Raw genomic sequence first — 57,671 nt, 5'->3', positions numbered from 1 at the left:
GTCCGTGGTGACGGAACATGTGCGGCGCCTGCGCAAAGCCCTTGCGCAGGCGGGTGCCGACGCCTCTTGCATCCGCACCGTATGGGGCGTGGGGTACTCTTGGGGCGCGTAGAAGGCGGCGCCTCGCAAGGGCGCTCCAAGCATCCCATAAGGTCGTATCTGCGCCGTTGCTCGGTCCGTTCCGCGTTTCTGACGTATGCGCTCGCGGCGGTGGTTGCCGCGGTTGCTCTTTCGGTCGCGGTCGTGGGCGCGAGTGCCGCGCTGTATTCCCAGGCGACCGAGCAGCAGACGCGCTATTCGGGCGTGTACCTCTACGATGCGCAGCGCAACGCGCTTGTTCCGGCTACTTCTGTCACCTGGTACTTCAAGAGCACAGACGCCGGGTCGCTGCAGCTCCAGGACGCTTCGGACTTAAACACCGGCTCGCAGGACGCAGCCTCTTCTCAGGGCGATTCGCAGCTTGCGGATGAGCAGGATGTGGCGGACGGCGGCCAGGGCGCCGCATCGGACTCAGGGCAAAGTGGAGAAGATGGAGCGCTTGCCTCTTACTACATTGAGCGCCTGGGAGCAAATCCGGAATATTATCCAACCATCTGTTTGGACGATCCGCCCGATGGCTTCGATATGATGGCCATCGCCGACATGGATGCGGAGGTCGCCGGCACATCAGGGGATACGGGGCGTGGGGCGTCGCTGCCCGAGCTTTCGTTTGAGACCCTTTCCGCCTACGACGACGCCGTATGCGAAGAGCGTGGCGGTTCGCAGGCGGCGTACGATGCGCTGCCCTCGGGAGGAGACGGGAGAAAGCCCCTTGTCTCTCCTGTCGGGTACTACGTATACGTTGCCGAGGGAACCTGGGCAGACGCGTTCGTCTGGCTCACTGTGGTCGCCGTTCCCGCCGTATGCGTCGGCAGCTTCGTCGTGGCCGCGCGACGCTTCTACAGAACCAAGCTTCAGGACACCTTGGAAGCCATGGATGCTGCTGCGCAGCGTATCGCTTCGGGCGATCTTGACTTCACCTTGCGCACCGAGGACGGAGGGGAGCTCGGTCGATTGTGCGAGAGCTTCGAAACCATGCGCTCCGAGCTCGATAGGTCCAATCGTGCGCTGTGGCGCGCCGCCGAGAACCGCCGCAGGGCGAACGCCGCGTTTGCGCACGATCTTCGCACGCCCCTTACGGTTCTTTCGGGGCGTGCCGAGATGCTCGCCCAATTCGCTCCGACGGGCGCTTTGGGTCCTGAGCAGGTGGCCGATGTGGCCCGAGCCATGCAGCGCCAAACCGCACGTCTGTCTACGTATGTCGAAAGCATGCGCGATCTTGACGCCCTTGAAAGCTACGAGCCGAAATCATGCGCCATCGACGTGCGAGAGTGGTTCGCCCAGCTTTCTCACGACGCCAGCGACCTGTGCGCCCAGCATGGCGTAGCGTGCGAAACGCACGCGCCAGATGCGCCGGGTCTCGTTCTTTTCGACGCTCAGGCCGCCTCGCGTATCGCCGAGAATCTTGTGGGCAATGCCACGCGGCATGCTGGATCCAAGGTGGGGGTGCGCTGCGAATGGTCGGGGGATGCGCTAACGTTAGCCGTCCAAGACGATGGCCCGGGGTTCTCTTCCGAAGCCTTGCAGCATGCGTGCGAGCCATATTGGAGCGAAGGGCGGCACCGCGCGCTGTCGGATTCTGAAGCTCGCGCGACCGATGACGGCGTTCGGAGGAATCCGAAGCGCGAAGAGCCGCACTTCGGGCTTGGCCTCAATATTTGCACCGTTCTCTGCGAGAAGCTTGGAGGAAGCCTCGACCTGGGCAACGCCCCATCGGGCGGCGGAGTGGCTACGGCGACGATTCCCGCTCCTTTGGCGTCTCGCGACCTATGCCTCCGATAGGGACGGCGCCAAGCGCGGCGATCAACGCGATTGGCGCTATCGGAAGTTTGTTGCGTTTTGTAAAAGATGCGGAATGGGCGGGGCGGCGCTGCGCCAAGGGGGAAGAGCGCTTCCGGCCGCCCGCCTCTCGGATAAGCGTGGCAGGTGTGGAGTCAAGCCGTCTCCGGGCGGAAAAAGGGGGAGAAACCGCCCGGCCAGCTTCCCACTGTTTCTGTGGATGTAAGCCACGGGTAACTTTATATCTTGAACCCATAAGTTAGTCAAGGCTTATTTCTTGAAAAAGCATAGTCAATGAGCGAGCGCATAGTTTCTTCATATTCAGGCGTAGAAACGCCCCGTCGGCCCTGAGCCGCACCGGATCCTGTACAGGCGAAACCAGGATCTGGAGGCGCGGTTCACATTGTGCCGACGGGGCGTTAATTGCGTGGCGCACCTTTAGCGCGATGCGCATGTTTGACGGGCTCTCGAAGGGCTACTGCTTGTCGTTGCCTTCCACTTCTACGGCTTCAGCCTCGATTTCGATAGGCTCGTTGAGCGCGGCGTCCATCTCTTCGGAGGCTTCGATCATGCGCTTGAACGAAGCAGCGTCTTGGCCGACCACCGGTGCCATGATGTATACGTTTCCGCCGATGAATATAGGGGTAGGAGCTGAGGCGGTGTTGTCGGGCGCCTTCTCGTCCTGCGACGGCCCCTCGGCTCGACGGGATTTCTCTTCCTCGAGCCGCTCGAGCATCTCGGCCTTGAGGGCGTCAAGCTGCTGGGCGGTTTCGGCCTGCCAATGCTCTTTGTGGTACTGCTTGAGCGCCTTGTTGTAACGCATCTGAATGAGCTCGAGCACGATGCAGAACACCATCGCGAAGTACACGATGAGCTTCTCGAGGGGCATATGCATAAGCTCGATGCCGGTGTGGAAGCCGATGCTGTCGATAACGAGCAAAGCACCGATGGCCACGATGAACGTGAGCGCGAGCAGCTTCATCTCGGGGTGGCCGTTGATGAAGTTGGAGATGGGGTCGATGAAGATCATCATCATGAACACGGCGATCATGACGGCAATGATCATGATGATCAGGTGATCCGCCATGCCCACGGCCGTGATCACGGAATCGATGGAGAACACGATGTCCATCACCATGATGGTTGCTACGGCCTTAGGCAGCGTGAGCGTATGGATGGCGCGATGCTCCTCGGAATGCGCTGCCTTCACCTCGGTCAGGCGCAGCATGTCGATTACCTCGGTGATGCCCTTGTAGATCAGGTAGGCGCCGCCGGCTAGGAGCACGATGTCGCGCACCGAGAACCCATGCGAATACGCGCCAAGGTCCAGCGTGAAGACGGTGTTGGTCATATGCACGAGGTACGACGCGAAACACAGGAAGATGACGCGCATGATGAGGGCGCCCGCCAGGCCGAGTTTGCGGCCGATGTGCTGCTTCTCTTCGGGCAGGCGATTGGTGGTGATGGAGATGAACACCAGGTTGTCGATGCCCAGCACGATCTCTAAGAAAATCAGCGTGACTAGCGAAATCCACGCTTCCGGGGTGGTGAAGATTGAAAGATCCATCGTGGCTTTGTGCTCCTTACCTTCGAACGTCATTGCCTTGCACGGGCACGCGCACGCATCGGGGCACAAAAAAAGACCCGGCGCGTGCGCACTCCAGCGCTGCACCTTGGGTCTTGCTATTTAAGGCACGCCAGGCGTTTGATCGCCGAGACTGTTGAACGTACCGCGTCTCATCGACGCCAACTACTCCCCCAGAGGATGCGGTGCATACTATCACAGAAGCCGCACGAGGGCATGGTATAATCGCGAAGTTTGCAAATTTGAAGACAGGAAAGCCATGGATTTCCCTAAATTTTTACGACATGACGACGCTCCTCGCTACAGGCAAGACGGCGCCGTCAACCATCCCGATGCGTCGGTGCTGCTGCGCCCGTTCGATCCGCCCCGATACATCATCGCTGCATGCGTCGTGGGCGCGCTGATTGCCGCGATTGCCGGAGGGTTCGTGGCTTCGAGGGCTATCGATCAGATCCTGCACGGCGCCGAGCGCAATGCCGCTACGGTCGAGGAGAACATCAATCGCGAGGTCTCTTACGATTTCCCTCAGCTTGCATCGCTCATTTCGCTCGATGACGAGTCGATTCTGTCTCAGTTCAGCGAGGCGGGCTACACCACGTACGAGTTCTCCGAGGAGGGCGCGCCGCTCGATGTGATGAAGCTTCCGAGCGATACCACGCTCGCCGACGCGGCGATCGTCTACGCGGGAGGGATCGGCAACATGGATGCCGTCACCGCGTCTAAATACCTTGTTGGATCGTGGCGCTTCAGCACCGATCGCGAGGAGGGCGTGACGATGAGCATTCGCTACGCCGATCTCAAAGCGGCCGATGCTGCATCGGCCATTCAGACGGCGCTTGAGGCACAGGGCTGGACGGCGCCCGAGGGCGCCGAGCTCCAAACCGATTCGGTGGGTAACACCTACATGGAGGGCACGGTGGAAACCGATGCCGGCACGTGCTCATGGCGCGTTGCTTGCGTTCCCCTGAGCGACATGTATGACATTTCGGGCCTGCCTGAGACCGCGCAGTACGTAGGCGTCCATCTCACCATGAATTAGGTGCCCGGCCGTCGCGCTGGCAGCGGCACACGCGGGGCGCCCACAAGCCGGCGTCCTGCGTCGGATCGTCGCGCAGCGTTTCTATTCGAAGAGGCGGTAGCATTCGTCGGACACGATGATACGCGTCGCACCGGAGAGGATGCGCGCCGTGAGCGGCGTGGTGAGCTTGGTTGCCTCGCCGTCGTATTGCACCTCGAAGGACGGATCGGCCTCCACGCGTATCTCCCTGCCGGAGTAAATATCGAGCGCCTCGCCGCGACCGGGAAAATTGCCGTCGCGATCAAGCATGGCCGCAAATACCGACGGCAGCAGCTCAACCGCGTTTTTCGCCTTGAGCACCGCCACATCGAGCACTCCGTCGCGCGGCTGATTGCTGTGCGTGACCGAAATGTCGAATTGGATCTTCGAGAAATTGATGAGCAGCACGCCAAGGCCCTCCGTCTCAACGGTTTTGCCGTCCACGGTGAGCGTGATGCGCGAGTGCTGGGGGAGGATGTTGGTGCCCGCCGCAAGAAAATACGCCATAGGGCCCAAGAGACGTTTGTTGGGTGCGGCGTTTTCCATGATGGTGGCGTCGTAGCCTGCACCGGCCATAATGATGAATCCGCGTGTTGCTCCCTCGCACTCGAGCTCGCCCATGTCGAAGTCGAGCGTCTTGCCGGCTTTAGCCAGTTTGGCCAACGCATGGGGCTCGTTGGGCTCGAGCAGGTTGAGCGAGAGCAGGTTGGCGGTGCCTGCGGGGTAGGGCAGAATCGGCACGCCGCTGTTCTTCAGGTAGTGTGCCACGGTGGCTACGGTGCCGTCTCCGCCCGATGCCACAACAAGGTCGTATTCCGTGGCATCGGTCAGCAGGCCCTCGATGGGCGTGGATCCGTCGGTGGCCCTCATGCACACTTCGTCGCCGTCTGCGACAAACGAACGCATGAAGTCATAGATGGAGCCTTCGCCGTACCCGGATGCAAGATTATTGATAATGAGTGCTTTCACGCGCACACCCCCTCTTTCACCGCTAGAATACTACAGCGCAACCCGTAGGTATCGAGAAGAACTTTGAAGGACACACTTTTGTATATAACCGACCAAAGCCAGCTGGAGGAATTCATAGAGCACGCAAGCCATTGCGAAGTTCTTGCGGTGGATACGGAATTCATTCGCGAGAAGACGTACTGGCCTCGTCTGTGTCTTTTGCAGCTGGGCACCGAGGAGCGCAGCGTGGCGGTTGATCCGTTCAGGGTGCGCGACCTGCGTCCGCTGGTGCGCCTGTTTGAGGACGAGAGCATCGTAAAGCTGTTCCATGCGGCCCATCAGGACCTGGAGCTGCTCTATCGCGAGCTGGGCGTGCTTCCGCGTCCCGTGTTCGACACGCAGATAGCCGCATCGCTTCTGGGAGACACGCTGCAGATAGGCTATGGCGCGCTCGTTTTGGCGGAATGCGGCGTAAAGCTCAAGAAATCCGATTCGTTTACCGATTGGAGCCGGCGTCCGCTTACCGAGTCCCAAATCCAATACGCCCTCGACGACGTGGTGTATCTGCCGGGGCTGTACCACATCCTCAAGGGCAAGCTCGAATCGCTGGGCCGCCTCTCTTGGCTGGCCCCCGATTTCGAGGAGCTCTCGGATGAATCGCGCTATGTCGAGGACCCGTATACGCGGTTCACGCGCCTTAAGCGCGTGAACCAGCTCTCGCGCCGCCAGCTCTGCATCGCTCGTCTGCTTGCCGCATGGCGCGAGATGCAGGCCATGAAGCGCGATATTCCGCGCAAGTGGATCCTCACCGACGAGCAGCTGGTGGAGATCTGCAAACGTGAGCCGCGCACGCTCGATCAGCTCTTCATGGTGCGCGGCGTGTCCTCCACGCTCGGCATGTCCGACTCTCGCCGCGTGCTCGGCATATGCATAAAGGCGCTCGATACGCCTGAGAGCGAATGGCCCGAACTGCCGAGGCCGAGCGGCAAGAACGAGCCCAACGTGGATGCGCAGGTCGACCTTCTCAGCGCGCTTGTCAAGCTTCGAGCGCGGGAGAACGGTATCGCGTTCGCGGTGCTCGCATCCCATGCCGACCTGGCCAAAATAGCGCGTGGACATACCGATGACCTCGATGTTCTCAAAGGTTGGAGGCGCGCGATCGTCGGCGAGGACCTTTTGGCCATGATGAGGGGCGAGACGGCGCTTGCCATCGAGGACGGACAGCTGCGCATCGTCAAGCACACACGGGCGTCGGGGCTTCGATAGAATCCTACGCGCGTTTTGACTTGACTGTGGAGATACGCCTGTCTCAGGTTACAGGAGGGTCACGGCAGCAGTCCGGATGGCCGTGTTCCGGTACAATGGCTTTGTTATCAGTCGCGTGCGCGCATCGCCTGCAGGTGGGCGAGGGGGGCGCACGCATCCATGAAGGAGAAGTGAACTAACCATGCCAATCTTTCCTACCGGTGGCGGAATGGGCCTGTATTTTGCGGTGCTGCTGCTCACGCTCATCATCGGCGGCGGCGCTCAGCTCTACGTCACCAAGCAGCTCAAGAAGTACAGCCGCGTGCCGTGCTCATGGGGCGTGACCGGCGCCGATATGGCCAACCGAATGGCGTTTGACAACGGCATCAGCATCGGCATCAACCATGGCGGTCCCAATCAGGATTTCTACGATCCGCGTACACGTGCTGTTACGCTGGGCACCGAGGCTTACGGTCAGCGCACCATCACCGCCGTTGCCACCGCGGTTCACGAGGTGGGCCATGCCTGCCAGCACGCTCAGGGCTATGTCTTCATGAAGTTCCGCAGCGCTCTTGTGCCGGTGGTCAACCTCGCATCAAACATGTGGATCATCGTGTTCATGATCGGCATCTTTACCGGCATGACGGGGCTCACCCAGCTCGGCATCATTCTTTTCGCCGCTGTGCTGCTGTTCCAGCTCGTCACGCTGCCGGTCGAGTTCGACGCATCGCGCCGCGGTCTGGCCTACCTGAAGGCCTGCGGCATGGGCGAGGCCGAGCTTTCCGGCGCTGCCAAGGTGCTGCGCGCATGCGCCTTCACCTACGTCGCTGCCGCGCTTACGGCGCTCATCCAGCTTCTGTATCTGCTGCTTTCCGCTCGTTCGGAGGAATAGATGCTGCTTTCCCAAGCGCAATCGCAGGGGGCCGATGCTCGTCGGCCCCTTACTGTTTCTGAGGCCATGGCGCAGGCTAAGCGCTCCCTGGAAACGGTCACCGTTCGCATGATCGGCGAGGTGTCCGAGGTGAACGCCAAGCCCGGCTATAAGGCCGTGTATTTCACCGTGAAGGACCAAGGCGCCTCGTTGCCGTGCATGATGTGGCTCAACCGCTATCGCGAAAGCGGCGTCAAGCTTGCCGTGGGCATGCTCGTAGAGCTCACGGGCCGGTTCACCCTTTATGCGCCCAAGGGTCGCATGAACTTCGACGTGTTTTCGGTGTCGATGACGGGCGAAGGCGATCTGCGCCGTCGCGTGGCCGAACTTGCCCGCAAGCTGCAACTCGAGGGTCTCATGGACCCGCGTCGCAAACGCCCGTTGCCGTATATGCCTCAGCATATCGGCGTGGTCACCTCTCCCCGCGGCGCTGCCGTGCATGATGTCTTGCGCACCCTGCGTCGCAGGTGGCCTTCGTCGCGCGTGTCGGTCGCCGGCGTTGCGGTGGAGGGGGCTACGGCGCCCGCCGGCCTTATCTCCGGTCTTCATGCGTGCGCCGCGGCGGGATGCGAGGTCATTCTGCTCGTTCGCGGCGGCGGTAGCTTCGAGGACCTCATGCCGTTCAACGACGAATCGCTTGCGCGTGCCGTGGCGGCGTGTCCCGTTCCCGTGGTTACGGGCATCGGACACGAACCCGACAATTCGATATGCGACATGGTGAGCGACTTCCGAGCATCCACCCCCACTGCGGCAGCCGAAACGGTCTCTCCCGATGCGGCGCGCCTTGTTTCCGAGCTTGACGCGAGGGGTCGCACGATGGCGCAGGCGCTGCGTCGTCGCCTCGAAACCGAGCGGCTGCGCTTGGACCGCTTGGCCACGCGCCCGGTGTTCGCCGACCCCCGCACGATGTTCTCGACCGACCTTCTTACTATCGATATGCTACACGAGCGCTTGAGCAGGGCTTTGCCGATGAGTCTCGAGCGTGATGCGATGAAGATTGAGGGGTTCGAACGCAGGCTTCGCGATAGGGGGGTCACGCTTTTTGAGCGGCACGATCATGACATCGCGCTTCGTGCGGGCAGGCTCCATGACCTCTCGCCGCTCGCGGTTATGGCGCGCGGCTACTCCATTACCCGCGACAGTCAAGGTGCGATCGTTAAGTCGGTCGGCTCCGTTCGGGCGGGCGATACGGTTGCGGTCACGCTTTCGGACGGCTCGCTTACGTGCCAGGTCGATTCCGTCGAGGCCTCTGCCGAATCTTAATTCGTGTGGGTATTTAACTGCTTATCCTGCTAGGGATAACGTTAATCGGCCCACTTGCTTCGTTGTCGATATTATTCGAAAGGGTTTGAATTATGGAACAAAATCAGGCGGCTTCTTTGGATCAGATGACCTTCCGTCAGGAGATGGCGGAACTCGACCGCATCGTGAGCGTGCTCGAGAGCAACACCCTTGAGCTTGAGGATAGCCTTGCTTCGTATGAGCGCGGCGTGACGCTGCTCGCCGATCTTAAGTCGCGTCTTTCCGATGCCCAGCAGAAAGTCGACGTGCTCATGGGGCAGCTTGACGCTCCCGCCGATGATGCGACCACTGACACGACTCTCTCGTAGAGTTTCTTGATTTTCCCGTAAACTTTACTTTTGTATGTGAATGCGGCACGCCATGGACGGCCACCAGCCTTTGGCTGCTTGCGCATGGTGCCGCAGTCAACCTGTTGTATTTGAGCCGCGGGTTGGCGCTAGAGAAGGAGAGTCGACATGTCTGATTGCATATTCTGCAAGATCGCCGCAGGTGAAATCCCTTCCTCGATCGTCTACGAAGACGACCTTGTGGTTGCGTTCGACGACCTTTCGCCCCAAATGCCCGTTCATACCTTGATCGTGCCGCGTGAGCATCACGCCAATATCGGCGACAATATCCCTGATGACCTCATGGGGCATCTCTTCAATACCGTGAAAAAGATCGCCGAGATCAAGGGCATCGACAAGTCTGGGTATCGCGTCATTGTCAACACCGGCGACGATGCGCAGCAGACGGTCCACCATGTGCATGTTCACGTGCTGGGTGGTGCGCCCATGAACTCGGGCTCTCCTGCACTGTAGGCTAGACAACGGAGACGTACGTGAAGATTCTCGTTATCAACGCTGGCTCTTCTTCATTGAAGTACCAGCTCATCAACACCGACGAGCACCGCATGCTCGCCAAGGGCCTGTGCGAACGCGTGGGAAGCAAGGATTCCTACATCAAGCACGGCGCCGACAAGGACGAGCGTATTTTTGCTCAATACATGGCCGATCACGAAGAGGCCCTGCACGTCGTGTTCGACGCTCTATGCCACAGCGAGCGCTCGACCATCACGTCTATCGACGAGATCGATGCCATCGGGCATCGCATTGTGCATGGGGGCAATTACTTCGACTCTTCCGCGCTGATTACGCCTGATGTGATTCAGAAGATCGAGGAGCTGTGCACGCTCGCGCCGCTTCACAATCCTCCTGCGCTCAAGTGCATCCAGGTATGTCAGCGCATGGCACCTGAGATGCCTCAGGTTGCCGTGTTCGACACCTCGTTCTTCCAGACGCTGCCGCCGTCGGCGTATATGTATCCTCTGCCGTACGAGCTGTGCCAGAAGCATCAAATTCGCAAGTACGGCGCGCACGGCACCTCGCACCGCTACATCGCGCAGCGTTGCGCAGCGCTTATGGAGCGTCCGATCGAAGATCTTAAAATCATCACGTGCCACCTGGGCAACGGTTGCTCCATCAGCGCCATCGACCACGGCATCGCGGTGGATACGTCCATGGGCTTCACTCCGCTTGACGGCCTTATGATGGGAACGCGTTGCGGCGCTATCGACCCCGCTATCATCCCGTTTTTGGAGGAGCGCGAGGATCTGACGCCCACGCAGATCAACGACCTTATGAATAAACAGTCGGGTCTCAAGGGCGTGTCGGGCATCAGCAACGATATGCGCGACGTTCGCAAGGGTGCCGAAGAAGGCAACGAGCGCGCTATTCTGGCATACGAGATGTATGCTCATTCCATCAGGAAGTATCTGGGCCAGTATTTCATCGAGATGGCGGGCGCCGATGCGATCGTTCTTACCGCCGGCGTTGGCGAGAACTGCGATCGCATGCGTCGTATGGTGTTCGCCGGCCTGCAGCCCTTGGGCATCATTCTTGACCAAGAGAAGAACCGCCGCGACTACCACGGCAAGGAGCGCTTTATCTCGCGCGACGATTCTCCGGTGAAGATCATCGTGATTCCCACCAACGAGGAGTTCATGATCGCGCAAGACACGCTCGAGATCGTTAACGCTCAGGCATCTTAGCCCGTTCGAGCTTTTGCTTTCAGGCTAATTTTTCGCCTCCTGCCACAAGCCTTTTGGGTTTGCGGCAGGAGGTTTTTGTATGGGTTCAAAACGTGCCAGAGTGAGTGTGCATGCCTCGAATGCGTACGATGGTGCGCAAGGCCGCGTAAGACGGGCTTGTGGAAAGCCGACCCTTTCGTATTTCGGGATGAACGAAAAGAGCCCGCGTGAGGCGGGCTCTTGGGGTAGCGGCGCGGCGGTACGTTCGGGTCTTATGCCTGCTGTGCCTGTACGGCCGTGATGGCGGTGACGCCCACGATATCGTCGGCGGAGCATCCGCGCGAGAGGTCGTTCATGGGAGCGCCGAGACCTTGGAGAATGGGGCCATACGCCTCTGCCTTCGCCAATCGCTGCACCAGCTTGTACCCGATGTTCGCGGCGTCGAGGTCGGGGAACACAAGCACGTTGGCGGTGCCGGCGACGGAGGAGTCAGGGGCCTTCGATTTGCCTACGCTGGGCACGAGGGCCGCATCGGCCTGCAGCTCGCCGTCGATGGCGTAGCCGGGCGCCTTCTCCTGCGCGAGCCTGACGGCCTCGACAACCTTATCTGCGTCGGCGTCTTTCACCGAGCCCTTGGTCGCGTGCGACAGCATGGCCACTCGCGGCTCGGACCCTACGATGCGCTCATAGGATTTTGCCGTTGCGACCGCGATTTCGGAGAGCTCCTCCGCGCTCGGCTGGATGCATACGGCACAGTCGCTGAACATGAACGTGCCGGCGTCGCCGTATGCGCAGTCGGGTACCTCCATCACGAAGAAGGAGCTTACGGTCTTGGTGCCCGGAGCGGGCTTGATGATGCGCAAAGCGGGATGAAGCATGTCTTTAGTGGCGTGGCAGGCACCGCCTACGAGTCCGTCTGCGCGGCCGGTCTTGAGCAGCATGGTACCGAAATACATAACGTCGTCCATGAGCGAGGCGGCTTCTTCCTCGGTCATGCCTTTCGCGCGCCTCAGCTCGAAGAGCTTGTCTGCCAGCTCTCCTCGCAGCGGGCTGGTTGTATTGTCTACGATTTCAACGCCTTCAAGGGAAAAGCCCTTCGAGGCGATCTCGTTGGGGTTACCAATGAGGATAATGTCGGCAATGCCCTGCTCGACGATCTTCGCAGCAGCCTCGAGCACGCGGTCGTCATTGCCTTCAGGAAGCACGATCGTCTTTTTGTCGGATCGAGCCTTTTCGATCATGGTCTCAAGAAACGTTGCCATATCCGTCCTTTCGTCGTCATCCCACCGGCGCGCACGCTGCTTCATTGCGGCGACGCGCCCTCGTAGCCCGCAGGCCTCGAGTCCCAAAACGTTCCGAGGCTGCGCTCAACCCGCCATTCGGTGTGGGGCTGTTCTGTCCGTATGATGATAAAACGCCGGCACTTTCCAAGGCGGGGTACAATACCGTTTGTTACGTATTTTTCGGTCAAGCGTTTTGTCGGGCGCCTTCGGGCACGTAACGCCCAGGGAAGGCTTCGGATAAAGCGCGCTGTATGATGGGGTAGTACCGCATGAAAACCATCTCGTTTGCCATTCCTTGCTACAATTCTGCCGACTACATGGACAAATGCATCGAGTCCATCCTTGCCTGCGACCCGGATGGGAGGGGCGATATCGAAATCCTCATCGTGGACGACGGGTCGGTGAAAGACAACACCGCGCAAAAGGCAGATGAGTGGGAGCAGCGCCACCCGGGCGTTATTCGCGCCATTCATCAATCCAATAAGGGCCACGGCGGCGCAGTGAACACGGGGCTTGAGAATGCCACGGGCTTGTATTACAAAGTGGTCGATTCCGACGACTGGCTGGATGCCGATGCCATGCGCGAGATTATGGCCTATCTGCGTCGGCAGACCGAGCTCAAAGAGCCTACCGACCTGGTGGTTGCCAACTATGTGTATGAAAAGGTATACGAAGGCTCGCGCACGGTCATGCACTATCGCAACGTGTTTCCCGTTGGCAAAGAGTGCGGCTGGGAGGACACGCATCATTTCAATCAATCACAGTACCTGCTCATGCACTCGGTAATTTACCGTACCGAACTTTTGCGCGATTGCGGCCTCAAGCTGCCGGAACATACGTTCTACGTGGACAACATCTTCGTGTACGTGCCGCTGCCGTACGTACAGACGATCTACTACCTTGATGTTGATATGTATCGCTACTTCATCGGCCGCGAGGATCAGAGCGTAAACGAGCAGGTGATGTATTCGCGCCGCGACCAGCAGCTCAGGGTGACCCGCCATATGATCGATGCGGTCGATTTGCCTGATGCCGTTGAGTCCAGGCGTCTCGAGAAGTATATGGAGAACTACCTTTCCATGATGATGTGCATCTGCTCTATTTTTCTTCGCATGGAAAAGACGGAGGAAAACGAGCGCGATCGCGAGGAGATCTGGCAATACCTCGAGGAGCGCAATCCCGTGCTGTACAAGCGCGTCAAGCGCACGGCGCTCAACTGGGGCACCAATCTTCCTACCGAGGCGGGTCGTCAGCTGGGCCTTTTCGGCTACCGCATGGCACAAAAGATCTTCAAGTTCAACTAGCTTCGCCCAAGACAAAACCGCTTCTAAAGGCGCCTATTGGTCCATTTGCACGGATTGATGGGCGCTTTCATTACTTCCTATAATCCTCAGGGTTCTTGGCTGCGGTACCTGTGGTCTTGTCGCGTACTTTGAACTCGCGTCCGAAAAATACGGCGGCTTCACCGAAGCGGTCTTTCACTTTGTCTGTGGCTGCGGCGAGCTGCTTGCCTTGTTCGGGATCGATTGGGCGATCATCTGCGCCTTTAGACAGGACGGGCTTGGGCTTTGCTCCCGATTCGGCGGAACCTGATATTTCCCCTTCATCAAAGAGGGGATTGCTCGAATCTGACGCGTTGCTATCTTCGCTCGTATCGAACTGGGATGCGTCGAAAAGTGATTCCTGTACGACGCGCTCTTCATTGAAACCCGTCACCGAAACGCCAACAAGCCGTACCGCCATCCCCGGTCGCCAAAGCTCTCTAATCATGGCGTGCAGCAGGGGAATAAACACATGCTCATTGTTCTGGGGCGCTTCAAGGCGCTTTTGTACATTTCTGGTAGTGCGATCGGAGAAGCGCATTTTGAGGCCGAGCGTCCTTCCGGCGAGGCCCTTTCTTCGAAGCCTTCGACCCACTTTTGATGCCATCGTATCTACGGCAGCGGCGATTTGCTCGAATGTAGTGAGATCATCCGCCATGGTGATTTCGTTCGAGACCGATTTCACCTCGTCGTCCTGCTCCACCGCCGTCATGTCAAGCCCCAGGCAACGACGTCGCATCATCTCTGCGTTTTTACCATAGATGGATTTGAGGAGCGGTTCAGGCGCGTTGGCCATATCTCCCAGGGTTTTGATGCCGCGGCGCAGGAGCGCCTCTTCTGCCCGTGCGCCCACGCCTGACATGCGGCGAATAGGCAAAGGGGCTAAAAAGTCGGCCTCCCTGCCGGGGTATACGACGGTAAGCCCCCGCGGTTTGTCCATGTCAGAAGCAATTTTCGCGATTGTCTTGGAGGTGCCCACGCCGATGGAGCAGGTGACCCCAAGCTCCGCTACGCGCTTTTGGATGCGTTGAGCAATGAGCACGGGGTGTTCGGGATTGAGAGGGGTGGGGGACACGTCAAGAAAGGCCTCGTCAATGCTTACTTGCTGCAAATGAGGACTTTCGTCTTGCAGTATCGACATCACCTGTGCGGATACCGTGCGATAACGATCGAAGTGGCCGTGGGTCCAAATGGCTTGAGGGCAGAGCTTGCGTGCCATGGCGGCTGGCATGGCACTATGTACTCCATAGGTTCGCGCTTCGTAGCTGGCGGTGGAAACAACGCCGTGTTTATCGGCGTCTCCGCCCACAATGACCGGCTTACCGCGCCAGGCGGGATGGTCGAGCTGCTCGACCGAGGCAAAGAAGGCATCCAGATCAACAAGGAGAACCGCTGGGGCGTTCCATGCTCCGTATGCGGCTGTTTGGCCCCGACCTTGCTCCCCTTTCATCTCTCCCCTTCCGTTACGAATAAATGTTCGATTTTATAATTTTATCACATCAGGTCGTTGCAAACCAATACGCCAGCCTTCTTGTTCATCAAATTGGACATCGAAGAGTGAATTTCATGAAGCTTTACCGCAACGGATTAACAACGCAGTGCTCGCGCTTGAAGCCCATGCGCCTTTGTGTGGTACGGTATCCATCGACATGTTCGGCATCCAAAACGTGTATCGCATTGGGAGGATTTCGATGAAAGCCAACGCTAGCACCTGCCGCGGATTTGCACTGGCTGGTTTGATATGCGCCGCGGTGAGCTTGCTCATGGGAGGAGTTTTGCTTTCTGCGCTGGGCATTTTGCTCGCCTGGTATGGATATGCAAACTCCAAGAAGCTCCTCAAGGCTAATCCTCAAGATCTTCAAGCCGCCATTGCGTTTAAGCTTGCGCGTAATGCGATTGTCTTTGGCGCCATTGCCGCCGGATTGAATCTGATTACCGCGGTGTTTCTCTTTCCGTCGATGATGTCAGGGGTTTCCGCTTCATCGGCTCCGGCGTTCTAGTTGATTGATGCGATATGGCTACAAATTAGGATTGATTGCTTTTTCTTATACAAAGCTGATAATATATCTTATGTAAATTAAAAGAATTACGCATACATAAGAACCATCTTTTTGGGATTTATAAGTTCCCCTGTTTTGTTGCGTGTCCTCTTGGTTCGGCATGACACCTGGCTGGCTTATTGAATCGGTCGCACTGTCTAGATGTTCGCTGATTCAAAGCTTGGGCTGCCGTTCCTGCTATTCCTACGTTCATCCCAACAGTTTTACATTCCTGACCGGACTCAACTCTCCGCTTTGCACCACCCGTTGCTCCGTATCCTATAATGGCGCCGTGTTCAGTGTGCGCAGTACGACGAGCAACCGGAGGTGTTTCAATGAAGAACAACTTCAAGCACGTTTTCAGCTCCATCACCATCAATGGAATGACGCTTCCCAACCGCGTGGTTATGATGCCTATGGGCAGCGATTTCGCAGGTCACGACGGCGAGCTTTCGGATGAGCATATAAAATACTACGAGCTTCGCGCGCGTGGCGGCACCGGCTTGATCATCGTTGAAAACGTGTGCGTGAAATACCCCGAGGGATCCAATGGCACAACGCAGCTGCGCATCGATAAAGACTGCTATATTCCTCGTCTTTTCAACCTGACGGAGGCATGCCACAAGTATGGCGCCAAGGTTGGTGTTCAGATCAATCATGCGGGTGCCTCGGCAATGTCGTCTCGCATCGGCATGCAGCCCGTATCGGCATCCAGCCTTCCTTCAAAGCCCGGCGGTGAGATTCCTCGAGCCCTCGCCAAGGAAGAGCTTGTCAGCATAGCCAAAGATTACGGTGCGGCGGCTCGCCGTGCGGTGAATGCCGGCTTCGATATGGTCGAGATCCATGCCGGCCATTCCTATCTCATCAGTCAATTCCTCTCTCCCACCATGAACGATCGCACCGACGAATTCGGTGGATGCGCTGAAAACCGTGCTCGTTTCTGCCGCATGGTCATCGACGAGGTTCGAGCCGCGGTTGGTCCGCGCGTTCCCATTTCGCTGCGCTTGAGCGTTGATGAGCTTGTAGAAGGCGGGAATTCCGTTGATGACTGCATCGAGTACCTTCAGTATCTCAACGACGGCGTGGATATGTTCGATACTTCCGCGGCGCTCAACCCCACCATCCAATACCAGATCGATGCGAACTACCTAGAGGACGGTTGGCGTTCGTACATGGCCAAGGCCGTGCGCGATGCTTACCATAAGCCTACTGTAGCCATAGGAAATATCAGGAACCCCCAGGTTGCAGACGACATCATTGCGCGTGGCGATGCCGATTTGATCGGCATCGGCCGTGGTCTGATCGCCGATCCCGATTGGTGCAATAAGGCTCGATACGGCAACGTCGAGGACATCCGCAAATGCATCTCGTGCAACATCGGGTGTGTCGGCAATCGCATCGGAGGAAACAAGCCGTTGCGCTGCACGGTCAACCCCGACCTGATCAATGGCGAGGCATATAAGAAGCATAAGGTGCAAAAGCCCTGTAACGTTGTGGTGGTCGGCGCTGGAACCTCGGGCCTCGAGGCGGCCTGCACCGCCGCCGAGGTGGGCTGTACCGTAACATTGCTCGAGAAGCAGGACCATATCGGCGGGCTTTCTGTTGAGATTTCGGGAATTCCCGCCAAGCGCCGCCTAAACGACTTCCCTGCTTATCTCAAGCATCGGGCTGCCGGGTTGGACAATCTTGCCATCAAGACCGGCGTGGACGTCACGGTGGATATGATCAAATCGTACGATCCCGACCTTGTGGTCAACGCGACGGGATCTGAACCGCTTCTGCCGCCTATCGAGGGGCTGCATGATGCTCTCGCCTCCGATGCCCCCGTTTATAGCATCAAAGACCTCATGTCCGATATTCCAGCATTTGACGTAGACATGACCGGTAAGAAAGTTCTTGTCGTCGGCGGAGGCGCCGTAGGCCTCGACGTGGTAGAGTTCTGCGCTCCGCGCGGCGCCCAGGTGTCCATCGTGGAGATGGCCCCCGCTCTCGGCCGCGGTCTTGACGCCTCGACCACCGCAAGCATGAATGAGTGCATGGACAAATACGGCGTCGCCCAATACGTCAACACTTCGCTTCGCAAGGTGAACAGCGCTTCTGCGGTGGTCTTGCGTGATGACGCCGAGGAGGAGTTGCCGTTCGACCTCTGCTTCGTGTGCCTGGGCATGAAGTCTCATGCGCCGTTGTGGGATGCGATCGTTGAGGGCTTCGATGGAGAAGATGCCGAAGTCATCAATATCGGCGATTCTGTGCGCGCACGACGCATCATTGAAGGCACCGATGAGGGTCGCCATATGGTGCTCGCTGCGTTGGATAGGCTGGAATTTCTCTAGGCGGATTGCAAAAAGATACTTTGTGGTGAGTCATAGCCCTACAGCCTTAAGCGAGCCTCACGTATGCTCGGCTCATGATTGAGTTTGACAGCGAACAGACACGTCAACGCATAGGCACACGGATTAAAGACTTACGAGATGAACAGGGGTTATCGTTGCGTCGCCTGGCTTTTATGGTCGGGATGGATCATAGCTATCTCAGCATCATAGAAAAAGGCCAGGCGAATGCCACGATAACCTCGTATGTCAAAATCGCTATTGGGCTCGGCGTTGACCTGAAAGATCTTTTCGATATCTAGCGGCGACATCTAAGGAGTGATAGCGATGGCGCGCAGGCGGATTCTCCTTGACGTGCGGGTTATCAGGCCGCTTGTAACGCGCGAGCCCATAGATACGCAGGCATTGCTGCTCTTGCTGCTCTGCAGGATCGGCGAATTGAGCCCTTGGATCTGCTCGTCGCAGCTGTCGGTGCTTTTGGCCGCGGTGCGTAAAGGCGACGATGCATCGCATCCGCGAAAAAGCGCTGCGGTGTGCGGGATGATGGATTGCATTCATGTGGCGATGGCCGGCGAGGCGGATGTGCGCGCCGTATGTGCAGCGCAGAAAGAGGACCTCAATGAGGCGCTTTTACGGCATGCAGCGCACAGCCATCGGGCACTTGCGATTGTAGGCCCAAACGAGCCTGCCACCTCGACCCGAAACCGCACGGGGAATTGTTGCCCTGCAGGCGCTGAGGCGCATATGGACGTCGAGGTTCTCAGCGCTCGCGGGCTGTTCAATCTTTTGGAAAAGCGATACGCAGTTAGCTATGTGCTCGTAACGAGCTAGGCCTTCTCCCCCACCAATGCGCGCGCGAAATCATGCGCATCGAAATCGCGCAGATCCTCGATGCCTTCGCCCACTCCAATCTTGAGGATGGGGAGCTGCAGCTCATGGGACACCGCGAGCGCTATGCCGCCCTTGGCGGTGCCATCGAGCTTAGTGATGATCACTCCGTCGAGAGCGAGCGCATCGTTGAATACGCGCGCCTGTGAAAGGCCGTTTTGACCGGTGGTGGCGTCGATGACGAGCACGGTGAGAACCGGAGCCTTCGATCGTTTGCGCACAACGTCGCACACCTTGCGCAGCTCGCGCATCAGGTCATCGGAGGTATGAAGTCGGCCTGCCGTGTCCACCAGCACAAGATCCGCCGATTCCCTTTCGGCCACTTCGATGGTTTCGAAGCAAACGCTTGCAGGGTCACTGCCGCGCTCGCGCTCCACGATGGTGACGTCGCTGCGGCGTGCCCATTCCTCAAGCTGCTCGATGGCGGCGGCGCGGAACGTGTCAGCCGCGCCAAGCACCACAGTGGAGCCGTTTGCCTTGGCCTCGGCGGCGAGCTTGCCGGTGGTTGTGGTTTTTCCTGAGCCGTTAACGCCCACGAATAAGACGCACAGGGGGCGCGTGTCAAGCGGGTTTGCTTCGGGGGTGTAGAAGGTATCGGCGATGCGATCCTCGAGTTCGGAGAGCACGGCGGCTGCATCGGGAAGCGCTTTGCGCGTTGCGGCGTCACGAAGCTCCTCGACGATTTTCTCGGCGGCGCGGGCACCCATGTCGCTCAAGATCAGCGTTTCTTCGAGGTCGTCCCAGAAATCGTCGTCGACATCGGGGCCGGCTTTGAGCAGGACATTGAGCGATTCCTGCAGCTTCTCCCGGCTTTTTGCCAGTCCGGCTTTCATGCGCTCGAAAAACGCCATGGTCGAATCCTTTCATCGGGCGGCCATGCCAGCCGCCATACATCGAATAAGGCTCCAGCCTAAAAGCGCGGCGGAGCCTTATCATTTTACTGCTTGGAGTGCGGAAGCGCAGCCTCCAGACGCTGCGATACAACCTTCGTTACGCCGTCGGCCTGCATGGATACGCCGTACAGCACGTCCGACATCTCCATCGTACGACGTTGATGGGTAATCATGATGAGCTGCGTCTCATGGCGAAGCGTTTGCAGGTAGGCCACCAGGCGTCGCAGGTTGCTGTCGTCGAGCGCCGCCTCAACCTCGTCGAGGATGTAGAACGGGGTGCGACGAATGCGGTACACGGCGAAGAGCAAGGCGAGGGCCGTGAGCGACTTCTCGCCGCCGCTCATAAGCGTCATCTTTGCGATTTTCTTGCCGCGCGGCTGGGCGTTGATCTCGACGCCTAGAGCGTCCGAGTCTTCCTCCCCCACGAGCGCAAGGGATGCCGAACCGCCCGGAAACAGCGTGCCGAAGATCTCCTGGAAGTTGCGGTTCACCTGCTCGAAGGTGATATCGAACTGCTCCTTCATGCGCGCGTCAATGGCGGCCACGATGCGCTTGAGCGCGCGTCGGGCGGCTTCCATATCCTCCACCTGCGATGCCATGTAATCGAAGCGCTCCTTCGCGGCTTCGTATTCTTCGGCGGCCGAGGAATCGATGGTGCCCATGGAGGAGAGCTTGCGACGAAGCTTGAATGCCTCGCCTTCCGTCTGCGCGCGATCTTCCGGCGCCGGGGTGGTCAGCGCCGTTTCCAGCGGCACGCCGCACTGCTCGACAATGGTGGTGATGGCGGCTTCCACTTGAACCTCGAGGCGGCCTTTGGCCACGCGAACCTCCGAAAGCGTTGCCTGGGCTGCGTCGAGCGCCTCTTTGGCCTTCCGGGAACCGGCGCGCGCTTCGTTGATGGATTCATTAAGCGAGGCGGAATTGCTTTGCTCAAGCGCTGCCTTGCTCGCAAGATCCTCGACCCACACCTGGCAGGATTCCTTGAGGTCGAGCAGGACATCGCGCAGCGGCTTGATGCGCGAACGGGCCACCTCGAGCGTAGCTAGGTCGCGTTTTGCCCGTTCAAGCGATTTTTGGGCGCGCTCAAGATCGCGTTCGCGCTCACGATGCTCACGAGTGAGCGAAAGAACGCGCTCTTTCGCCGTGGCGTAGGAGAGCTTGACCTCGGAAAGGCGCGCGGTTGCTTCCTGCTCTTTCTCGTATGCCAAAGCGCGGTTGCCCGACACGGTGTTCATACGCTCTTCCAGGTCGGCACGCGAGGCGCGGGCCTGCTCGATGGCCTCACTCAATTGGGCGATCTGAGGTTCTACCTCGGCAAGCTCCTTATCGGTTTTGGCCAAGTCTGCTTCAATCTGAGCGAGCGTGGCCTCCAGGACGCCAACGCGCTTGGCAAGACGCTCGCGCTCCGCCTTCGCGCTCTCATTCGCGCCTTTGCGTTGGGCATGGGTTTGCGAGAGCTCCAGACTCATAGCGCGCTTTCGCTCAAGCTCGCCCTCGAGCGACTCGAGCGAAGATTGAGATGAAGAGAGCGCTTCGGCCGCACGGGCGTCCTTTTCGCGCAATTCGGCCAAGGAGCGCTCGCGCGCCAGTACTCCGTTGTCGGACGAAGAGCCTGAATGAATCGCAATCTTAGCGCCAGGCCACACGATGGTGCCGTCTGCGCAGGCAAAGCGCACCCGTTCAGACGTCTGCGCTGCGCGCGAAAGCGCCTCGTCGAGCGAATCGACGAGTATGACGTCGCCCAAAATGGCTTCGAGTGTGCCCGCAAGGCAATCGGGATAGGTGAGCCTGTCAATCAGGCGCACTCCCCCGCCGCTATACGGATGCGCTGATTGCCTCTCGTTGGCCACGAGAATAGCGGCATCGCCCTTGGCGTCAGAGGCAATCAGGCCTTCCGCGACGCGGCGGGCGCCCTGATCGTCCTGCGCATAGAAGCTTGCGAGGTCCTCGCCTATCAATAGCTCAACGAGGCGCTCGAGCTCTTCAGGAGCCTGCACTTCGGCAGCAAGCGGCTTCATGGATGCCTCGATGACGCGCGCATGTTCGGAAACCCAGGCAGAGGCTTCGTTTTTCGAACGCATGCTGCGATTGACCTCTTCGAGCGCGGTAATCTGGCCCTCAATGCGCTGTTTCTCGCGTCTTGCCTGGTCGAGCGACGCACGCGCTTGCGTAACCGCTTGTTGGGCGGCGGTCACTTCTTCGGCTGCGATGCGGCTCTTCTCGAGCAGCTCGGCGAGCTCGCGCGCTTCTTCGTCGAGGCCGCGGCAGCGCTCATCGAGGCTCTGCTTGGTTTGCTCGAGTTCGCTAGCCGTTTCCTTTTTCTTCGATTCGAGGAGGCGTTTGGTGCTTATGCGGCCCGAGAGGCTGTCTTGCAGCTTCGAGCGGCGCGCGGTGGCTTCGTCCATCTCGCGTTCGCGCAAGCGCAGCAGCGCCTGGATGTCGGAAAGCTCGCTATCGCAGGACTTGCGCGCCTGCGATGCTTCAGCAAGCTCGATTTCAAGCGTTTTAACCTGCTCTTCGAGCGCGTCGCGAGAGGCGATCTGCCCATCGAGGCGCTCCTTGAGCTGCGTGGATTCATCTTCAAGGGTTTGGATACGTCGAGCGCTTCCGGAAGACGTGTTCTCCGCCGATTCCAAGCGCGCATACACCGAGCGCGATTTCTCGGCGAGAATCATGACGGTTGACTCCAGGCGCTCGGCATCCATGTGAAACCTGCCCCGCTGCGCGGTCAGATCGCCCACATAGAGGCCTTTTTCCTGCAGCAAGAGCTGAAGCTTTTCCAGGCGCTGCTCGGCTTCTTTGACGCGGAACTGCTCGACATCGATAGCGGCGGCAGCCTCGCGCTCAGAGGCCAGGGTGGCGTCCCATTGCGCCTGCAGGGTGCGGAGGTCGTCAACCGCAAGCACCAGGTCGAGGCGTGCGAGCTCGTCGGCGATGCCCTGGTATGCTTGGGCGCGCTGCGCCTTGCGCGCGAGAGGCTTCAGCTGGCGCTCCGCCTCGGCGCATACGTCTTTAACGCGCGCCAGATGCTCATCCATGGCGGCAAGCTTGCGCGCGGAGCGATCCTTGCGCTGCTTATGCTTGAGCACGCCCGCCGCCTCTTCTATGAGCGTGCGGCGATCCTCCGGCTTGCTGGCGAGGATGGCATCCAGATTGCCCTGGCTGATGATGGAGTGCGTGCCCGTGCCGAGGCCCGTGTCATGAAGGATATCCATGAAGTCCATGCGTCGAGCGGGCGAACCGTTGATAAGGTATTCGCTCTCGCCGCTGCGATACATGCGGCGCGTAAGCGCCACCTCGTCGTAGTCGATGGGAAGCGTGCCGTCGGAATTATCCAGCACAAGATCGACCTCGGCGACACCGAGGCTTTTGCGCGCGGAGGAGCCGGCGAAAATGACGTCCTCCATCGCCTGGCCGCGCAGGTTTTTGGCGTTACGCTCGCCGAGCACCCAAAGCACCGCGTCGGAGATATTCGATTTGCCGGATCCGTTGGGGCCTACAACCGATGTGATGCCAGGCTCGAGCGAGAGAACCGATCGATCGGCGAATGATTTGAAGCCTTTGAGAACGAGCGATTTGAGGTACATCGCTACCCCTGGGCCTTGCGCGCGGCCTTCTCTGCGGCCTTGGCTTCGGCACGGGCCTGTGCCTGCGCCTCTTTTTCGGCCTTGGCCTGCGCCCTTGCTTCGGCCTTGGCACGGTTCTTTTCGGCCTTCGCCTTGGCTTTGGCATCTTTATCGGTGCCGAAATCGAACTTGTCGAGCGCGGCCTTCGCAGCCTGGCTCTCGGCCTCCTTCTTGGTGCGGCCCATGCCGCTTGCGAGCGCCTTCATGCCGGCGAACACCTGAGAGATGAACGTGCGGTCATGCGGGGGGCCTTGCGTTTCCACGAGTTTGTACGTAGGCGTGATGCCCTCTTCTTGGAGCTTCTCCTGCAGAGCGCTCTTGGGGTTTTCGGGCTCTTTAGCCATATCGAGCGACATCTTTGGGATGAGCGTGCGACTCACGAACGCCTGAGCGGCCTCTATGCCGGAATCCAAGAACAGGGCTGCAACAACTGCTTCGTAGACGTTTTCAAGTGCGGAATGCAGGCCGCGTCGTCCCGTGCCGCGCTCGGAGGAGCCGAACACGATCACATCGGCGAACCCGAGCCTTTCTGCCACGCTGGCCAGGCTCGTGCCCGACACGAGGGCGACCTTGATGCGCGTAAGCCCTCCCTCGTCGAGCTCGGGATAGGCATGAAATGCCTCGTTTGCCACGATGGCGCCCAGGATGCTGTCGCCTAGAAACTCCAGGCGCTCATAGCTGAATTTAACTGGCTTGCCCTCGGTGGCGGAGGGATGCGTGATGGCCGCAAGGAGGATAGAAGGGTTTTCGAAGCGATACTCCAGGATGTCTTGCGCCCTTGCGAGCTTTTTCTTTCGTTCTTCTGCGATATCGCTCATTATTTGGTCACCGCTTCCGCAATAAGGTCGGTCACGCGATTGCGCACGACGCTGGCGGTTGCATGGACGCCGTTCTTGATGGCTGCGGGATTGCTGGAGCCGTGCCCCACCAAGCACGCGCCCTTAACGCCCAAAAGGGGTGCGCCGCCGTAGGTGTCGGCGCTCACACGCGCCTTCAGGTCGCTTAAGCCCCCCTTGAGCGCAAGCGCTCCGAGCTTGCTGGTGAACGACCCCATCATCACATCTTTTAACGCCCCGAACAGCGTCTTGGAGGTGCCTTCGATGGTCTTGAGCACCACGTTGCCCGTAAAGCCGTCGGTCACGATAACGTCGAAGTTCGCAGGAAGAATGTCGTTGCCTTCGGCGTTGCCGGCGAAGTTGGGCACCTTCTCCTTCATGAGCGCGAAGGTCTGCTGGGCGAACTGCGAGCCCTTGGTGTCTTCGGAGCCGATGTTGAGCAGGCCCACGCGGGGGTTTTCGATGCCCACGATCTTCTCCGCGTAGATGGATGCCATCTGGGCGAATTGCACGAGGTACTCAGGCTTGCAATCGGCATTTGCGCCGATGTCGGACATGACCACGGGCGCTGCAGGGGACGGGATCACGCTGCAGAGAGCCGGGCGCGACACGCCTTTGATGCGGCCTACAACAAGCGTAGCGGCTGCAAGGCAGGCGCCGGTGGATCCGGCGGAGAAGAAGCCCTGGGCCGCGCCTTCCTTGACCAGGCGGCAGCCCACAACGATGGAAGAATCCTTCTTCTTGCGCACGGCCTCTGCAGGATGCTCGTCCATGGCGATGACCTCAGAGGCGGCCTGCGCGGTGCAGCGAGCGTGAGATGCTGCGAACGGCTCCACGATATCGGCCGGGCCTACCAGCACGACCTCGAGATTCTGGTCTTCTTCGAGCGCCGCCGCGACGCCTTCCAGCACGACGGAAGGCGCGTTGTCGCCGCCCATTGCGTCGACGGCTACGATAACATGCTCGGAATTGGACATGCTGTTCCTTTCCAACTAAAGGGCCCTCCGCATATGCGGGGACAGTAGGTTCGCTTCTTACGATACCGCAGGTAACGTGGCGTCACGCGATTCGAGAGTGGTTGTCATCGAATCGCAACCTCATTGCGCAACTGCCTCCGTATACACGAATTGCCGACTCGAAAGCCGGCAATATTCGTTCATTCCGTTGGGGCGAGGAAGCTATTCGGTCTCCAGGACCTCACGCTTGCCGTAGTAGCCGCAATTGCCGCAAACGCGGTGAGGAAGCTTAACCTCGCCGCACTGGGGGCAAATGGAACGGGCGGGAGCAGCGATGATGCTGTTCGCGCTACGGCGGGAATGAGTGCGGGCACGACCGGTCTTACGCTTAGGCACTGCCATGGTTATCCATCTCCTTTAATCCACTCGGCCCAGCTGATAAGGCCGAAACGGTTGATTGCCAAAAATCAGACGAACGGGAATGATACCAAAGCATGCTGTCCCATGCAAGAACTTAATCCGAGTTCACATGTAATTTTAGTGCCCTCTGGCGGGAAATCCCCATTCGCGCGGTTGATTACTTTACTGTATCAGGTGAACATTAGTAACCAAGTTAGTCACTTAACAAGGAATCGCCATGTCTGAATCCCCCTTGCCTATTGAGGTCATGAAAGGCGTGTACCTGATCAAGGTCCCGCTGCCCAATAATCCGCTCAAGGCGCTCAATTCTTACCTGATCCAAGACGACATCAGACCGCTTCTGGTGGACGTAGGCTTTTCGTTGCCCGAATGCGAGCAGGCGCTAAGCGATGCCCTTGCGCACTTCGGCCTGGCCTTTGACGACGTTGACCTGCTGTTCACCCATAGCCACCCCGACCACACGGGTTGCCTCGAGCGCATCTACAGCGAAGAGATGAGCATATTCGCCCACATGCACTCCTTCATCGAGGTGAACACGCGTCAGGAGATGCAGCGGCGCACCTACCTGCCTATCGTGGATGCCATCTATGACGACGCTCAGAGCCGTCGCCAGCACCCCAATCGTCAATCCCTCTCCAGCGAGCTTATACCGCTTAAGGAAGACTATCCTCTTATATACATCAAAGAGGACGACGTCATCGAGCGCGGAGGCTATCGATTCCGCGTGATTGAGACGCCGGGCCATGACTCCACCCATATCTGTCTCTATGACGAGAGGCGTCGCCTCTTTATCTCGGGCGACCATGTGCTCGAGCGCATCACGCCCAATATTTCGTCGTTCTTCCTCGAAACCGACGAGCTGCAGGATTTTCTTGATAGCCTTGACAAGGTGCGCGACCTCGACGTGGATCTGGTGCTTCCGGGGCATGGCGAAGTCTTCACCCAGCTCGCTCGCCGCGTCGACCAGCTTAAGGCGCATCATTTCGAACGCCTGGCTGAAATGGAGGATCTCGTACGCGCAGGGCATCGAGATCTGATCGCGATCACCTCAAATGCGCATTGGAAGTATCCCAACTGGCACTCGTGGGCCGTTGAGCAGAAATTCTTCTCATTGGGCGAGACGCTTGCCCACCTTGTGCATGCCGTGCATATGGGCTCGCTTCGCATGACCATCGAAGGCATCGCCGTCGAGTTCGATCTGGCGGATTAGCCAAGCGCCGGCCGAATGTCGAACTATTACGTCGTCGTGACGCCGTCGCTTTTCCGTCTGGTTGGACACGAATGCCTCCGCAAAGCCCCCTGTTCGAGCATGCCGTGATGTAAGCGGCCGCCTGAGCCAAGAGAAATCCAATATAAGCAAAATGCCCTCATGATGAGGGCATTTATATTGTTTGGGCAACTAATGTATACAGCGTAAAAACCGAAGCGGGGCTTAATCCAGCTTCAGGCCCTTCAGGGCGGCAAAAGGATTGTTCGGATTGATGCCGTCATCCTCGTCAGACGCATCGGGCACGCAATCGCACGGCCCCTCATTGAGGTTGGCGCCACAGGTAGGGCATATGCCCTTGCAATCTTCGCGGCACAACGGAATCAGAGGAAGCTCAACGTAGACGGCAGCAAGAATGAGCGGCTCGAGGTCGAGCTTGTTATCCTCGGGGAGAACGTCGAATTCGTCCTCCTCCATGTCGTCGGGGGCCTCCCCTTCTCCTTCGATCAGGAAATAGCCTTCGATTTCGCCCTCTACGTCGAAGGTGGCGTCTTCCAAGCAGCGTGCGCACGCAGTGGTGACCTGGCCCTTTACCGTTCCGCTTACCAGCAAGGCGCCGCCCACGTTGGTGATGGAGGCATTCCAGCTAAGGGGACGTGCGGCACGGTACTCGTCGGGGCCGAACTCGAAAGATGAAATAGCCAATTCTCCTGCATACGAAGAGCTCTCCGCGGGTGCGAAGAGCTCGGCAGGAATCTCGATGACAAGCGAATCCATTAGCGACCGATGCCCTGGTTGTTAAGGCGATCGCGGCAGCGACGCACGCTCGTGATGAGCGTGTCGAGGCTCTGCTCCACATGCCCGAACACCTCGTCGGCATAATCCTCGGCGCCAGCGCGGGTCTGACGTTCGAGCTCGCGCGCGTCGGCCATGATGGTATCGGCCTGCTGCTGCGCGATGCGCACGATCTCCTGCTCGCTGGCGATGGTCATCGCCTGGCTGCGGGCATCTTCAATCAAGCGAGAGCTTTCCGCTTCGGCGTCGTCGAGCAGGCTCTGGCGCTCGCGAACAATCTGACGCGCCTGGGCGAATTCGCCCGGGAACACGTCGCGAATCTCATCCAGGATTTCGAAAGCAGCCGCGATATCGACTTGGCGGAGATTGCTCTTGCCGAACACCGGCTTGGATTCCTCGAGAAGAATAGTGAGCTCCTCGACGAGTCCGAGAACTCCAGTTTCGTCCATTTCGTCCCTTTCGTAGTGCTGTCTAACAGCAAGCGTACCGGGGCATTATGTGCCCGTTATCCTCAAAAGCGTTGCAACGTACGATAATACGCGCAGTATCCCTATAGTTTATCACGAAAGCGCTGCTTCAATGCTTTTTCCACACCATCAGGCACAAGGTCGGATACATTGCCGTCGAAAGAGGAAATCTCGCGCACGATCGAGCTGGAAAGATACATGTATTCAGGGGGAGACATGATGAACATGGTCTCGATATTCTTGTTCAGGCGATAGTTGGCCGCCGTCATCTGGAACTCGTACTCGAAGTCGGTGATGGCGCGCAAGCCCTTGACTACCACGTTGGCGCCGATCTGCTCGGCGAAATGCACCAGAAGGTCGTTGAAGCACATGACGGTCACATTGTCCAGGTGCGCGGTGGCGTCGCGGGCGAACTGCACGCGCTCCTCGAGCGAGAACAGAGGGCCCTTGGGGCCCTTGCCCACCGATGCGGCCACGCCGACCACGACCTCGTCGAAGATCTGCGAGGCTCGGGTGATTACGTCCAGATGGCCGTTGGTTATGGGGTCGAAAGTGCCGGGCACCAATGCTTTCTTCATGAGAGTTCCCTCCTTGTGCGGGCTGAGCTAATCGACTGCGAAGCCAAGCAGGTCGATGACGGTGCCACCGAAGCGTTTGCTGGCGATGATCTTCATGTCAAGGGCGTTTTTACCCAAAGAAGGCATTATAGCGGTCGACGCATCGTGTTCATAGCTGACCACGGCATTTGCCGAGAGACGGCCTTTTTCGGCAAGCGTCTGCACGAGGGCGAGCACATCGGCAGCGTCGTAGGCGTAGGGCGGGTCCAGGAACACGATGTCGAAAGGGACAGCGCCGAACAAAGGCGGGTTCTTCATCACGTCGGCCCTGAACACGCGAGCGCGTTCAGGGGGAATGTTCAGCGCGGCGATATTGGCCCTGAGCGCCTCAAGCGCGGCTTTATCCCTCTCGAAGAACTGCGCGCTCGACGCCCCGCGCGAAAGGCATTCGATTCCAAGCGCTCCGCTTCCGGCGAACGCGTCAAGCACGCAGGCGCCCTCAAGGCTGCCGTATGCGCTGACGAGCGAGCTCATCAGCGTCTCTTTCACGCGATCTGTGGTAGGGCGGGTTCCGCTGCCTTTGGGCGCCTTAAGCGGTCGTCCGCGGTAGATTCCCGAAATAACCCTCATCAGTCATCCTCCCTATCGCGCCTTACGCGCGCCTGTCTCGGCAGCTAGAAACATCGCATCTGATTCGTGGTAAAGGGCGCGTGCCTCGTCGGTGGCGCCGAGCGGGTCGCGCTCGATGATGGCGCGCGCGTCCTGGTGGGCGGCCTCGATGATGGCTGCATCGCGTACCACGTTGACGAGCTTAAGCGCAGAAGCGCCGTGCTGCCTGTTGCCCAGGATATCGCCCTCGCGGCGCAGCGACAGGTCGTATTCCGCAAGCTCGAAACCGTCATCGGTCTTCTCCATGGCGGAAAGACGAGCAAGAGCCTCCTCGTTCGAGGTCGCCGCAATCAGGTACACCTCGCCGGCGAGCTCCCCGCGCCCAACGCGGCCGCGGAGCTGATGGAGCTGCGAGAGGCCAAAGCGATCGGCGTCTTCTACGATCATAACGGTGGCGCGCGGTACGTCCACGCCCACCTCTATGACCGTGGTGCTCACCAGAACGTCGATGCGCCCTGCGCGGAACTCATCCATGACGCGCCGCTTCTCCTCGGCCTTCATGCGACCGTGCAAAAGCCCCACTTTGTAGGCGGAAAAGGTCTTGGCCTGCAAGAAAGCCGCCTCCGCTTCGGCCGCTCTGGCGTTATCGCCCACCATGTCGGCATCGGACTCGATAAACGGCTCATCCCGTTCCTCGTCCTGAGCATCGGCGTGAGCGCGCTTCTCGGCCGCGGGCTTTTTCTCGCCCACAAGCGGGCACACCACATACGCCTGCTCGCCGCGCTCGCAGGCTGCAAGAGCGGCGTCGTAGGCGCGGCCTCGCTCTCTGAAGCCCAGAACGCGCGTGGTGCGCGGCGGACGATCGAACGGAACCTGACGCAGGTACGATTGCGTCATGGATCCGTACAGGGCGAGCGCGAGGGAACGAGGAATGGGGGTTGCCGTCATGAGAAGCACGTCGGCCCCCCTCCCCTTTTCGGCAAGCTTTGCGCGCTGGTCGACGCCAAAGCGCTGCTCTTCGTCCACGATGACGAGCGAGCAGTTCTTGCATGTCACGGAATCCTCCAGCAAAGCGTGCGTGCCGAAAGCCACCGATAGGGCGCCCGACGCGAGGGCCGCGCACGCGTCATCGCGCTCGGCTTGAGGCGTCGACCCCGTGATCAGCGCCCATGGCACGCCGGCGGCGTCGAGCAGCGGACCGAGCGAGGCGGCATACTGGGCAGCAAGAACCTCCGTGGGGCCCATCATGAGCGCCTGCGATCCGCTGTCAGCTGCCACGGCCAACGCGTGGGCCGCAACGATGGTCTTGCCGGTGCCCACATCGCCAAGCAGCATATGCTCCATGCGCTCGGGCGCCGCCATGCGCTTGAGAATATCGTCCACGGATCGACACTGGTCGTCGGTCAGGGCGAACGGCACCGCTTTTCGAAGCTTTTCCAGATGCGCGCCGTTAATCACATGCTCGTGCGCAGGCGCCCCCGACGATTCCTGCGCAGATTCGCGCATGAGATGAAGCTCCAGGAGCAGCACCTCCTCGTAGGCAAGTCGTCTGCGTGCTGCAGCGGCCTCTTCCAAGGAGGAGGGGAAATGAACCGCGTGCAGCGCCGCATTGCGTGAAATAAGGCGATATTTGGTGCGCAGCTCAAGGGGCAGCGGGTCGTACGATGGCGTGGCGATATCCAGGGCGTTGGCGACAAGGCGTCGCATCTGGCCCACCGGGACCTTTTCGGATGCGCCGTGCACGGGTATCACGCGACCGTGGGCGGCCTCGTCGATATCCAATTTGTCGAGAAACGGAACGGTCATGCGTTTGAAGCCGTAGTTGAACTCCACCTCGCCTGCAACGCTCACGCGAGTGCCCGGCGTGAGTGTCTTGGCTAGCCACGGCTGCCGAAAGAACGTTGCGATGAGCGTTCCCGTGCCATCAACGAGCGTCACCTCGGTAAGGTCGAGCTTCGGTTTGGGACGCTTCACCACGGCCTCGTGCACGGTGGCAACAATGGTGGCGTTCTCGCCGATACGGGCTTGGGCGATGGTGGTCAGGCGCGACATGTCCAGATAGCGCCTCGGATAGTGCGAAAGAAGGTCGCGAACCGTATGGATTCCCATAGACGACAAAGCCGCCGCCCTCGCCGAACTGACCCCCGCAACAGCGGCTACGGGGGCGTCAAAGCTAAGGGTGGCGGCCAGACGGTCGGTCATGATGAACGCCAGAAATCCTATTCGAGCGAGAAGATGACGGGATAGAGGGCCTGCTCGCCGCGATGTGCGTCGATTTCAAGATCCTCGTAGGCTTCTTCGATGCGGGCGGTCAGGGCCTCAAGCTCCTCATCGGAGAACTGCTCGCCGGCGAGCAGCGTGCAGGTGTCGGCGTCATCGGCCTCCATAACATCGAGCAGATTCATCACAACGTCGAGCACGTCGGAGCCCACGGCCTCGATGGAGCCGTCGGCAATGCCGATGACATCTCCGTCTTTGATCGGATTGCCATGCGCGTCCTTGGCATCCTTGATGGCATGGGTGACTTCGCCGGTTTTCACGTCGGCAAAAGCGTCGTTCATGGCCTCGACATTCTCCTCGAGTGAGGCGTCGGGGTTGAATCCGAACAGGGCGCTGAAGCTCTGCGGAACGCTCGTGGTGGGAACCACGGCGCAGGGCTTCTCGGACACGTCGACGCAGGCCTGGGCAGCCATGATGATGTTCTTGTTATTGGGCAGGATGATTACGCTGTCGGCGTTCACCTTGTTCACGGCCTCGAGGATGTCGGCCGTCGAAGGATTCATGGTTTGCCCGCCGGACACCACCACGTCCACGCCGAGGGATTCGAGGATCTTCGCATTGCCGGCACCGGGGGCCACCGCCACGACGCCTAGAGGCTTGTGCGCGGCCTTCTCCTCCGCCTCGAGCTTCTCGGTGCGCTCCTGGCTCTGCAGCTGCATGTTGTGGATGTGAACCTCGGAGATCTGGCAGTCGTGCGTAAGGAACCAGCCCAGAACCTGGTCGGGGCGGTTGGAGTGCACATGTACCTTGAAATTGGGATGCATGCCCACCATGAGGTCGCAGTCGCCCATCGTAGGCAGGAACTCCTTGGCCTCATCCACATCCACCGTGGAAGAATGCACGAGGAACTCCGTGCAGTAGCGGTATTGCGAGCCCTCCCAGTCGTTGATCTGCTCGATTTCGACCTTAGGAGCGGGGCGGGCAAACGCCATGGCATCGCCCGTGAAGCCGTCCTTGCCGGTAAGGGACGCGGCGAACGCATCGATCAGGATGGCCAGGCCGAAGCCGCCGGCGTCCACGACGCCGTTCTCTTTGAGCACAGGGAGGAACTCCGGGGTGCGCTGCACGGACGCATAGGCCTCCGCAACCACGGCGTCGAGCGCGTCCTCGAGGGAGAGCTTCTTCTTGCGGGCCTTCTTCGCGGCGGCGGCGGTATCTTTCACAACGGTGAGGATGGTGCCCTCTACCGGCTTGCGCACCGCCTGGAAGGCAACCTCGACCGCGCGCGCGAAGCAAGAATCCAGGGCCTCGGTAGAAAGGCCGGCATGCCCCTCGTAGCCCTCGCACAGGCCGCGCAGAATCTGGGACGTGATGACGCCCGAGTTGCCGCGCGCGCCCATAAGGGCGCCGGTGGTGATTGCCTTGCGGATTTCTGCGTCATCGGCGCCGATGGGCAGACGCGCCAGGTTGTCCACGACCATCTGCATGGTAAGGGACATATTGGTGCCGGTGTCGCCGTCGGGCACGGGGAACACATTGAGGCGGTTTACTTCGTCCTTGCGCTCAGAAAGGGCATTGGTTGCCGCGGCGATCGCATTCAGGACGTCGTTGGTCGTATAAGCTGTCATTTCGGTCGAATTCTCCTCGATGTTCGGCGCTACTTGCGCACCTTGATTCCCTGCACGTGCACCTCAACGCCGTCGATAGGCACCTCGGCGTACTCGGTGAGCACGTAGGTCACGTTATCGATGAGGTTCTGGGACACGGTATTGATGTTGGTGCCGTACTCCACTACGACATACAGGTCAACATGCACGCCGGTCTCGGTGGTGGTGACCACGATGCCGCGGCGCAGGCGGTTGGCGGGAAGGATCTTGGCAATGCCGTCCTGCAGGGTCGGAGCCGCCATGCCCACAATGCCGTAGCATCCGAGGGCGGCGTTGCCTGCCAGGTCGGCGAGCACATCGTTGGATACGTGGAGATTGCCAGGAATCTGCTCGGACATGGGTACCCTTTCTCTTATGGCATTCCCCCGCGCCTGGGCGCCGGGGACGACGAATGCCGCTGTAAGACATCGGTTAAGTATATCCCAAAACGGCGTTCGCGGTGCAACGGGCGCGGCCCATGAGGCCTCAGCACACAAAAAAGCCCGCCTAAGCGGGCTTTCACAATGCAGCGAAGTAGCTGTTACGCGCGGGTGACCTTGCCGGCCTTCATGCAGCGCGTGCACACGTTCTTCTTGACCGCACGGCCGTTATCCAGAACGGTGATCTTCTGGATATTGGGACGGAAGGTGCGGTTGGTGACGCGATGGGAATGGCTGATGCTGCGACCCGCGACAGGGTGCTTACCGCAAATTTCGCAAACCTTAGACATAATTTCTCACTCCGTTACTTCAGATGGTTATCTGGATATAAGCAAAAAGCCTGGCTACTATATCACGCGAAAACCCGGGTTGCAACGATTTTTTCGTTCGTTTTGGCCACATCCCCTCAGTTATCCACCGCATATTCACGAAGAGTTGCGCGGAGCGCCCCTATATTACGCGCGAACCGCTTCGGGGTGCCACCAGTTTCCCTGCTGCGAGATATGAAAGACGCGATCGCTCGAAACGCCCGCGCGGATGGCGGCGGCGCCCAGCACATTGGCGAACGGGAGCTCGGAAACGTCATGCCCGAGCTCCACTATGCACAGGCCCGCTTCCGAGGCGGCAAGGGCGTCGTGGTATTTGACCTCGCCGCACACCAGGGCGTCCACATTGCGCGCTAGGCACTCGTCAAGCGCTGCCGATGCGCTGCCGGTCCATGTGACGATTGTGGCGAGGCTGCGATCCGTGTCGCCCCAAATGCGCGGTGCGCGTCCGAAAACCGCGGTGCAGCGCGCGCCGAGGCGCTCGAGCGTGACGGCGCCCTCCCCTTCGGGGAGCGTGCATACCTGGCCAAAGCCCCGGTCGGGGTCGTGCGCCAGCGGCTCGAGCACGCCCGAAACGTTGAGGCGCAGCATGCCGGGCAGCATCTCGCGCGCCTGGGCGCTTACGTCAAGGGCGGTGTGGAAGTTGACGAGCGCGACGCCCCGTCTGATCGCCTCGAATACGGTTGCGCCCGCCATGCCGAACCCCTGCCCTATGGGACCGATTTTCTCCGGTGGATTCAGGAATGCGGGATGGTGCGTGAGAAGGACGTTCGACCCGCTCGACTGAGCGATTTCGACAGCCTTGGGCGTAGGGTCGAGTGCCACCGAAACGCCGGTGACGCCCTCGGACGGGTCGCCCACCAAGAGCCCCGTCCGGTCCCATGCCTCGGCATCGTGCGGCGGGAACATGAGCTCAAGTCTGCGCGTGAGCTCCCCTACCGACAGGCCGCGCGCGGGCTCCTTGCCAAGGAGCGTGCCTGAGCTGGGCACGCTCAACGACGATTCGATCTTTATTGCCATGATGTGCCTCCTTTACCTGTTGCTTGTGCCTCACTCGATTGGCATCATGCGCACTCCGCCGCCTACGAGCGGCACAGCCACCTCGGTATAGCCGGCCTCGCGCATGAACGCGTACGCCTCGCGAATGTCGCGCGCAATGTGCTCTGCGCGATGCGCGTCGGTGCCCACCGTGCAGCGCACGCCCGCGTCGTGGAAGCGCTTGAGCAGGTCAAGCGTCGGGTAATACTCTCCGCACGGCGTGAACTTGCCCGATGTGTTGACCTCTATCATGCGCCCGCCCGACGCTGCCGCCTGCGCCATGCGGTCATACATGTTCCGAAGCTTCGCGCGATCGGGGTAATAGCCGAATTTCTTGATAACGTCGGGATGCGCCATCACCGTGTAAGGCATGGGGCTCGTGGCGGCCTCGCACCACAGATCCACATAGTGCTCCCAAATGTCATCGGGGTCGATGTCCGACCAGCGTTCTTTACAGCGCGAGCTGTTGAACAGCCATCCGTCTATGAAGTGGACGGAGCCGAGCACGATGTCGTATTCGGCAAACGACTCGGGCGTGATGCCCCGGTCCTCCCAGTCGCCCAGCCAGTCCAGCTCGCAGCCCAGAAGAATCTGCATGCGGGGATATCGCTTGCGTATTGAGCGAACGGCGTCGGCGTATTCGGCGAGACGCGCGCTCGGCATGCTTGCGAAACTGTATTCCTTGAATGCTGGCGAGAGCGGGTAATGCTCCGTAGCCGCAAGCGCAGTGATGCCGGCCTCGGATGCGGCTTGGACCATCTCATCGAGCGTGCTATATGCATGGCCGCAGAACGTCGAATGCGTGTGCATGGTTATCAGCTCCATGCGTCTACCACCTCCTTGAACGCTTCGATGAAGGAATCGGCCTGCTGGATGCTTGCGTCTTCGCCAAGCGAAAGGCGCAGCGATCCTTGGGCGAGATTTCTCGGGATGCTGAGCGCGGTAAGCACGTGCGATGGATCGAGCGAGTTGGATGAACAGGCCGAGCCGCCTGAGACGCAAAAGCCTCGAAGGTCGAGCTGCATGATGAGCGTCTGCGATTCACAGCCTCGCACGCATACGTTCACTATAGTGGGCAAGAAATCGCTTGAACCGGACCCCACGGTGACGGAAGGGGTGATTTTGGCGTGCTTGCACAACTCCCCGTAGAGGTAATCGCGCACCGGCATCGTTGTTTGAGCGAACGCTTTGCGTCGCTGCACGGCGCGCTCGATTGCGACGGCGGCTCCCACGGTACCGGCAACATTCTGCGTTCCGCTGCGCAATCCCCGCTCCTGCCCGCCGCCGGCCAAAAAAGGCCTGAACGGAGTGCCCGACTTAAGATAGAGCACGCCAACGCCTTTAGGGCCGTATACCTTGTGGGCCGAAAAGGACGCCGAATCCACGTCCCATGACGCAAGATCGACTTCAATCTTGCCGAGCGCCTGCACGGCATCGGTATGAAAAAGCGCGCCATGTTCATGGGCGCGGGCGGCCAGTTCGCGAATGGGCTGAACGGTTCCCACTTCGTTGTTGGCGGCCATAACGCTTACGAGGAGCGTGTCGTCATGGAGGGCATCCGTGAGCGCGGCAGGATCTATGCGTCCGTTGCGATCGTTCTCAATGAAATCAATCGCAAAACCGAGGTCTTTCAGCAGGCGCGTCGCATTGAGTACCGCGTCGTGCTCGATGCGCGAGATGGCGATCCTGCCGCCAGATGCGAGGCCGTGCTTCAGCCTCGCCTTTTCACGCGCCGCTATGGCGATGCCTATTAGGGCGGCGTTGTCGCTTTCGGTGGCGCCGGATGTGAAGGCTATCTCGTCGGGCCTATGGGCGTGCAGCGCGCGCGCCACCCTCATACGAGCGTCCTCGAGCGCCGCAAACGCGGCGCGCCCCACCCGGTGCAAAGAGTTTGCGTTGCCGAACCGGCCCTCCAGGCCACATGCGAGGAAGGGCTCCATGGCGCAGGCCGCCTCCTCGCACAGCGGCGTGGTTGCGGCATTGTCAAGGTAGATGACCCGATGCGTAGGCGCGGTCAAAGCGGGCATTACGCTTCACGGCCTTCCCACGGGGCGACAAAACCCGATGCCTGGGCTTCGGCGGCGGTGCGTGCGATGCCTGCGATGGCTGCAGCGCGATCAGCTTGGCCAAAGCATGCGCTACCCGCAACGAACACGTCGCAGCCGGCAGCAGCAACGGCGCGCGTGGGATCGTTCACGCCCAGGCCGCCGTCCACCTCGATGAGGGGCGCCACGCCGGCAGCGCGCGCGATCTCCACCACGCGGGCCACTTTCTTCTCGGTGCCCTCGATGAATTTTTGGCCGGAAAAACCGGGATAAACGCTCATGACCAGCACCATGTCCAACTTGGCGATATAGGGCTCCACCACGCTTGCGCGCATGTCGGGCTTAAGGGCCAGGCACGCTTTAGCGCCGGCCTCGTGAATCATGTCGATGGCGCGGTCGAATTCTCCCGTAGGCTCGTCGAGCGCCTCGGCGTGAACCGATACCATATCGGGCCCGCACTCCAAGAACCAGGGAAGCTGCTGGATTGGATTGGAAATCATCAGGTGCACGTCGAGAGGCAGGTTGGTAACCTTTTCCAACTGCTTGACGAAGGGTACGCCCAGCGTGAGGTTGGGCACGAAATGGCCGTCCATAACGTCAACATGGACGAACGACGCGCCACCCGCTTCTATTTCCGCGACATCGCGTTCCATGTTCATGAAGTCCGCTGAGAGGATGGAAGGAGCGATTTTGGGCGAAGTGAACATTTCGCGTGACCTTTCTTTCGACGGTATACTGCCTCCATTCTAGCGCAACGAGCCGCACCCGCGTCCGTTGCCGGCGCCTTTTGAAATCTCCATAGGGAAATGCGCGATGACGCGACGGTATCGGCCTATAATCAGTGGCAACGCGATCGATGCGGATTCCGTCTTCTCGCCACAGGCGATTCGAAACGGTATCGACGCAGGGTTCGCCTTCCTCCCTTTGATGCGGTGGCAAGCGTGCCCATCCATCGGCAGGCGTGCCCAGCCCTTGGTGGGCGTGTCTGGCCAGAGGCGGGTGTCCGACCATCGTCGGTGTGCTCTCCCCTTGGCGGGCGTGTCTGACCGTCGGTAGGCGTGCTCTCCCCTTGGCGGGCGTGCCTGACCACCCGCAGGTGTGCCCAAACATCGGCGGCGTGCTTGCCAATCAATAGTTGCTGCTTTGGTTCTTTCTGAAAGGTCGGTGTTCTAATGAACTACTTTGTCTACACCATGCCGCTCGGAAGGCTCACCATTGTGGCGAGCGAGAACGGACTCACGCAGATTCTTTTCGGTCCCCAGATCATTGAGGGCGTGACCAAGCGCCCCAGTGCGCTCACCAATACTGCCGCCACTCAATTGCAGGAGTATTTCGCAGGCAAGCGACATGTGTTCGACCTTCCCCTCGACCCCAAGGGAACCGAGTTTCAGCTCAAGGTGTGGGAGGAGCTGAAGAAGATTCCTTACGGCGAGGTGCGCACGTATGCCCAGATCGCCGAGGCCGTAGGAAGCCCTAAAGGCTTTCGAGCCGTAGGGCTCGCCAACAACAAGAACCCTCTGCCCATCGTGGTGCCGTGCCACCGCGTCATAGGCGCCGGGGGAAAGCTCGTGGGATATGCGGCGGGCATTAAAATCAAACGCTATTTGCTCGAGCTTGAAGGCGTGAACGTGGACGCGCTGAAGTAACAGAGTCAATGAAACGCGATTTGCTGCAGTTTTAGAGGGGTGCTCTGAGTATACGGCCATTTTGTTCTCAGTCTCCCCAGGTCACGGCCTCGCACCGATTGGGCTACTTCGGGAGACGAGCGAAAACTGCAGCAAATCGGCATTTGTTTGCGGGGCGACTTTTACGCGGTTGCAAAACAATGTTTCTGCAGCAGCAAATCGCCTTTTGTTTTCTTTGGGCTCGCGCCGGATGGGGTTTAACCCCAACGATTAACGTGCTACCGTCGGAAGACCGTTCGACGGCGTTTGGGCGAACCTTTAATGGGGCTTTACATTGCGGAAACGAGTGCGAAGCCTTTATCGGGCCCGCTCTGGCTGAAAGCTGCATGTCATCAGACGGTTTCTTGCATGTTCTTTGCTGCTTCAATAGCGTATCGGCGCATTAACGAGATAAGCGAATGATTACGTGGTTGACTTTTCGACTACCATGAGGAATGCCTACGTCAAGCAGGGGTGCCTTGCGTCGAATCATATTTCATTTATATGCTGATTTTCTTTTGCTCTCGGGTGAAGAGCTCCCGATACAGCTCCTCTCTATGGTAGAGGAATGTGGGCGTTCTTTTTCGTAGTGCAAACCCGAGCCGCTTTGAGAATGTGTGCAGCAAAGTGTCAAATTGATCCGGGTTGGCTATCTGGCTGTAAATGACATCGAATGTGGTGTACCCCATGGATTCAAGCGCGGCTCTGCGTCCATTTTCAATCTCGAACCCGTCTGTGTCCGCGTGATACGCCTTCCCCTTTGCTTCAATTGCGACTTTTTTATCCTCCCAGAGGAAATCGCACGCGCAATGGGTCTGCCCCGATAAATTCTGAGCCTCAGGTGTGAAGACGACTCGACGGTTAAGCGATGGGCGTTCCCAGTGCTCTCCGCCGCATAGGGCTTCCGAGCAGAGCATAAGGAACAATCGCGCTTCGAAAGGTGATCCGCTTCCGTTAGCGACCTGTCGGAGCGCCTTGCGCGCAGTGGAGGCGCCGTTCGAGCCTTCTGCGGAGCCAGCGAGACGTTCTAGACTTTCGACGGTGCAAAGCGGCGGGCGCTTCCATAATTCGGTCATTTTACCGAATCGGTTGAAGCAAGGGCTCCAGGTCTCAATCGGGCTGTTGTGTTGGGCTTTGTGCAGGTGGCGCCCACGTTCGTCACAGTATTCCGAGACGATTGGCGCACGGACTAGCGCGTAATCCTGCGACTTATAGTAAGAAGCGACTTCGTTCAGAACCGCCTTTGATCTGAGCGTTCCACGAAAGGCCGCAAACAGGCCGCACGCTTCGAGCATGAGCAGGGAAAGCTGTTGCCAAGAGAGGTCTTTTGCAAGATGGACGAGGGTGAGTTCCGGAGAGGTGATATAAAGGCATTCGTTCAATTTGATGAGATGATGTGCCGGCATGTAGCACGGCATTCGGCGGTAGACGACGAGCCTGTTTGCGCGATAGCTCGGGCTCTGGTCGGTCGAGCATACGTTGATTGGAAGCGAAATGCCTTTCAGGTCATGGAGCAATCGGCCTTGCACGAGCCTAGAAGCCTCGCTTGCGTTTTCCCGAATGGAAAACAACGACTTCGGAATTCCCACACCGAAAGGCGGCTGTCTGGTCGCAATTTCGATGGGAAGCTCGGTTTCTCTGACAATAGGCGGGGTGCAGAAATACTCCCATGCTGACATTCCGCAGATGATAACCATTGGGCTCCTCGGTTCGATTCGCAATGCTGATTTTGTAGCACCTTGTGTCATCGAGGTTGCCACGTTTGAGACGGCAAATGTAGGGTTATGCCACACCGCAAATTACTTTTTTGCAGTGTGATCCAGGGCGGCGCGAAGGCGCGGGTTAAACAAACGGCGATTTGCTGCCGCACAAACGTCGTTTCGCAACCGCATAATAGCAGCCCTCGCAAACAAACGGCGATTTGCTGCAGTTTTCGAGGGGTGCCCCGAGTACACCGCCGTTGAGCTTCGCGTTTCCCCAGTTCACGGCCTCGCTCCGATTGGGCTACTTCGGGAGGCGCGCGAAAACTGCAGCAAATCGCCGTTTGTTTGCAGAGCGACGTTCGTGCTGCAGCAAATCGCCGTTTGTTTGCGAGGGCGACCTTTACGCGGTTGCAGAGCGACGTTCGTACTGCAGCAAATCGCCGTTCGTTGCGTCAATCGATGCGTCAAGCATAAGAACGGGGTCGCACATTGGAGCCTGATTGTCGATCGAGCTCGTTTCATGGACGAATCGTACGAAGGTCTTCCGGACATAAAAGAACCTCCCGTTTCTCATGTCCAAGAAACGGGAGGCAGTTCATTCTTAATCAAAAGAACCAGGGGCGTTCGAATCAAACCATTGAGGCTGCGTTAGCGGACGCGCTTCAAGCGCACGGCAAAATGGGCATCGGGCCCTTTCGCGGTCAATGCGGGCTCGATACGCGCTTCTTCCTGGAACGATTCGCCAAGCTTGGTCTTCAAGAAACGCTCAACCACCTGGTCGTTCTCCTCGTTGAACACGGTGCAGGTAGCATAGGTCAAGATGCCACCGGGTTTGACCATCTTGGCGGCCTCAATGAGCATGTCCAGCTCGACGCCTGCCATGGCGGTCACGTCCTTCTCGGTAAGGCGCCAGCGAATCTCGGGGTGACGGCGAAGCGTGCCCAGGCCCGAGCACGGCGCGTCGAGCAAAACCGCATCGAAGCTCGCCTCCGGCATCAACGACGAGAGCTTTCGGCCGTCGGCCTTCACGGGGCGAACCGATTCGATGCCGTAGCCCGCAACGCGTTTGGCGAGTATCTCGGCCTTGAAGCCGTGGTCGTCCACCGAAACCATGGGCATCGTGCGCCCGAACGCGCGCACGGCGTCGCTCTGCAGCACGATGGTCTTAGTGCCGCGCCCGCTGCCGATTTCTAGGAAGGCCTCGATATCGTGATCGGGGCACGCGAGCGCAGCCACAGCTTGGGCGGATGCGTCGGATACGAGCACCTTGCCCTGCTCAAACAGGGCGCGAACTTCCGGTTTGGCCAGTACGCGCGCGTTAACCACCAGATAGCATCCCGGCACGTCCTCTACGGGAGTAAGCAGGCTTCCTGCCTGGTCGAATACCTCGATGATTTCCTCCGGGTCTTCGACCTTGATGGCATTAACGGCGATATGGACCGGCGCGTCGGCGTTGCTGGCACGCATGAACGTGGTCGCGTTCTGCAGCCCCATCTCGTTCATCAGGCGCTTCGCAAGCCACAGCGGGAAGGCTTGGGAGCGCGCGAGTACCTGGAGGCTCAAGTTGGGCCTGCCGAACGGGAAGGCTTTAGCGCTTTTGGCCATTTTTCGCAGCACGGCGTTTGCAAGACCGCCCGCCTTGGGCGCCACCCAGCACACCAGCTCAACGCCCTGGTCTACGGCGGCGTAATCGGCTTTGCCAAGGAACAGCAGCTCGTAAGCGCTCACGCGCAGCGCGTCGCGCACGTCGTCCTGAATGTCGCTCGGCGAGTTGAGGTTGCGATCAATGAATTCGTCCAGCGTGCCCAAGGTGGCCGTCACGCCGCGCGCAATCTTGGTGGCGAAAGCGGAATCCTCGGGCGACATGCCCTCGAACTGGGCGAGCACGCCGGGGATGACCTCGGAAACGAACGCGTCGCGCTCGCGCACTTCGCGACCGATGGCGCAAGCCGCCTGGCGCGCCGGCGAAAGAACCGGATTGCGGTGCCCGCGATTGCCGTCGCGTCCTCGACGGTCGTCACGACCCCTGCGGTCATCAAAGCGCCTCTCGCCTCGCGGCGAGGCGTCATCGCGTGCGAAGTCACGCTTGGAGTCGCGGTCGAAGCGGGGCTTGTTGCCGCCCTCGAACGAATCGTCATCGCGACGCGGCTTGTCGAAGCGGCGAGGGCGATCGAAACGCTTATCGTCGCGCGGCTTGAATCCCTTCTTGTCGAAGCCTTCGCGCGCGAAGCCCTTTGCGTCACGCGACGCGTTTTTATCGAACGAACGCTGGCCTTCGAACGCGCGGCCTTCATCGTTTCTGCGGGGGCCGCGGTCGCTTTTGAAGCCGCGTGCATCTTTGCCATACGGCTTGCGGTCGGCATCATACGACTTTCGGTCGGAACGATACCCGCGAGAGCCGCCCTGTTTGTCGGAAGGCGTCCAGTTGCGCTTGCCTCCCTGGCCCGATGCCTTGCGATCGTCGCGGAAGCCGCCGCGGTTGCCGTCATGCTTGTCGTCACCGAATTTGCTGCCCTGGTCGCCGCGCGGCTTACCGTGGAAATCGCCGTTCTTGCGGCCGTAGCCGCCCGCTCCCCTCCCCTTGGAGAACCCGGGCTTGCCCCCGCGGTTCGACGCGCCGCGGTTGAAGCCGCCGGAACGGGGTCGGCCTTCGCCTCTATGCCCGGTGTTCTTTGAATCAGTCATCTACATTCGCTCCCAAATCACTTTGCCTGTTTTTATGCCTTGCACGCCGCTTGCGAACGCCGCGGCCGACATCTCCTTCTTGCCGTCCGGTTTTACTTCGGTAATCTCGATGGGGCCGTCGGCGCACCCCAGAAAGAGCCTTTTAGCGCAGAACGAAACCTCGCCCCGCGCAGGCGTGGCGCCCATCGCGGCGGCCTCTTCGCCCTCAACCGCTTTGGCCGCAAGCAGCGTGACGCCTTTGCCCGCGATCGTGCACTTGGATGGGTGCGCATCGCTTGAGGCCTGCACCCGCCTCAGGTTTGTCGCCATGGGCTCGGCCGGGTCGCAGTTAAGTTCGCCTTTCTCGATTTTGGGGGCGTAGGAAACCTGCGACTCGTCCTGGCGAGTCCAGTGCACATTGCCGAGCTCTATGGCATATATCGCAGAAAGGAGCGCGTAGGCGCCCTTCTCCGCAAGCTCGGCCGTAAGGCGCTTGCAGCTCATGTCGCCGATATCGCACGAACGGCTGATGCAGTAGTCGCCCGTGTCCATGCCGGCTTCCATGCGCATGATGCACACGCCGGTTTGCTCGTCGCCCGCAAGGATGGCCCGTTCGATGGGCGCCGCTCCGCGGTACTTGGGCAGAAGCGACGCATGCACGTTAAGGCAACCGTGCTCAGGAATGTCGAGCACCTCCTGCGGCAGAATCTTGCCATACGCCGCCACGCAGATCATGTCGGGGGCAAGCTCGCTAAGGCGATCCTGCTCTTCGGGAGTGCGCAGCGTTTTAGGCTGGTAGACGGGAATGCCCGCCCGCACGGCGAGTTCTTTCACCGGCGAAGGAACGAGTTTCTTCCCGCGGCCCCGCACGGCATCGGGCTGAGTGTATACGGCAATCACTTCATGCTGCTCTTTGAGCTCGTCCAGAATGCTCGCCGCGAAATCGGGCGTTCCCATGAATACGACGCGCATGACGCCTCCAATCTTCGGACGAAGCCCCGCGCACGGCGTGCGCGGGGCGCTTACGCGCTAGTCGACGCTGGTGTCTCCCGGCTTGGCACCCGCTTTCTTGGCCTCCTCGAAATCATGGATGGCCTTGATGCGGTCCGAGAGCTCGCACACGTCGAGCATGGTCTTGCCATCGAGGTGGTTGATTTCGTGCTGCAGGCAGCGGCCCAGCAGCCCATCGCCCTCGATCTGCCACTCCTCGCCATCGAGGTCGAAATAGCGCGCCACCGCGTACTCATGACGCGTGATGGGAACCGAGATGCCGGGGAACGAGAGGCAGCCCTCCTCCTCGGTGACCAGGCGGCCGCGGGTTTCCACGATGACGGGGTTAACCATCACGATGGGGTTCTGCTCGCCATCGTCCTGATCGCAGTCGATGACCACGAGGCGCTTGCTCACGCCCACCTGCGGCGCAGCCAAGCCGCAGCCGTTGTTCCTATACATGGTCTTGGCCATCTGCTTTGCGAGCTTCTTCAGGCTCTTATCGGACAGGTCGCACTCTTCGCACGGCGTTTCAAGTACCGAGTCAGGCGCAACGACCACTTTCAGCGTATCGAATGCCATATCTCCTCTTTTCAAAATTCGTGAACCTGGGGCGCGATCGCATGCCTTCGCCATGAAGTGCTTCAAGGGCGTAAAGCGGATTCGCGCGCAACCAAGCGTACATTTGCCGATTCGGGAGTATAGCAGAGCCGACAGGCGTTTTCGCAGGCGGCATGCAGGACTACGAAAGCTGCACGAGCCGCGTCACAGAAGGCTGAACGGGTCGACGTCGCAGGCGACATTCACGCGCTTGTGCGTGCGACGTTTGCGAATGACCGGCTCCACCAGGCGGGCTATGTCGGCATCGCGCGGGGCCTTGATGAGGATGTGCCAGCGGTATTGGCTGCGTAGGCGTTCGATAGCACACGGTGCAGCCCCGAGCGACATCCAGTCGGTGCCCACGATGTCGCGAATCGCTTCGTTCACGCGCGCATCAAGCTCCAAGGCGACGTCGCGAACCTCATCGGCGTTCTCGCCCCATACGAGGATGTTGGCAAGGCGCATGTATGGCGGGTAGCCTAGCATGCGCCGTTTCGGCAGCTCATCGGAGAGGAACCGCTTGCGGTTGTACGTCGCGGCAGCCTGTATGGCAACGGAATCGGCCATGTATGTCTGTACGAGCACCTGGCCGTCAAGCTCCCCGCGGCCTGCGCGGCCGGCGACTTGCTCAACCAGGTCGAAGGTGCGCTCGGCCGAGCGGAAATCGGGCAAACGCAGCTGGGTGTCGGCATTGATGACGCCCACCAATACCACCTCGTCGAAATCGAGGCCCTTCGCGATCATCTGCGTGCCCAGAAGCACGGCGGCGCCCGGCTTGGCGAACTCGCGCAGCAAGCGCTCATGCGCGTCGCGCGAGGATGTGGTGTCGGAATCCATGCGTATCACGCGCACCTGCTCGCGTCCCTCTAAAAGCTTGAGCAGCTCGGCTTCGACGCGCTGCGTACCGGCACCGAACTTCTTCAGGTACGGGCTACCGCATGCGGGGCAAACAGGCGGAGCGGGCACGCGATGGCCGCAATGGTGGCATACGAGCATGTTGCCGCGCTCGTGGTATGTGAGCGAAACCGAGCAGGTGGGGCATTCGGGCACGTATCCGCACTCGCGACACAGAAGAAAATTCGCGAAGCCGCGCTGGTTGAGCATGAGGACGGCCTTGTGGCCGGCATCGAGAGCGGCAAAGAGCTCTTCCTGCAGGGTGCGGGAAAACATCGAACGCGACCCGCTTCCGAACTCTCGCGCCATATCGATGATGCGTACGGGCGGCATCGGCTTGCCGTTGGCGCGCCCAGGTAGGCTCACGCGATGCCACGAAGGGTCGTAGGTTGTGCGGCAGAGCGTCTCGATCGACGGCGTGGCGCTGCCCAATACGAGCGTGGCGCCAAGCTCGCAAACCATCCACGCGGCCACATCGCGCGCGTGATAGCGCGGCGCGCTCTCCTGCTTATAGGTGCTCTCGTGCTCTTCATCGATAACCACCAAACCCAGGCGTTCCATCGGGCAGAACAGCGCGCTTCGGGCGCCTACGACCACGCGCTTGCGTCCGCTCGCGACATCCTGCCACTGGTCGTATCGCTCGCCGCCGGTCATGCGCGAATGCATGACGGCCACCGTGTCGCCAAAGCGACTCTCGAATCGCGAGACGGTTTGGGGCGTAAGCGCGATTTCGGGTACGAGCACGATGGCCCCCATGCCGCGCTCCAGCGCGGCTCGAATGGCGCGAAGGTACACCTCGGTTTTGCCCGATCCCGTCACTCCGTCAACCACCACGCACCCCCCCGCCGCGTGGGCCATGGCGCCCTCGATCGCCTGGATAGCCTGCATCTGCCCTTCCGTGAGGTCGAACGCCTCGCGCTGCTGCGCTGTTCGAGCTATGTCCGCGTCATCAAGGATGGGGGCTGCTTCGGCGTCCTTTTTCTTGCGGCGCTTGGCGGGCTTTTGCAGCTCCCACTCATCGCCGCGCTTTACCACCTTAGGCGCGCGCCCCACTGGAGTGAGCAGATGCACGCACGAGCTTAACGGGGCGATGTACTCATGGGCGATGAACTGGATGAGCCGCGCGCCGAACTCGTCGAAATACGGTGCGGAAAGAACCGAGAGCAGCGGCTTGAGCTCAACGCGGCGATCTGTGCGCGTGGCGGGAAGCGCCTCGCTTTCGTCGTGGAACGCGACCGATCGTACCGCGGGAGAAACGGGAGCATCGTGGGATTCTTCCTGCGCCTCCGCGATGGCGATGATGTAGCCCACGGCACGACGCCTGCCGAATTCCACGAGCACGGCGCAGCCCACCTGGGCGCCGTCCATGTCGTCGGGCACCGCGTAGGTGTAAGGCGTGTCGAGCGATTGCGTTTGAATATCAAGTATGACAGAAGCGATTTTCATGGAGCCCAGTATAGCAGCGGCATCGTGTCGAAGACGCAGAGCGCCCCGCCCGGACGAAAAGAATCCAGACGGGGCGCTAAAGAACGCTCGAGCGCCGCATTGGACGATTGCGCGGCAGTAAATAACGTGGCACGATTCGCTGCCAAGCCACACATGAGGCCATGACGGCGGAGGCGCTGCGCAGGATGCGAGATCTGCAGCCCTACAGCCCGCACGCTTCGCGCAGAGCTTCGGCGCGGTCGGTGCGCTCCCAGGTGAACTCAGGAAGCTCTCGACCGAAGTGCCCGTAGGCTGCCGTTTTGCGATAGATGGGACGGCGCAGGTCGAGGTCGCGGATGATGGCGGCCGGGCGCAGGTCGAACACCGTGCTCACCGCGCGTTCGATCTGCTCTACGGGCACACGCTCGGTGCCGAATGTCTCCACCATCACGCTTACGGGGCGCGCCACGCCAATGGCGTAGGCAACCTGCACCTCGCAGCGGCTTGCAAGGCCCGCGGCAACCACGTTCTTGGCCACCCAGCGCGCGGCGTAGGCGGCGGAACGGTCGACCTTGGTGCAATCCTTGCCGCTGAACGCGCCGCCGCCGTGACGGCCCATGCCGCCGTAGGTATCGACGATGATCTTGCGGCCGGTAAGGCCCACGTCCCCCATGGGGCCGCCGATGACGAAGCGACCGGTGGGATTGACGTAGATCTCAAGGTCGGGAGAACGACGCACGCCCTCCGCCTCAAGGACAGGCTCGATCACGTGCTTGATAAGCTCGGTCTGCAGCGTGCCGTGCTCCACATCCTCTGCATGCTGGGTGGAGATGAGGATCTTCTCGACCCACTTGGGCTCGCCGTCTTCATAGCGGACGCTCACCTGGGTCTTTCCGTCGGGGCGCAGGTAGGGGCAGGTGCCGTTCTTGCGTACTTCGGTCAGGCGCTCGGCCAATCGGTGGGCAAGGTAGATGGGCATGGGCATGAGCGTGCTCGTCTCGTCGCACGCGTAGCCGAACATCATGCCCTGGTCGCCGGCGCCGGTCTCGTCCAGCTCATCGACCGCCTGGCCGTGCTGGGCCTCCCAGGATTCGTCGACGCCCATGGCGATGTCGGCGGACTGCTCGTGGATCGAGTTGAGCACGCCGCAGGTATCGCAGTCGAAGCCGTACTTCGCGCGATCGTAGCCGATGTCGCGCAGCACGCCGCGCACGATGCGGTCGACGTCTACGTATGCCTGCGTGCGAATCTCGCCGGACACGAACACCGTGCCCGTAGTGGCAACCGTCTCGCAGGCGCAGCGCACCTTCGACAGGTCGGCGGGCTGGCCGTTGGGCGCAACGTAGCCGGCGGCTTCGAGCTCGGCCTCCTTGGCGAGAATGGCGTCAAGCACTGCGTCGGAAATCTGGTCGCACACCTTATCGGGATGGCCCTCGGTTACCGACTCGCTGGTGAATAGATATGAACGTGGCTGGGTCATAGCTCAGATGCCTCCTTCATCGATGTTGGCGGGACCACCTTGGGGAGCTGGGAGACGTACGCGGGTCCAACGCCAGGATGTCATACGGCACCAAGGCGCGCATAGAGCCGCAAACGTCAGTCAACCCTCTGGTTGGTGCCGGGATTAACGAGCCAACTCTCTCCCCCGGCTCTTGATAAACGGGTATGTCATGCGAATGTCAAATGCATCCGCAAGAGTGGCATATTACTCGGAAGAGGACGCGTGCGCAATGCTGTAAAGATGGAGATGCGGTGTATATGGCTCAGCCCATAGACGAAACGTAGGGCGTGCATCTGAAAAAAGGACCGCAAGCAATATGCCCGCGGTCCATCATGCCAAATTGCGGCGTTGCAAACCCTCAACCTTGGTTGCCATTGGACGCATCAGTGAAACGCATGCTTTAGGCGAAAGGCAGATCATCACGCCCTTTTTCAACGATGAATTGTCGCAGGTCGACCCCTAGTTCTTCCGCCTTCTCGCAAAGCTCTTCACCCGACATACTCTCGATTTCCGCAACATCGATAATCGCTGCGGGAAAACCGCTAAACGCCGCTGAGCCGCAATAATCCATAAGGTAATCCTGAAGCGCTTCTACATCTATAAGAACCATAATAAATTGCCCCCTCTGTTAAGACGCCACCCAGGGCGTAAGGTGTGCCGTGTTGCTAAGAATGAGACGGCCACATTCCTGCATAGTCCCTGTTGCGCCAAGCGTCGCTGCCCACAAGGTCGTCATCCCCAATGAGGCCGCCTGCACACATCAGGTTGATCAAAGTCTGCGTGGTCAGCTCGTGCAGGTATGCAACGCGAACCTGCATAAAGCGCTTTCGGCTCGAACGTGCGACGTTGCTCACAATGGTGGCACCCTCGTATTTCGCAAGCGGCGAAGCGCTTCTTGCTGAAGCGGGGCAATTGACAAGCTCCAAAAACTGCTTGTCTTCATCGGGGTAACTGCGTGAGAAAATCACGTGACCATCTGCATCCTTGAACTCGAGCAGAGAGTCGCAGGCTTCATATTGCATTGAATTGCCCGCTTCCAAGTTTTTCTTCCTTGTGGCAATGCCGCAGAACGTCGACACGCGCAATTCCACTCCATGCGCAAAATCGATTCCCGCAATGCGTTCAGGAAGCAACGACGCGCTCTTGTCGTCGTGCGTCAGGAGCGCCGGACAGCCGGACTCCTTCAAAACTGCCACAAGCTCGTCAACGGAGGCGTTGCGCACATAGAGGCTTCTCTGGGCTCTGCGCTCGCTAGCTTCAGACCGTTTCTGTGCCTTCAACACCCCCTTCGAACGGAGCATTTCCACAAATGTCTCGTTGTGAGACTTACCCCATTCGCGCTGGCCAAAGGTCAGAGCAGGCTCCTTGTCGGGGTGCAGTTTTTTGAGCTCCGGAACGGATTTTGGCTTTTCGCTATTCGGGGACGCAGAGTGCCTTGAGACAAGAAACTCAACGAGCAGGTCCAAATCTTTATCAGTTTGCTTCGCCATCCTATCACCGTCTGCCCTCTCGTGTTGCTTTGCCCGACCCTGAAGAAGCCCCTCTTTCAACAAAATGTTCTTGAATGTATCGCCAAACAACTCCTTAGATTTATTCTGCAGGGTTTTAATCTGACTAGCCAAGTCGGGGTTCTGTTCGACGAGCATGTTCGAGGTACTCGGAAGCTCTTTGCCCTCATAGCGTTTATGCAGCTCTACGAGTACCTCTGTTGGATTTGTGGTCGTGGGGCGTCCACCTTTTGACGTCAGAACGGCGAATCCATAGGCGCTTAACAGGTCGCTTCGACTCCGATATCCGATTTCTTTATATAGCAATGACAGCTTCTCTCCGAGTTTCTTATGTTCCGCGTCCAGTCGGGAGACGATTTTATCTGGGTAGAATTCTTCAAGCTGCGCCAGACAGCGTTGCAGCCTTTGTTTTACTTTGGGATCGAGGACTGCGATTGTACTCATTGCGATATCTCCTAGACGATTGAAGATCGAACACGGTCAGATGGGTCTTCGCAAAGGAGCTGGTGAACTTCTTCCAGCACAGCCTGGATATCTATCGGCTCAATCTCGAGATGCACTTGAAACTGGCCGATTCGCCTGCGGAAATTCAGCGTAGACCCTAGAGGCGACACCTCCACGGCAGTTGCTTTAATGTGCGGAAGAAGGCATGCGATTGCAACTCTGTCTTCATCGGTTGGATTGAAATACCCGCCAAGATTCCCCAAGCTGCGCCCCGATGTGTCGTAAATTCCAATGCCGGCATAGCTGAAATAAGGAGAGTCCCAATCGGATTCAAGGCGGAGCTTTGCACCGGGAACCAGATGCTCAATCTTTTCGTTGCGGCCTTCGTACGCCTGTCCGGTGATTTCGCACTCGAAGGGGAATCGTGTCAAGAGATTTATGATGCGAGAATCCAGCTGTTTCAGGGTGTACTCATCCGGTATGTACACAAACGCCGAGCGTGAGCCGCCAGCGGAACAAGAGGGGTCGAGCGACTCGTGGTCCGAGCAATGAGAGGCAGGGTTAACCTCGTCACGGAACGCTTGAATCGCTTCTGAGGAGCTTGTGTCGTTAGCGTCCTCGAACGCGCTACTGTATTCAGGCCAAACCGCAGACGCGTGCATCAACGCGACAACAGCCAAATCGTCGATTTTGGATAAATCGGTTGTGCAATTGGCGCGAGCGTAATCGGCCAAACGCTGCACGGTATTTACGCCCTTGCCCGCGCGCCCACTCATAGCCGAAAAACCATCGCGCCCCGGATGCGTCCCCGCCATGACGTTTGTTTTCTCATAGCCGTCATATTCATCGGCATCGATGAAAGATACACCGTACCGCCCTTCAGGCAGCATGCGGAAGTAGCAATCGATATCTTGAAGATTGCTCTTATCTGCCGTTTCGTAGCGGACGTTGAGCACATAGGTTGAGCCGAAACGATTCATGGAAACATCCGCAGAATCGCTTAAGGGCCTTCCGCTGGGCGCAATGCTAACGGAGATGGCAGCCCCTCCTTTTCCAAGGCCAAGATTGCTAGCCGCCAGCGCCAAGGCGGCGTATTCCGGGTGCTTCTGGAGTTCCATTTGTGCATTGTCGGAATTGTTCGCAAGCCAGGCATCCGAGCCAATGGGGTTCGGGGTGAAAACAAGCCAATACCAGTCATCTATATAGTGCCAAATTGTCTTATATGCAGCTTTAACCGATGTCGCACTTTCGAGAAGATCGCCATATGACGTCTCTTTAGCGTTTGAAGCAAGGTTGAGAGCCATAACGCGCAGGACGTTTAGCATGCACCCCTCTTCAGCGGCGATCGTCAATTGGTTGGTATGGAAATTAGCCATAAGGTGCCTCGATTCCTCTCTTACCAATAAAGGACTGTCGTTAATGGCTGTTAACACATGACTGCCGAAAGGTACCGCAGAGCCTTAGAAACCTCGGGATTGTCGGAAGATATATCTAAAGACAAGACTGCTCCGGCATCCGTAAAACAATTCGCTATCAAGTCCTGCACTTCAGAGTGCTCACAAGCTTTATTCATGAGGTTCTATACAAGAGAAAGCGATAGGATCTGCGCAAATTTCTTTATGGGCCTTCTACTGGTCGCAATGCCAAAACGAGACAGAATGGAACGACATCCCGTTTCGGTAAGACACGCCGCGACCCTCAATTCATACTTTGCCCGAGATGCTCCCGTGTAGAACAATAGCCCTTCTTTCGGGCTATGGGACGAAATGGGTTCGTCCCATAGCGTCTCGTCAACATCAATAAGTACAACAGCATCAGCCTCAAGTCCTTTGAAAGTACGACAAGTGTAAATCCGTGCACTAGTGTCCTTCCAATGTATGCTGTCACTACGTTGACAAAAGCAATGCGCAAAAGCAGATCTTTCTAAAGTCTTACAAGTTAAAACTACCACATCGGTCAGGCCTTTTACCCTCAGGTCACAAAGTTCATCATCGACAAACGACTCAAGCTCTTTATTAATCGAGGAGATTTTCAGAAGAGGCGGATTACCCGGCTCATTCGAAAGAAGAACTTGTCCTCCCGAATTGTCATTCAGGGAGCGAAGCGAGCACCTAGCGATATTCTCAGTATTTCGGCAATTTCTATAAAGAGTGAGCCTGCAATCAGAATCCGAAATCACCCTAGGCAACCCAACCCCTTGAACCAATTGGCGTCGGTCGTAGAAGAAGTAAATTGTGCCTCCTCGCTCCTCTACCAGCAAACTCAGATACCCCAGCACATCTGCTTCTTCGATTGCTTCCTGGCCGAAATCCTGGCCCTCATCTACCACAACATGACGGTAAGGAAATAACGAGGTATTTTCGCTGATCTTGCTAACGAGTTCGCCGAAGTCCAAATTGCCTACCATCCGCATGCAAAAAGCATCAATTGTGTAGACATCTATATTGGCGAAGTCGGAACAACGTTGCTTAATGTTCTCGGATAGAAGTCTATTAAAGCAAAGGAACAGGACACGGTCCGAAGCAGAGATTCTTTTTGCATGTTCTATCGCAACAAGGGTCTTTCCAGTTCCTGCCGCACCGTTTATTGCAGCCGATTTTTGCTCCTGTAGAAAATCCAGCACTCTTACCTGCTCATCCAGCAAGCGAGCAAACACGTAGTTGCTATAGCCGTAATCGACCGCATTTATCGGGACAATCTTAAATTCGGGACGAATAATCTTATCGAGAATCTCTCGCGCCTCCCTGTCGCTCAAGTGAATACGCACGTCGGAGACGTCAAAAGACATAATAGATTGAATCATTTGCCCAGGATTACCCAAGTCGTTCTTGCAAAGGGTCAATTCACGAGCCGCTTCGCTCGAATAATCAAGAGCTCCTAGCTGAGAGGAATGAATCGAAGGAAACCAAACGGCATGAACCAATTTGCACTTTCCTCGCAAATGGGAAAGACCCATATCTTCAAACCGGTCGTAGAGCGCCCATTTGATATCCGAGGCTTGACGGTATGGTCCACCATGTTTCATGGGGGTGCCATTACCGTAACACCACACCCCGTCAATAGTTTGCACCTGCCCCGCCTTGGCCTCTATGACCAGGATGCCCAGCCTTTTGTTAAACACAACGAAATCAGCCTCTCTTTCCGAAAGGCTTCCCTCGTCGGTCACGCCAACCATCTTGAAAGAGTGAACTACCCAATAATCGTCGCTCAACAAAGACAATGCGTTGTAAATCAAATCCTCCAAGCTCTCTGGAGCAAAGCTTGCAGGACCCAGACTGGGCACCATATGGGCCATGCTAATCAATTCCCCTCAATGCATCCAGGATGTCCGAAGCCGAACAATTCCCCACGGTGAACATTGTCCAGTCGGAATCGATTTCGTCAGTGTCACCAAAAAGTTCGATAAGGTCGTCAATTCCCTCTTCGTCAAACAAGGCAACCCTTGCGTTACGCCAAAGAAGAGAAGCAAACACTTCTTCTTCACCCTCTTGCCCAAGGCCAATATTCTTTTCAGGCATCTCCAAATCAATTCCTCTACTCATATGGCAGAGGTCATTAATGAGAGCAGTCCATTCCTCCGAAGCACTGGCGGTTACAGATGATTTGCAAACCGAAACAAAATCCATCGCACCATAGTTCACGCCACCCGAACTAGCAATTAGATGCAGCGTTGGACCAAAGCCCGACCCCATCGTCGTAAGAGTCGAGGGCGCGAAGTCTTCGCAGGTCTCATTACCAATCGAAGTTGTTCCACTGAATAGTTGTTCGAGTATATCTAGTGCCGCTTTGCGCGAAAGGCGGTTTTGCTTGCCCTGATTGTAGTAATTCGCAATGCAACCGTAGCAACAGCTATCGCACCCACAATGCCCATCAACGACATGGTATGCCTTATGCAGTAGCTCCTCCACCATTCCAGCAAGCTGACGAGCGTGTCCTGCGCCGCCAGGAACATTATCATAAATCAACATGGAGGTGCCACCGTCGCTGTTCCGATATACAGTACCACCCAGCTCCGTTTCCGGAACCTGTAAAAGTTGAGATGCCGCTGCGACAACGGCCCACATCAAAGATTCCCAAGGGCTGCATTCTTCATCATCCTCGAAAGCAATATCCCCTTGAAAATCCAAGACGAGCTCGAGCACGTCACTAACAAAAGCCGCTCCGAGAGCATGGTAATGTTTGGGCTGATGCCTCTTATTTGCGCACCATCCAAGATGCTCGAAACGCTCGCCCTGGCGAGCAGCAGCACCGCAAATCTCACAAACTCTAAAACCATTTTTAGGATTGTTCAAGGCGCACAGCTGACCATTTGACGCATATCGGACATGCACAGTTCCGCCATTAAACGCAAAAGTATTTGTCAAAGCCTCTTCGGGCCAATGTTGGCTAAAGTAAACCTCCACATGCCCCCTTGAGCGAGGCTTTCTTTCTCCCGCTCGCTTTCCTTTGACCTCTTCGCCAATAAAGCCATAGGAAGGAACAATCATGATTTTGTCTAATTCAACGTGCTCTCTTCCGCAAGAAGGGCAGAGCCTAAAGGTGCTACCGTCTTCTATTGGCCACACAAAGGACTTGCATTTCGAGCATTTCCCGAAACGACGCTCCATGAACACCTGATCGCTAGGCTTCCTTATGCCGACGCATTTCCAAAGCCGCTTGTCGGCAACCACTTCATTTCCCGGGGCGTATTCGCGAATCGCTTGTCGCAAGCCTCTGGACAACGACAGCTCATTCTCGTTTATCGATCGCTCCATTGCAGGAAGATGAAGCTCAACAAGATCAGTAGGGAAACCGTATTTAGGCAATACACCATTTTCCGCAAGTACAGATATGGTTAGCTCTTGACGTAAAGCCTCTCGGCGTTTTTTGTATCCCCCTGCATCTTCCAAACGCTCTTCTGCAATAGCCTGATCTATTGCGAGCTGAAGCCGCTTAAAGTCATCATGCTTCAGGTCATGCATGCGCTGAAGTCTACCGATCAGGCTATCCTTTTGGGCGTCGATAGAAGAATCATCTTTATCAACCCAGCCCCAATCTTCAATGTTCACTTTGTCACAAACATCAGCAATATTAGAAAAGACACTTCCGAGTTGCTTCGCGATAGCCTGCGGTTGACCATGCAGATACATTTTTATATCGTCCAGCCCGGATGGATGGCCTGAATCAAGGCTTAATAGCTCATCATATATTTTTGACAAATCGCGCTGTGTATTCCGGAATGCATAACGGAAATATTCCGACAAAGCAATCGCAAAAACATGTCTCCTTGCAATGGAGTCATTGCTTAGATAACAAGCAGGAACAGAAGTCTCACCCGCAATAATGGAACGAGGGTCTTCAAAATAGGCGATGTCGTGCGGCCTAAGCCGAGCAAAAGTCACCGCATAGCCCGGCTTTCCTGCTCGACGGCCAACGCGTCCGGCCCGTTGGGCATAATTGGCTGCCGAAGGAGGAACGTTTCTCATAAAAATGGCGCGCAAGTCTCCCACGTCGACGCCGAGCTCGAATGTTGTGGTGCAACTGAGAATATTGACCTCACCAGAAATAAATTTCGCTTGAATCTCTCTTGCCCTTTCCGAAGAAAGCTGAGCGGTATGCTCCTCTATGCGAATAGGAAGGGCACGTTGCTGATATACCTCTTTGTAATATCGATCCTTGTCTCGAGCCTCCGCATATGTAAAAGCTTGCATATGTCCAGCGCACTTTGTAGTCGGACATACACCGTGCGTATCGTAGGAAATATCGCAGCCGCATTTATCGCAACGATAAATTTTGTCGTCATCTTTATGCGGATAGAATGTCCACACCCTTGGCGATAAAACAAATCGCTCAGCGGTGCTCCTCTCGCCGAGAAATCTTTCATCCCTGAAGAAATCAAAGAGGTATTCGTACATGAAGGAATATAGCGATTGTAGAATTGTTGCTGCATCTTCCCTGCTTACATTGTCACACGCACGCACTCTTGCTGCATATTTACGAATAAACCCGCTTCTCGCATTCTCTCCACCTCCAGAACACAGGCCGACAAAACGAATGCAGTCTGAGGCTCCGCGCTCGGCCTCCTCAACAATCCAGTTCCCTCGAGTTTGATGGTTTTCCCTCAGTACGTCTACACCCTCTGGAACTTCTATTCCGTTATCCTTCCTAAGTGTTTCAAGACAAACCAATGCAAATACTCGATAATCATCCGGAGTAATCCAGCCTAAACCATCATTACGAAGCTTTTCGACCTCCTCGCATACAAAATCTTGAACATCTGGGTCGGAGAACCCTTCGATAAACTCCGTTGGTTCAACGCGAACCACACCCAAGCCCCAGAGGCTGTTTCGCGAATCCTCCGCCGACAGCTCATCCAGAATCCACGCACTAGCTTGCTGCCTGCGATTATCGATTCCCATTTGAGGGTACTCATTCTTTAATAATGATTCTATGACAGGACGAAGTTCGTTATATTTCTGTCCGGAACCATCGCTTTCGCTCTCTACCGCCTCGCGGATGATTTGACGAATCGTTATTCGTCTATACGTTCTATCCATAGCTGGCGCAAAAAATGCAGCATCCTGTCTTTTGTCCGAAAAGCATATAGCACTGCCGCCGCGTAATGTGGATTCCCTACGCCTGGCAAAACGCCTGCCACTCTCTTGCGCTTTAACGTCAAAAGGAGGAACAGAGCGCACAAGGTCGTAGCAAACAACGCTCCCCGCCGCTTCGGGAGAAACACGCATAGGCTGAATCGCCTTTGACGAAGCATATCCGCAATGGAGGCATTTTGCCTCGTATTCATCAGGAGTCTTTTCTTCAACTTTATTCTTTGCAATAGGAATCCTATCAACATTCACATGAGGGAACAAATGTCTCTCGCCTACTCGATCATCATGCAAAGAACCGCAAACCGGGCAAAGCCAGTAAACCTCTTCAGATTCATCCGCCTCTTGAGTAGTAGGCAGAATCCTATAGTAAAGTCGCGGGATAAAGTCGTCGTCAGCATCCGTGCCCTCGTGTCTAGGATTGAGCCACGCCAACTCATGCTCTCGATCAGATTTTTCCGTACCCAAAATGTATGCTTGCCCGCAATGCCTGCAAACAGACACTTCGTACACAGGCACATCGTACCCATCACATAGTTCACTCGTAAGCTTAGCGCAGTCCAACTGCTTAGTGTAAAGATTGATGTACAGACCCTCAGGCGCTCGAAGGAATGAGTGGTAACGACTCGAAAGAATGGGTACGCCCTCGGAGCGCTGTGCAGCTGAAAGGACCTCAACCATAGAGGTTAAGACCGCGATACCCTCATTGCTCCCATCTAAACCTTGGATTCCCAAATTCTTTATTTTGGAAACATTAGTCAAATCCAACGGCCTCGAAAAGCCCTTGACGAGCC

48 protein-coding genes (2 of these 48 running past the window's edge) are annotated in these 57,671 nt (G+C 58.3%); 16 read left to right on the top strand and 32 right to left on the bottom strand.

Features of this window, described 5'->3' with window-relative positions; translation table 11 throughout:
* On the top strand, positions 1–112 hold the 3' portion of the coding sequence (locus tag DMP06_RS03525) for a response regulator transcription factor (protein ID WP_123208362.1). 593 nt of this gene lie to the left of the window's left edge; 112 of the gene's 705 nt are visible here — the last part of the coding sequence; its start codon lies off the left edge, out of view; it ends in the stop codon at positions 110–112.
* Entirely contained in the window at positions 100–1,881 is a 1,782-nt protein-coding gene (locus DMP06_RS03520; protein WP_161957802.1) for a sensor histidine kinase, read from the top strand. Before DMP06_RS03525 ends, DMP06_RS03520 begins: the two co-directional genes overlap by 13 nt.
* 472 nt (positions 1,882–2,353) lie before the next feature.
* Here the strand turns inward: DMP06_RS03520 and DMP06_RS03510 are convergent, their stop codons facing one another.
* The gene (locus DMP06_RS03510) at positions 2,354–3,478 is read right to left on the bottom strand and encodes a TerC family protein (protein WP_245962354.1); all 1,125 of its coding nucleotides are present in this window, start codon (positions 3,476–3,478) and stop codon (positions 2,354–2,356) included.
* A gap of 244 nt (positions 3,479–3,722) precedes the next feature.
* Here DMP06_RS03510 and DMP06_RS03505 point away from each other — a divergent pair, with 244 nt between their 5' ends.
* Positions 3,723–4,502 carry a teichoic acid transporter gene (locus tag DMP06_RS03505; RefSeq protein ID WP_123208359.1) on the top strand — a complete coding sequence of 260 codons (780 nt, stop codon included), beginning with the start codon at positions 3,723–3,725 and terminating at the stop codon, positions 4,500–4,502.
* Between the two features lie 81 nt (positions 4,503–4,583).
* On the opposite strand, the gene DMP06_RS03500 is transcribed toward DMP06_RS03505, so the two are convergent.
* Positions 4,584–5,489, bottom strand: a complete 906-nt coding sequence (locus tag DMP06_RS03500; protein WP_123208392.1) for a diacylglycerol/lipid kinase family protein — start codon at positions 5,487–5,489, stop codon at positions 4,584–4,586.
* Between the two features lie 78 nt (positions 5,490–5,567).
* Between DMP06_RS03500 and rnd the strand changes: the two genes are divergently transcribed.
* The 6 genes from rnd to DMP06_RS03470 all read left to right on the top strand — a co-directional run bounded on the left by rnd (position 5,568) and on the right by DMP06_RS03470 (position 10,975).
* A complete protein-coding gene (rnd, locus tag DMP06_RS03495; protein WP_123208358.1) occupies positions 5,568–6,734 on the top strand; it encodes a ribonuclease D in 1,167 nt (388 codons plus the stop codon).
* A gap of 181 nt (positions 6,735–6,915) precedes the next feature.
* Positions 6,916–7,605, top strand: coding sequence for a zinc metallopeptidase (locus DMP06_RS03490; protein ID WP_123208357.1), 690 nt, complete (start codon positions 6,916–6,918; stop codon positions 7,603–7,605).
* Complete coding sequence (xseA, locus tag DMP06_RS03485) at positions 7,606–8,907, top strand: exodeoxyribonuclease VII large subunit (protein WP_123208356.1); 1,302 nt, start codon at positions 7,606–7,608, stop codon at positions 8,905–8,907.
* Positions 8,908–8,999: 92 nt separating this feature from the next.
* On the top strand, positions 9,000–9,254 hold the full coding sequence (gene xseB, locus DMP06_RS03480; RefSeq protein WP_123208355.1) for an exodeoxyribonuclease VII small subunit: 255 nt from the start codon (positions 9,000–9,002) through the stop codon (positions 9,252–9,254).
* A 147-nt stretch (positions 9,255–9,401) separates the two neighbouring features.
* Positions 9,402–9,746, top strand: coding sequence for an HIT domain-containing protein (locus tag DMP06_RS03475; RefSeq protein WP_123208354.1), 345 nt, complete (start codon positions 9,402–9,404; stop codon positions 9,744–9,746).
* A 20-nt stretch (positions 9,747–9,766) separates the two neighbouring features.
* Positions 9,767–10,975 carry an acetate/propionate family kinase gene (locus DMP06_RS03470; protein WP_123208353.1) on the top strand — a complete coding sequence of 403 codons (1,209 nt, stop codon included), beginning with the start codon at positions 9,767–9,769 and terminating at the stop codon, positions 10,973–10,975.
* 251 nt (positions 10,976–11,226) lie between these two features.
* On the opposite strand, the gene pta is transcribed toward DMP06_RS03470, so the two are convergent.
* The gene (gene pta, locus DMP06_RS03465; protein ID WP_123208352.1) at positions 11,227–12,216 is read right to left on the bottom strand and encodes a phosphate acetyltransferase; all 990 of its coding nucleotides are present in this window, start codon (positions 12,214–12,216) and stop codon (positions 11,227–11,229) included.
* A 290-nt stretch (positions 12,217–12,506) separates the two neighbouring features.
* On the opposite strand from pta, the gene DMP06_RS03460 reads away from it, so the two are divergent.
* Complete coding sequence (locus DMP06_RS03460; RefSeq protein ID WP_123208351.1) at positions 12,507–13,541, top strand: glycosyltransferase family 2 protein; 1,035 nt, start codon at positions 12,507–12,509, stop codon at positions 13,539–13,541.
* Between the two features lie 70 nt (positions 13,542–13,611).
* Here the strand turns inward: DMP06_RS03460 and dinB are convergent, their stop codons facing one another.
* Positions 13,612–15,009: a DNA polymerase IV gene (gene dinB, locus DMP06_RS03455; protein ID WP_123208350.1), complete on the bottom strand. Its 1,398-nt coding sequence runs from the start codon at positions 15,007–15,009 to the stop codon at positions 13,612–13,614.
* A 241-nt stretch (positions 15,010–15,250) separates the two neighbouring features.
* Between dinB and DMP06_RS03450 the strand changes: the two genes are divergently transcribed.
* The 4 genes from DMP06_RS03450 to DMP06_RS03435 all read left to right on the top strand — a co-directional run bounded on the left by DMP06_RS03450 (position 15,251) and on the right by DMP06_RS03435 (position 18,759).
* Positions 15,251–15,559 (top strand): hypothetical protein, encoded by a 309-nt coding sequence (locus DMP06_RS03450; protein WP_148042485.1) that lies wholly within the window; start codon positions 15,251–15,253, stop codon positions 15,557–15,559.
* A 374-nt stretch (positions 15,560–15,933) separates the two neighbouring features.
* Positions 15,934–17,931, top strand: coding sequence for an oxidoreductase (locus DMP06_RS03445; protein ID WP_123208348.1), 1,998 nt, complete (start codon positions 15,934–15,936; stop codon positions 17,929–17,931).
* A gap of 74 nt (positions 17,932–18,005) precedes the next feature.
* On the top strand, positions 18,006–18,230 hold the full coding sequence (locus DMP06_RS03440) for a helix-turn-helix domain-containing protein (protein ID WP_123208347.1): 225 nt from the start codon (positions 18,006–18,008) through the stop codon (positions 18,228–18,230).
* 25 nt (positions 18,231–18,255) lie between these two features.
* The gene (locus tag DMP06_RS03435; RefSeq protein WP_148042484.1) at positions 18,256–18,759 is read left to right on the top strand and encodes a hypothetical protein; all 504 of its coding nucleotides are present in this window, start codon (positions 18,256–18,258) and stop codon (positions 18,757–18,759) included.
* Here DMP06_RS03435 and ftsY read toward each other — a convergent pair.
* The 5 genes from ftsY to rpmF all read right to left on the bottom strand — a co-directional run bounded on the left by ftsY (position 18,756) and on the right by rpmF (position 25,529).
* On the bottom strand, positions 18,756–19,667 hold the full coding sequence (ftsY, locus tag DMP06_RS03430) for a signal recognition particle-docking protein FtsY (RefSeq protein WP_123208345.1): 912 nt from the start codon (positions 19,665–19,667) through the stop codon (positions 18,756–18,758). The genes DMP06_RS03435 and ftsY overlap by 4 nt on opposite strands.
* An 86-nt stretch (positions 19,668–19,753) precedes the next feature.
* Positions 19,754–23,296: a chromosome segregation protein SMC gene (smc, locus tag DMP06_RS03425; RefSeq protein WP_123208344.1), complete on the bottom strand. Its 3,543-nt coding sequence runs from the start codon at positions 23,294–23,296 to the stop codon at positions 19,754–19,756.
* Between the two features lie 2 nt (positions 23,297–23,298).
* Positions 23,299–24,153, bottom strand: a complete 855-nt coding sequence (gene rnc, locus DMP06_RS03420) for a ribonuclease III (protein ID WP_123208343.1) — start codon at positions 24,151–24,153, stop codon at positions 23,299–23,301.
* Positions 24,153–25,148, bottom strand: coding sequence for a phosphate acyltransferase PlsX (gene plsX / locus DMP06_RS03415; protein WP_123208342.1), 996 nt, complete (start codon positions 25,146–25,148; stop codon positions 24,153–24,155). Before plsX ends, rnc begins: the two co-directional genes overlap by 1 nt.
* A 201-nt stretch (positions 25,149–25,349) precedes the next feature.
* Positions 25,350–25,529 (bottom strand): 50S ribosomal protein L32, encoded by a 180-nt coding sequence (gene rpmF / locus DMP06_RS03410; protein WP_123208341.1) that lies wholly within the window; start codon positions 25,527–25,529, stop codon positions 25,350–25,352.
* 235 nt (positions 25,530–25,764) lie between these two features.
* Here rpmF and DMP06_RS03405 point away from each other — a divergent pair, with 235 nt between their 5' ends.
* The gene (locus DMP06_RS03405) at positions 25,765–26,757 is read left to right on the top strand and encodes an MBL fold metallo-hydrolase (RefSeq protein ID WP_123208340.1); all 993 of its coding nucleotides are present in this window, start codon (positions 25,765–25,767) and stop codon (positions 26,755–26,757) included.
* Positions 26,758–26,979: 222 nt separating this feature from the next.
* Here DMP06_RS03405 and DMP06_RS03400 read toward each other — a convergent pair whose 3' ends face one another.
* From DMP06_RS03400 to rpe, 12 genes are all read right to left on the bottom strand, one after another.
* A complete protein-coding gene (locus DMP06_RS03400) occupies positions 26,980–27,531 on the bottom strand; it encodes a YceD family protein (RefSeq protein WP_123208339.1) in 552 nt (183 codons plus the stop codon).
* Positions 27,531–27,998, bottom strand: a complete 468-nt coding sequence (locus DMP06_RS03395) for an ATP synthase subunit B family protein (RefSeq protein ID WP_123208338.1) — start codon at positions 27,996–27,998, stop codon at positions 27,531–27,533. Before DMP06_RS03395 ends, DMP06_RS03400 begins: the two co-directional genes overlap by 1 nt.
* Before the next feature lie 101 nt (positions 27,999–28,099).
* On the bottom strand, positions 28,100–28,594 hold the full coding sequence (gene coaD, locus DMP06_RS03390) for a pantetheine-phosphate adenylyltransferase (protein ID WP_123208337.1): 495 nt from the start codon (positions 28,592–28,594) through the stop codon (positions 28,100–28,102).
* Positions 28,595–28,621: 27 nt separating this feature from the next.
* Positions 28,622–29,203 (bottom strand): 16S rRNA (guanine(966)-N(2))-methyltransferase RsmD, encoded by a 582-nt coding sequence (gene rsmD / locus DMP06_RS03385; RefSeq protein ID WP_123208336.1) that lies wholly within the window; start codon positions 29,201–29,203, stop codon positions 28,622–28,624.
* Between the two features lie 12 nt (positions 29,204–29,215).
* Positions 29,216–31,384 carry an ATP-dependent DNA helicase RecG gene (locus DMP06_RS03380; RefSeq protein WP_123208335.1) on the bottom strand — a complete coding sequence of 723 codons (2,169 nt, stop codon included), beginning with the start codon at positions 31,382–31,384 and terminating at the stop codon, positions 29,216–29,218.
* Between the two features lie 17 nt (positions 31,385–31,401).
* Complete coding sequence (locus tag DMP06_RS03375) at positions 31,402–33,030, bottom strand: DAK2 domain-containing protein (protein WP_123208334.1); 1,629 nt, start codon at positions 33,028–33,030, stop codon at positions 31,402–31,404.
* Positions 33,031–33,059: 29 nt separating this feature from the next.
* A complete protein-coding gene (locus DMP06_RS03370) occupies positions 33,060–33,407 on the bottom strand; it encodes an Asp23/Gls24 family envelope stress response protein (RefSeq protein WP_123208333.1) in 348 nt (115 codons plus the stop codon).
* A gap of 182 nt (positions 33,408–33,589) precedes the next feature.
* The gene (rpmB, locus tag DMP06_RS03365) at positions 33,590–33,778 is read right to left on the bottom strand and encodes a 50S ribosomal protein L28 (RefSeq protein WP_123208332.1); all 189 of its coding nucleotides are present in this window, start codon (positions 33,776–33,778) and stop codon (positions 33,590–33,592) included.
* A 165-nt stretch (positions 33,779–33,943) separates the two neighbouring features.
* Positions 33,944–34,834, bottom strand: coding sequence for a Nif3-like dinuclear metal center hexameric protein (locus DMP06_RS03360; RefSeq protein ID WP_123208331.1), 891 nt, complete (start codon positions 34,832–34,834; stop codon positions 33,944–33,946).
* Between the two features lie 30 nt (positions 34,835–34,864).
* Positions 34,865–35,677 (bottom strand): histidinol-phosphatase, encoded by an 813-nt coding sequence (locus DMP06_RS03355; protein WP_123208330.1) that lies wholly within the window; start codon positions 35,675–35,677, stop codon positions 34,865–34,867.
* Positions 35,668–36,879 (bottom strand): cysteine desulfurase family protein, encoded by a 1,212-nt coding sequence (locus DMP06_RS03350; protein ID WP_123208329.1) that lies wholly within the window; start codon positions 36,877–36,879, stop codon positions 35,668–35,670. Before DMP06_RS03350 ends, DMP06_RS03355 begins: the two co-directional genes overlap by 10 nt.
* Positions 36,879–37,604, bottom strand: a complete 726-nt coding sequence (gene rpe / locus DMP06_RS03345) for a ribulose-phosphate 3-epimerase (protein ID WP_123208328.1) — start codon at positions 37,602–37,604, stop codon at positions 36,879–36,881. Before rpe ends, DMP06_RS03350 begins: the two co-directional genes overlap by 1 nt.
* A gap of 465 nt (positions 37,605–38,069) precedes the next feature.
* Here rpe and DMP06_RS03340 point away from each other — a divergent pair, with 465 nt between their 5' ends.
* Positions 38,070–38,543 carry a methylated-DNA--[protein]-cysteine S-methyltransferase gene (locus DMP06_RS03340; protein ID WP_123208327.1) on the top strand — a complete coding sequence of 158 codons (474 nt, stop codon included), beginning with the start codon at positions 38,070–38,072 and terminating at the stop codon, positions 38,541–38,543.
* Between the two features lie 518 nt (positions 38,544–39,061).
* On the opposite strand, the gene DMP06_RS03335 is transcribed toward DMP06_RS03340, so the two are convergent.
* The 11 genes from DMP06_RS03335 to DMP06_RS03285 form a co-directional block, all read right to left on the bottom strand.
* Entirely contained in the window at positions 39,062–40,258 is a 1,197-nt protein-coding gene (locus tag DMP06_RS03335) for a hypothetical protein (protein WP_123208326.1), read from the bottom strand.
* Between the two features lie 654 nt (positions 40,259–40,912).
* Positions 40,913–42,949 (bottom strand): RsmB/NOP family class I SAM-dependent RNA methyltransferase, encoded by a 2,037-nt coding sequence (locus tag DMP06_RS03330; RefSeq protein ID WP_123208325.1) that lies wholly within the window; start codon positions 42,947–42,949, stop codon positions 40,913–40,915.
* Positions 42,950–43,900, bottom strand: coding sequence for a methionyl-tRNA formyltransferase (fmt, locus tag DMP06_RS03325; RefSeq protein ID WP_123208324.1), 951 nt, complete (start codon positions 43,898–43,900; stop codon positions 42,950–42,952).
* Between the two features lie 57 nt (positions 43,901–43,957).
* Positions 43,958–44,500, bottom strand: a complete 543-nt coding sequence (gene def, locus DMP06_RS03320; protein WP_123208323.1) for a peptide deformylase — start codon at positions 44,498–44,500, stop codon at positions 43,958–43,960.
* Between the two features lie 183 nt (positions 44,501–44,683).
* The gene (gene priA, locus DMP06_RS03315; RefSeq protein ID WP_123208322.1) at positions 44,684–46,858 is read right to left on the bottom strand and encodes a replication restart helicase PriA; all 2,175 of its coding nucleotides are present in this window, start codon (positions 46,856–46,858) and stop codon (positions 44,684–44,686) included.
* A gap of 202 nt (positions 46,859–47,060) precedes the next feature.
* A complete protein-coding gene (metK, locus tag DMP06_RS03310; RefSeq protein ID WP_123208321.1) occupies positions 47,061–48,317 on the bottom strand; it encodes a methionine adenosyltransferase in 1,257 nt (418 codons plus the stop codon).
* Between the two features lie 421 nt (positions 48,318–48,738).
* The gene (locus tag DMP06_RS03305; RefSeq protein WP_123208320.1) at positions 48,739–48,948 is read right to left on the bottom strand and encodes a hypothetical protein; all 210 of its coding nucleotides are present in this window, start codon (positions 48,946–48,948) and stop codon (positions 48,739–48,741) included.
* A 55-nt stretch (positions 48,949–49,003) separates the two neighbouring features.
* Entirely contained in the window at positions 49,004–50,290 is a 1,287-nt protein-coding gene (locus DMP06_RS03300; protein WP_123208319.1) for a hypothetical protein, read from the bottom strand.
* An 11-nt stretch (positions 50,291–50,301) separates the two neighbouring features.
* Positions 50,302–51,666: a hypothetical protein gene (locus DMP06_RS03295; RefSeq protein WP_123208318.1), complete on the bottom strand. Its 1,365-nt coding sequence runs from the start codon at positions 51,664–51,666 to the stop codon at positions 50,302–50,304.
* A gap of 203 nt (positions 51,667–51,869) precedes the next feature.
* Positions 51,870–53,585 (bottom strand): DEAD/DEAH box helicase family protein, encoded by a 1,716-nt coding sequence (locus tag DMP06_RS03290; RefSeq protein WP_123208317.1) that lies wholly within the window; start codon positions 53,583–53,585, stop codon positions 51,870–51,872.
* 1 nt (position 53,586) lies between these two features.
* Positions 53,587–57,671, bottom strand: partial view of a DEAD/DEAH box helicase gene (locus DMP06_RS03285; RefSeq protein WP_123208316.1) — the 3' portion only. Its footprint extends 1,246 nt past the window's final position; only the last 4,085 of its 5,331 coding nucleotides appear in the window; its start codon lies off the right edge, out of view; it ends in the stop codon at positions 53,587–53,589.

Source organism: Slackia equolifaciens (genome assembly GCF_003725995.1).
GTDB lineage: Bacteria > Actinomycetota > Coriobacteriia > Coriobacteriales > Eggerthellaceae > Slackia > Slackia equolifaciens.
The sequence above is the reverse complement of the archived record's forward strand: the minus strand, read 5'-3'. Positions and strand labels throughout refer to the sequence as shown.

Coding starts and splice junctions, on each gene's coding strand:
- DMP06_RS03370 (WP_123208333.1), bottom strand. CDS start 33,407: ATGTCCGAGCAGATTCCTGGCAATCTCCACGTATCCAACGATGTGCTC.
- DMP06_RS03400 (WP_123208339.1), bottom strand. CDS start 27,531: ATGGATTCGCTTGTCATCGAGATTCCTGCCGAGCTCTTCGCACCCGCG.
- rpmB (WP_123208332.1), bottom strand. CDS start 33,778: ATGTCTAAGGTTTGCGAAATTTGCGGTAAGCACCCTGTCGCGGGTCGC.
- priA (WP_123208322.1), bottom strand. CDS start 46,858: ATGAAAATCGCTTCTGTCATACTTGATATTCAAACGCAATCGCTCGAC.
- DMP06_RS03350 (WP_123208329.1), bottom strand. CDS start 36,879: ATGCCCGCTTTGACCGCGCCTACGCATCGGGTCATCTACCTTGACAAT.
- dinB (WP_123208350.1), bottom strand. CDS start 15,009: ATGAAAGGGGAGCAAGGTCGGGGCCAAACAGCCGCATACGGAGCATGG.
- rpmF (WP_123208341.1), bottom strand. CDS start 25,529: ATGGCAGTGCCTAAGCGTAAGACCGGTCGTGCCCGCACTCATTCCCGC.
- DMP06_RS03450 (WP_148042485.1), top strand. CDS start 15,251: ATGAAAGCCAACGCTAGCACCTGCCGCGGATTTGCACTGGCTGGTTTG.
- DMP06_RS03335 (WP_123208326.1), bottom strand. CDS start 40,258: ATGGTTATCATCTGCGGAATGTCAGCATGGGAGTATTTCTGCACCCCG.
- ftsY (WP_123208345.1), bottom strand. CDS start 19,667: ATGGCGTTTTTCGAGCGCATGAAAGCCGGACTGGCAAAAAGCCGGGAG.
- rnc (WP_123208343.1), bottom strand. CDS start 24,153: ATGAGCGATATCGCAGAAGAACGAAAGAAAAAGCTCGCAAGGGCGCAA.
- DMP06_RS03355 (WP_123208330.1), bottom strand. CDS start 35,677: ATGGAGCTGATAACCATGCACACGCATTCGACGTTCTGCGGCCATGCA.
- rsmD (WP_123208336.1), bottom strand. CDS start 29,203: ATGAGGGTTATTTCGGGAATCTACCGCGGACGACCGCTTAAGGCGCCC.
- DMP06_RS03445 (WP_123208348.1), top strand. CDS start 15,934: ATGAAGAACAACTTCAAGCACGTTTTCAGCTCCATCACCATCAATGGA.
- DMP06_RS03475 (WP_123208354.1), top strand. CDS start 9,402: ATGTCTGATTGCATATTCTGCAAGATCGCCGCAGGTGAAATCCCTTCC.
- coaD (WP_123208337.1), bottom strand. CDS start 28,594: ATGAAGAAAGCATTGGTGCCCGGCACTTTCGACCCCATAACCAACGGC.
- DMP06_RS03300 (WP_123208319.1), bottom strand. CDS start 50,290: ATGAGTACAATCGCAGTCCTCGATCCCAAAGTAAAACAAAGGCTGCAA.
- def (WP_123208323.1), bottom strand. CDS start 44,500: ATGGCATTCGATACGCTGAAAGTGGTCGTTGCGCCTGACTCGGTACTT.
- plsX (WP_123208342.1), bottom strand. CDS start 25,148: ATGTCCAATTCCGAGCATGTTATCGTAGCCGTCGACGCAATGGGCGGC.
- metK (WP_123208321.1), bottom strand. CDS start 48,317: ATGACCCAGCCACGTTCATATCTATTCACCAGCGAGTCGGTAACCGAG.
- xseA (WP_123208356.1), top strand. CDS start 7,606: ATGCTGCTTTCCCAAGCGCAATCGCAGGGGGCCGATGCTCGTCGGCCC.
- DMP06_RS03440 (WP_123208347.1), top strand. CDS start 18,006: ATGATTGAGTTTGACAGCGAACAGACACGTCAACGCATAGGCACACGG.
- DMP06_RS03460 (WP_123208351.1), top strand. CDS start 12,507: ATGAAAACCATCTCGTTTGCCATTCCTTGCTACAATTCTGCCGACTAC.
- fmt (WP_123208324.1), bottom strand. CDS start 43,900: ATGCGCGTCGTATTCATGGGAACGCCCGATTTCGCGGCGAGCATTCTG.
- DMP06_RS03360 (WP_123208331.1), bottom strand. CDS start 34,834: ATGGCAATAAAGATCGAATCGTCGTTGAGCGTGCCCAGCTCAGGCACG.
- rpe (WP_123208328.1), bottom strand. CDS start 37,604: ATGTTCACTTCGCCCAAAATCGCTCCTTCCATCCTCTCAGCGGACTTC.
- DMP06_RS03340 (WP_123208327.1), top strand. CDS start 38,070: ATGAACTACTTTGTCTACACCATGCCGCTCGGAAGGCTCACCATTGTG.
- DMP06_RS03375 (WP_123208334.1), bottom strand. CDS start 33,030: ATGACAGCTTATACGACCAACGACGTCCTGAATGCGATCGCCGCGGCA.
- DMP06_RS03305 (WP_123208320.1), bottom strand. CDS start 48,948: ATGGTTCTTATAGATGTAGAAGCGCTTCAGGATTACCTTATGGATTAT.
- DMP06_RS03290 (WP_123208317.1), bottom strand. CDS start 53,585: ATGGCCCATATGGTGCCCAGTCTGGGTCCTGCAAGCTTTGCTCCAGAG.
- smc (WP_123208344.1), bottom strand. CDS start 23,296: ATGTACCTCAAATCGCTCGTTCTCAAAGGCTTCAAATCATTCGCCGAT.
- DMP06_RS03435 (WP_148042484.1), top strand. CDS start 18,256: ATGGCGCGCAGGCGGATTCTCCTTGACGTGCGGGTTATCAGGCCGCTT.
- DMP06_RS03395 (WP_123208338.1), bottom strand. CDS start 27,998: ATGGACGAAACTGGAGTTCTCGGACTCGTCGAGGAGCTCACTATTCTT.
- DMP06_RS03330 (WP_123208325.1), bottom strand. CDS start 42,949: ATGACTGATTCAAAGAACACCGGGCATAGAGGCGAAGGCCGACCCCGT.
- DMP06_RS03510 (WP_245962354.1), bottom strand. CDS start 3,478: ATGACGTTCGAAGGTAAGGAGCACAAAGCCACGATGGATCTTTCAATC.
- DMP06_RS03405 (WP_123208340.1), top strand. CDS start 25,765: ATGTCTGAATCCCCCTTGCCTATTGAGGTCATGAAAGGCGTGTACCTG.
- DMP06_RS03490 (WP_123208357.1), top strand. CDS start 6,916: ATGCCAATCTTTCCTACCGGTGGCGGAATGGGCCTGTATTTTGCGGTG.
- DMP06_RS03380 (WP_123208335.1), bottom strand. CDS start 31,384: ATGACCGACCGTCTGGCCGCCACCCTTAGCTTTGACGCCCCCGTAGCC.
- pta (WP_123208352.1), bottom strand. CDS start 12,216: ATGGCAACGTTTCTTGAGACCATGATCGAAAAGGCTCGATCCGACAAA.
- xseB (WP_123208355.1), top strand. CDS start 9,000: ATGGAACAAAATCAGGCGGCTTCTTTGGATCAGATGACCTTCCGTCAG.
- DMP06_RS03295 (WP_123208318.1), bottom strand. CDS start 51,666: ATGGCTAATTTCCATACCAACCAATTGACGATCGCCGCTGAAGAGGGG.
- DMP06_RS03505 (WP_123208359.1), top strand. CDS start 3,723: ATGGATTTCCCTAAATTTTTACGACATGACGACGCTCCTCGCTACAGG.